Genomic DNA, 55,361 nt, shown 5'->3' with positions numbered 1-55,361 from the left:
GGATCGGTCGGGCCTGTCGGGGCGGGCGTCTGGACCGGGGCGGGCGTCTGCACCGGAGCGGGCGCGGGCGCGGGCGCGGTTTGCGCCTGCCCGACCGTGGCGACGGCCGCCAGCGCCAGCGCGAAGATCGTCTTGTGGAGCATCGTCGTCATTCCTCAGCCCGGAAGTTTGTAGCGTAGCTTAAAGGTCTTCCACCCGCGCGGCACGTCATAAAGCTCGGGCGGAAGCCCCCGCAGCGGCGCGCAGCCCGAAAATGTGGCGATCGCGTTGCGATCGACCGCATCGACATAGCGCCGATTTTCGTCATCGACGCCGCCATGATCCCCCGACACGCTGGGCCGTGCCGCAAGCGAGCCGTCGCGATTGAGCGACAGCGCGATCGTCACCACGATTCGCGACGCGCCGGGTCCTGGATTGACTTGGCGGTCGGCGCACGGCTGGACCTGCCGCCGGATCGCCGAACCGATATCGGCGGCGGCCTTGGCATCCATCGTCGCGCCGGGGGCGGCATCGGGCGATTTGGCCTTGGACGGCGTTTGCGACAGGCCTTTGCGGAAATCGTCGTCGAGCAGCGATCCGGTCGCTTTGGCCTTGGTCGCGCTGGAATTGGCCCCCGCCGCCTTGGTGGCCGCGACCGCTTTGGCCGGGGGCGCTGCCGCCTTGACCGGCGCGGCCTTCGCCTTGGCCGGCTTCTCGACCTTTTCGGCGACAGGCTTGTTCACCGACGGCACGGGCTTGGCCGCTGGCTTGGGCGGGGGGACAGCTGCGGGCTGCGGTTTGGGCGGGGCCGGGTCGGGCGCAGGCTCGGGTGCCTTGGCCGGCGGCGGGGCGTCTTCGGGCGGGCCCTGATCGGGCGCAGTGGATTGCGCGGGTGGTTCGGGAGCGGGTGGTGCCTGCTGATCGAGCGCGACCGCGTCGACCAGCGACACCTCGATCGGCTTGGGGGTCGGCAGCGGCACCGGCTTGGCCAACCACACGACCGAAAGGATCGCGAACAAAGCGACATGGCCGATCGCGGCCACGGCCAGTCCGACACCCTCGTTCCGTGTCATTTGCTGCCCTGTTCGACCGTCACGAGCGCGACGCGGTTGAGCCCGGCGCGGTTGAGTTCGCCCATCACGCGCATCACGCGGCCATAATCGAGGCCCTTGTCGGCGCGCAGCAACACTTGCGGCGGTTTGGCCGGATCACCCTTGGCGACGAGCTGCGACAGGATGTCGGGCAGCAGCGCCTCGCTCACTTCATCCTTGTCGACATACAGCTTGCCCGCGCGATCGAGCGAGATTTCGACGGGCTTCTGATCCTGCTCCACGGCTTTCGCGCGGGCATCGGGGAGTTGCACCGGCACCCCCGCCGTCAGCAGCGGCGCGGTGACCATGAAGATGATCAGCAGCACCAGCATCACGTCGACCAACGGCGTAACGTTGATATCCGCCATCGGCGCGCGCCGCCCACGGCCGCGTTGCGAGGGAAGGTTGATCGCCATCGCTTAAAACTCCCCTCCCACTTGTGGGAGGGGTTGGGGGAGGGCGATTCGGCCAAGGACAGTGCTCGCGGCACTCCCCTCCCCTAGCCCCTCCCGCAAGCGGGAGGGGAATGAAGTACGCAAGCCCCTCACCGCTTCACCTCGCTCTCGAGCTGGCGGCTCAAGGTCGCGTGAAACCCGTCGGCGAAGCGGTTCAGCCGCGCTTCGATGCGGTTGATGCCGTGGCTGAAGCGATTGTAGGCGATCACCGCCGGAATGGCCGCGAACAGGCCGATCGCGGTCGCGAACAGCGCCTCGGCAATGCCGGGGGCGACAATGGCAAGCGACGTATTCTGCGCCGCCGCGATGCTGGTGAAGCTGCGCATGATGCCCCACACCGTGCCGAACAGCCCGACAAACGGTGCCACCGCCCCGACCGTCGCGAGGATGTTCAACCGGTCCGACAGTGCGTCGATCTCGCCCGCGACCGCCGCGCCCATTGCGGTTGCCAGCCGCTCGCGCGTGCCGCCGCGATCGACCTGGCCGCCCGCGGTCGAGCGGCGCCATTCGGCCACGCCGGCGGCGAAGACCTTGGCGATCGGCAAATCGCTTTCGCCTTCAATGCGGTGGAAGGCGTCGATATCCTCGGCCTTCCAGAAATCGCGCTCGAAGCGTTCGGTCTTGCGGCGCGTGGCACCGAGCCGGAAGAAAAAGCCGAGAATGATCGCCCAGGTCCAGATGCTGGCGAGCAACAGCCCGACCATCACGATTTGCACCACCGGATCGGCGTGGAGGAAGATGCCGATCGGCGACAGGGACGTCGCATCGGTGTTGAGGGCAAGGCTGGTCACGAAAGATTGTCCCCTGATTCCATCACGCGGGCAAACGCCGCGATCCATTCTTTGGGCTGGCGCTGCGGCCGCCCCGATGCGCCGACCAACGCCGCCGTCACCTCTGCGTGGGTCAGCACCGCACCACCGCGCATGACTCGTTGCTGAATATCGACCGATGCCGCGCGGACTTGGGTAAGACGCGTCAGCACGAGCAGCGCATCATCGAGCTTGGCGGGCGCGCGATAGCGGATGTTCAGCGCGGTCACGGCATAGGCCCCGCCGCCTGCCTCCTGATGGCGCCGCTGATCGACCCCGGCCAGCCGCAGCATGTCGGAGCGTGCCCGTTCCATGTAGCGCAGGTAATTGGCGTGATAGACGATCCCCGACAGATCGGTGTCCTCGAAATAGACGCGAATCGGGAAACGGTGCTCGCCCGCGACGATGCGGCCCGTGGCGGGCATATCGAGGTCGAGTGACGGCATGGCTTCGCCTGTAACGGCACGGCGGCCACACGAAAACCCCCGCGCGACGAAACGGGGCTTGCGCACGAGTAACGCCTAGGTTACATGTAACCCATAGGTTACTAATCGAAGGGATAGCATCATGAGCCTGATCGACCTCGCCGAACGCAAGGCGCGCGCGCGTGCACTGGGTTTATACGTCTTTGCCGCCTTCACCGTCGTGATGCTCGGCCTGACCTTCGCGCCGTGGCGACCGTCGTTCTTTCAGGGGATGTGGCTCGGCTTCACGTTCGTCTCGGTGCTGTATCTGTCGCCGCTGGCGACGCGGCTGAAAAGCGGACCGTTGGCTCAATTGCTCGAGGATGAGGTCACGCGCGAGCATCGCCGCGCCAGCAGCGCGATCGGCTTTTGGGCAGGATTGCTCGCCGCCGCCGTGATGCTTGCGGTTGGCAGCGTGCCCGGGATCCTCTCGGCCGACGACAGCGCGCGGATCATCTTCACCGCCGCAATCGCGGTGGCGCAAGTCCATCTTGCGACGCTTGAACTCCGGGCCGCGCGCTGAATGGCCGAAACCCTCCGCAACACGCTGAAAGACGAACGCGAACGCCTCGGCCTGACCCAGGCGGCGCTGGCCGAGCGCGTGGGCGTCAGCCGCAAGACGATCAACACGGTCGAGAACGGTGTGTTCGTGCCCTCGACGATCCTCGCCCTCAAGCTCGCGGCAGCGCTCGACCGTCCGGTCGAGGCACTGTTCCGGCTGGACGGCCCCGGTGTATCGCTTAAACAGGACACATGACCGATTCACCGCCCCTGCCCGCCTTGCGCATCCGCGGCCTCGCCAAGACCTTCGACAAGCCCGTCATCGCCGGGCTCGATCTCGAGATCGCCGCCGGGCAGCTTTATGCGTTGCTCGGGCCAAATGGCGCGGGCAAGACGACGACGTTGCGGATGGTCGCGGGGTTGGCCAAGCCCGATGCCGGCACGATCCACATCTTCGGCGTGGACGCGTTGCGCGATCCGCTCGCCGCCAAGGCGATCACCGCGTGGTTGCCCGACGAGGCGATGCTGTACGACAAGCTCTCGCCGCTGGAATATCTCGCCTTCGTCGCCGGATTGTGGCGGATGGACCCGCAATATGCCGCCGGCGAAGCCGACCGGCTGCTCCACTGGCTCGATCTGTGGGAGCAGCGCGATACGCGGTGCGAGGGATTTTCGCGCGGGATGAAGCAGAAGGTCGCGCTGGCCGGCGCATTGATCCACGATCCGCAATTGCTGATCCTCGACGAGCCGCTGACCGGGCTCGACGCGAGCATGGCGCGGTCGGTCAAGGACGCTTTGCGCGCGCAAGTCGATGCCGGCAAGACGGTGATCGTCACGACGCATATTCTCGAGGTCGCCGAGCGCATGGCCGACAGGATCGGCATCATTGGTGGGGGAAAGTTGCTCGCCGAAGGCACGCTCGACGAATTGCGCGAGAGTGCGGGGACGGCGGGCATGACGCTGGAGGACACCTTCATTCGCTTGACCGATCCGGCCGCGCACGCAGTAACCGCTATATGAACTGGGCGATGCGACGGACGCGCCCCGGCGGCTTTGCCTGGCTCGCCTTGCATGAATTGCGGCTGGCGACGCGATCAAGCCGGCGTGGGGGGCGCCGCGGGCTGATCGGGCGGCTGTGCGGGGGGCGGGGGCGGGGGCAACGCAAATCATTGGCGCATTGCTTGCGCTGGCGTGGCTGGCGCTCGGCTGCACGATCGCTTGGGCGTTGCGCGACACGCCGCTCCCGATCCTGCCCGAAGTGCGGGTCGCCGTCCTCGGCATCAGCATTGCCGCTCTCACCTTCATGACCGCGCAAGCGATGATCGGCAGCCAGCGGACGCTGTACGAAAATGGCGATCTCGCCTTGCTCTTCTCCGCGCCGATTCCGGAGCGGACCGTGTTGCTGGCCAAGCTGCTTGGCATCGCGGGGACGATCGCGCTCACCTATACGATGCTGCTGTTGCCGATCATCGTGCCGGTCGCGATCCTGGGGCATCCGCGGTTGTTCGGGCTGGTCGCGTTGCTGGCGGCAATCGCGCTCGCTGCCGCAGCGATCGGGCTTGCCTTGACGCTCACGATCGCAACGCTGATCGGCCCGCGCGCGGCCCGCACCGTCGGGCAAATCCTGGCAGCGCTCGTCGGCGGCGCAGTGTTCCTTGGTTCGCAATTGCTGTCGCACGCCGACCGCAGGGGCGGCGCGACGATCGCGCTGTTCGAGCGGCTGCGCGCCGACGGGCTCGGCACCGAAGGGCTGAGCGGGCTGCCCGGCCAGGCCGGGTTTGGCGATCCGCTGGCGATCGTGCTTCTGCTCGGCGGCGCATTGTTCCTGTTCGTGGGCGCGGGCGCGACGCTGCAGCGGCTGTTCCTGTCGGGCTATCAGGATGGCAGCACGCGTCTGTCGCGCAGCAAGCCGACGGGCCGCGCGAGCGGGCGGCTGTTCCATGCCCGGCTCACCCGCGCGGTCTTTGCCAAGGAATGGCGCTTGCTGGTGCGCGATCCCGCGCTGGCGTTCCAGATCGTGCTGCGGCTGGTGTACATGGCCCCGCTGCTGTTCGTGGCGTTCGGGCGCGGCAACGCGCTGCCGGTCCCGGCGGTCCTCGCCTTTGGCAGCGTGCTGATCGCGAGCCAGCTCGTCGGCAGTTTTGCGTGGCTCGCGGTGTCGGCCGAGGATTCGCCCGATCTGCTCGCGGTCGCGCCGGTTGCGAAGGACGAGATCGATGTGGCCAAGCTACTTGCCGCCTTCGCGATGGCAGCCCCCTTCGCAATGCTGTTGCCGATCGCGATCGCGCTGCAAACGCCGGTTGGTGCCGTCATCACGCTGATCATGACCGCCTTGGGCGGTGCAGCGGCCGGCTTTGTCGAGTTGAAGCTCGGCAAGCCAGGGCAACGCCGCACCTTCGCGCGGCGTCGGTCGGGCGGGTTCGTCGCAGGGATCCTGTCGTTGCTGATCGCGGTGGTGTTTGGCGGCGGGGCGGCGCTCGGGGTGTGGCTGGTGAGCGGATTTACCGGGATGCTGCGGTTCAGCTAAAGTCGGAGAGAAGTTTGACGCGGGGGTGGGCGGATGACGCCTTGGCCTGGAATTTCGCGTCGCAGGTCGCGAGCTCGCACTCGAGCTCGATTGCCAGCGCCAGGTAAAGGCAATCGGCGAGCGGGTGGCCGAGTTCGATCGCCAAGCGCCCCGCTTGTTCGATCAGCGCAGGAGTCGCACGGATCGTCGTCACCCGATTCTGCTCAAGTGCTGTTCGCCAAGTCGTTAGAATCGCGGCACCTGTCGGTAGCGACAAGGACCTGTCGTTGACACGTCGAACAATGGCACCAGCGACCTCAATGGCCAGGATATCGGGTCCACAAACACGACCGGAAAATGCTTCCAGAAAGGCAATCGCCGGTTCGGTTTGATCCTCAACTACCAGCCATTTGACGACGAGGCTGGCGTCGACGACGATCATTCTTCGTCGCGAATGGCACGAATGAGCGCAACGCTATCGGCTTGAAGGCCATCCCGCGCGAGCGTTTGTGCGTGTAAAGCCCGTAATTCGGCAACCCAGCTTTCGATATCAAACGTGGATTGACCCAGAATCTGGCGCACCTCGGCCTCTACCGAACGATCATTGGCGACCGCGCGTCGCTTCAGACGATCGTAGACGTCATCGTCGAGTTGTCGGATTGTAAGTGTCGCCATCCGTAAATGTTACCAAAATGCTAGCAAAATGCAAGCATCAGGCCGCGCGTTGACCCAGCGCCGTCGCCGCTTCTGCCATTAGCAACGCGATGATCTCGGCAACCGGTTCTTCCTTCGTCACCATCCCGACCGATTGCCCCGCCATCAGCGAGCCATGCTCGACATCGCCGTCGATCACCGCGCGGCGCAGCGCCCCCGCCCAATAATGCTCGATCTGCAACTGTGCCTCGGCCATCGCGACCTTCCCCTCATCGAGCAATTGCGCGACTTCGCGCTGCTTGGCGGTGAACAGCTCGCCCCCCGCATTCTTCAGCGCGCGCACCGGGATGACGGGGAGGCGCGGGTCGATCTGGACGCTCGCCACCGCATCGCGCGCCGAAGCGCGCAGGAACGCCTTCTTGAAATTGGCGTGCGCGATGCTTTCGGTCGCGCAGACGAAGCGCGTGCCGAGCTGCACGCCCGCCGCGCCCATGTCGAGATAGGCCGCGATCGCCTCGCCGCGCCCGATCCCGCCCGCGACGAACACGGGGACCTTGTCGGCGACTTCGGGCAGGATTTCCTGCGCGAGCACCGAGGTCGACACCGGGCCGATATGCCCGCCCGCCTCCATGCCCTCGACGACGAGCGCATCGACGCCCGAGCGGATGAGCTTCTTGGCGAGGCTCAAAGCGGGGGCGAAGCACACGACCTTCGCGCCGCTCGCCTTGATTGCATCGAGCGCACCCGCCGGGGGAAGCCCGCCTGCGAGCACGACGTGCGTCACCTGGTGCTTCGCGCAGACCGCGATCAGATCGAACAGGCCGGGGTGCATGGTGATGAGGTTCACGCCGAACGGCTTGTCCGTCATCGTCTTGGTCGCGGCGATCTCGGCATCGAGCAGCTCGGGCGTCATCGCGCCGCACGCGATCAACCCGAAGCCGCCCGCGTTCGAGATGGCGGAGACGAGGTGCCGCTCGCTCACCCACGACATCGCGCCGCAGATGATCGCGGTCTCGCTGCCGAGGAAAGCGGTGCCGCGCGCCATGCGGGCGGAGAGGCGCGCGGCGCCGATCGAAGATGTTTGTGTCATCGTCGGGGCCTAGCGCCGCGCGGGGCATTGGGGCAAGCCCATGTCATGCGACAGGACATTGGCGAACTCGACATCCGCACACCCGGCCAGGGGCTGCACGACTGTACGCGCGACGTTTACGACTGGGTTGCCGGGACCGGCATTGCTACCGGGCTGCTCACGCTGTTCGTGCGCCACACGTCCTGTTCGTTGCTGATCCAGGAAAATGCCGCCCCCGCCGCGCGCCGCGATCTCGAGCGGTGGTTCGCGGGGCTCGCACCCGAATCGCGCGCCTATGAGCATGATGACGAAGGTCCCGACGACATGCCCGCCCACCTCCGCGCCGCGATCACCGCGACGAGCCTGTCGATCCCGGTCGCGGACGGACGCCCGCTTTTGGGGATTTGGCAGGGCATCTATCTGTTCGAGCACCGCCGCGCAGCGCACCGGCGGGCGGTGGCGGTGCATGTTATTGGGGAGTAGGGAACGGCTGAAAGCGCCCGAGTTGCCGCCATCGCGCTACGTTCGACGCGATGATGCTAGCGGACGTTCGCTGATCGTGATTTAAGGTTGGCTATGCCCCGCGCTACCACCCTTCGAGAGCGATTGGCTGAAGGCACGGCCGAGATGGTCGTGAACCTACATCTTTACTCAACAGATGAAGGCGGGAAGTCGCTACCGATAGTGCTCGGCTACGGTTGCCCCTGTAGCATTGACAAGAATTGCCGAGAAGCTTGGGACGGGTATCCACTTGTCGATAGTCCCATGATGCCGGGAGAGACGCGCCGCGTTGGCTTCGTCTTTCTTTCGGGCCGCGAGGCGGTGAAAGCGTTGTCTCCTTCGGGATGCTTCTTCCTTTGGGAGGGAAAGCTGATCGGCGAAGCGCAGATAGTCCGCTAAGCGTTCAACGCCCCCGAAAGCTGCCGGACCGCTCTCCACCCACATTCGGACATGCAGGTCTGTCCTACGCGACGTCCTCCGCATCCAGCCCATACGCCGTGTGCAGCACGCGCACCGCGAGTTCGGTGTAATCCTCCTCGATCAACACGCTGACCTTGATCTCGCTGGTCGAGATTGCCTGGATGTTGATGCCGCGTTCGCCAAGCGTCGTGAACATCGTGCTCGCGACACCGGCATGGCTGCGCATGCCGACGCCGACCACCGAGATCTTCGCGACCCGCGTGTCATGGACCAGCGTTTCATAGCCGATCTTCTCACGCGACTGCGTCAGCACCTCGATCGAGCGCGCCAGATCGGCAGCGGGAACGGTGAAGGTCACGTCGGTCGACCCCGCCGCGTGCGCGATGTTCTGGATGATCATGTCGACGTTGATATTGGCCGCCGCGAGCGGCGCGAAGATCGCCGCCACTGCGCCGGGCTTGTCGGGCACCGCGATCAGCGTGATTTTCGCCTCATTCTTGTCGTGCGCGATGCCGGTGATGAGCTGTCGTTCCATATCGCCTAATTCCTCTTCGCTCACGATCATCGTTCCCGGCAGCGTATCCGCCATCGGTGCATCCTCGCCAGTGAAGGAGGACAGCACTTGCACGCGCACGCCTTCCTTCATCGCGAGCCCGACCGAGCGCGTCTGCAACACCTTCGCCCCGACCGAGGCCAGTTCGAGCATTTCCTCGTACGTGACTTTCTTCAATTTCCGCGCGCGCGGCACGATGCGCGGGTCGGTGGTATAGACACCGTCGACATCGGTGTAGATGTCGCAGCGATCGGCCTTCATCGCCGCCGCGATCGCCACCGCCGAGGTGTCCGAGCCGCCGCGCCCGAGCGTGGCGACCCGCGCGTCGTCATCGACGCCCTGGAAACCGGGGATGACCGCGACTTCGCCCGCCGCCAGACTCGCGTCGAGCGCGCTCGTGTCGATGTTCTCGATCCGCGCCGAGGCGTGCGCATCGCTCGTCGCGATCGGCAATTGCCAGCCGAGCCAGCTCCGCGCCGGAACGCCCGCCGCCTGCAAGGCAATGGCGAGCAGGCCACTGGTGATCTGTTCCCCCGCCGAGACGACGACGTCATATTCCTTGGGGTCGTAGAGCGACGAGGCCTCGCGGCAGAAGCCGATCAGCCGGTCGGTTTCCCCCGCCATCGCCGACACCACCACCGCGACTTGGTTGCCCGCCGCCACCTCGCGCTTCACCCGTGCCGCGACCGCGCGGATGCGCTCGATCCCCGCCATCGAAGTGCCGCCGAACTTCATCACGATACGCGCCATCGGGTGCCAGAAATCCTTAGGGAGGCCTTGGGGTCTTGGGGCGGCCCTGATAGAAAGCGCGCATGACAAGCGCAACCGTAACAACCGCAACCACCATAGACGCGGGTGAGGCCGCGCATTTCGGCGCTATGGCGGCGGAGTGGTGGGACCCGAAGGGATCTTCCGCGATGCTCCACCGGCTCAACCCGGTGCGGCTGCGCTATCTGCGCGAGCGGATCGACGCGCACTGGCATGGCGACGAGGCGGGCTTCACGCCGCTGGCGGGCAAGCGCGCGCTCGATGTCGGGTGTGGCGCCGGATTGCTGTGCGAGCCGCTCGCGCGGTTGGGGGCGGCGGTGACCGGTTTGGATGCGGCGGCGGAGAATGTCGCGGTGGCGCAGGCGCATGCGGTGCAATCGGGGTTGGCGATCGACTATCGTACCGGCAGCGTCGAAGGGTTGGGGGGCGAGACCTTCGATCTCGTCACCAGCATGGAAGTGATCGAGCATGTCACCGATCCTGCCGCGTTTATTGCAGGCCTTGCTGGAGCGCTCGCACCCGGCGGATTGCTATTGCTCTCTACCCCGAACCGCACCGCACTTTCGCGCCTCGCGCTGATCACGGTCGGCGAAGGGCTCGGCCAAATCCCGCGCGGGACGCATGATTGGGACAAGTTCCTGACGCCCGATGCGCTGACGGCGTTGGTTGAGGGCGCAGGCTTGCGCGTGGTCGATGTGCGCGGTCTGGGGTTTTCGGTCGCAAAGGGCTTCGTGCTGAGCGACGATACCAAGCTCGATTATTTCGTGACGGCGGTGCGGGGCTAAAACGCCGACTTCCACCCCGGCGAAGGCCGGGGCCCAGTTGCGATGGCCGACGTAATCTGATGCTACGCGCGCCAATCAGGGCAGCGCGACTGGGCCCCGGCCTTCGCCGGGGTGGTGCAAGAGATATCGCTCGATTTACAATCCCACCTTCTTCTCCAGCCAGCGCGCCGCCGCCTCGGGCGAATCCTTCTCATCGTCGCGGTCGACGCGGTAATTCGCTGCGCGCATCGCATCGACCGGGATCCGCCCGACCAGCGGCTGCAGCGCCGCGATCAGCTTGGCGTCCTTGGCCCGCCCCGGCGCGACCATCAGGATCGCGTCATAGCCGGGGATTGCGCCGCGCGGGTCGGTGAGCACCGTCAGATGCTGCGCGGCGATCCGCCCGTCGGACGAGAAAGCCGAAATCACATCGGCCTGCCCGCTTTCGAGTGCGCGATACATAAAGGTCGGATTATAGGCATTGGCGGCGGCGAAGTTGAGCGGATAAGCGCGCTTGATCGCCGCCCATTCGGGCCGTTCGAGAAATTCGAGGTCGGAGCCCAATTTCAGCCGCGGTGCCGCCGAGACGAGATCGTCGAGCGAGCCGATACCCTTCGCCTTGGCATCCGCCCCGCGCATCGCAAAGGCATAGGCATTTTCGAACCCCAGCGCGCCGAGCAGCCGGACGCCCGACGTTTTCTGGGTCCACGCGCCGATCGCCGCGACCATCGCGGGCCGCGCCGGGATGTCGCTGCGCTGCATCTCGTTGGTCCAGATTGTGCCTGAATAATCGACATAAACGTCGATCGCGCCCGATTTGAGCGCACCGAACACCACTACCGACCCGAGCCCCTCGCGATATTGCACATGATAGCCGGCACGTTCGAGCCGATGCCCAATCAGCCGCGCGAGGATATATTGCTCGCCAAAGCCTTTCGCGCCGACGGTGATCGTCTCGTCCGAGCGCGGCAGCGCGGGGGCCAGCGCGACCAGCACGCCGACGAGCAGGACACCGGCCGCGACAAACGCGCGCATCCGCTTGCGTGCGGCGATGCCATGCTCGATCACGCCGAGCAACGCATCGACTGCGAGCGCCAGCGCCGCTGCACTGAGGCACCCGGCGAGGACCAGCGCCCAATTCTGCGTCTGGAGTCCGGCGAAGATCATGTCGCCAAGGCTCGGCTGGCCGACGGTGGTGGAGAGCGTCGCCGCGCCGATCGTCCACACCGCCGCGGTGCGGATGCCCGCCATCAGCACCGGCGCGACGAGCGGGGCCTCGACCAGCCGCAATTTCTGCCACGCGGTCATGCCGACACCATCCGCCGCCTCGATCACCGCCGGATCGAGCCCGGTGAGGCCGGTCACGCCGTTGCGCAGGATCGGCAGCAGCGCATAGAGCGTCAGCGCGAGCAGCGACGGCAGGAAACCGAGCGCCGGAATGCCGCCGCCAACCAGACCCGACAGGAACAGCAGCAGCGGATAGAAGAGCGCGAGCAGCGCGAGGCTCGGGATCGTCTGGACAAGACTTGCGAAACCGAGCGCGACGCGCGCCACCCCAGGCCGCCGCGCCGACCAGATCGCCAGCGGCAGGCTGATGATCAGCCCCAAGATCAACGCCGACGCCGCCAGCAACAGATGCGCCGCGAGCAGATCGGGCACACGCGTCATCGCTTCGAGGAACGGGCTGCCGCTCATCCCGCCAGCTCGCGCATCCGCCGCGCTTGCTCGCGTGGCACTGCGACCAGTGCATCGGCGACCGCGCCGCCCTCGCCCGCGAGCAAGGCCTTCGGGGTCGCATCGGCGACGATTTGGCCGCAATCCATCACCAGCACGCGATCGGCGAGGATCAGCGCCTCGGCCATGTCGTGCGTCACCATGATCGTGGTGAGGCCGAGCTGGTCGTGGAGCGCGCGAATCGCGGTGCCGAGTTGGTCGCGCGTGACCGGATCGAGCGCGCCGAACGGTTCATCGAGCAGCAGCAGTCCCGGCGCGGTGGCAAGCGCGCGGGCAACGCCGACCCGCTGGCGCTGCCCGCCGGACAGCGCATCGGGCATCCGCGCAGCGAACGCCTGCGGCAGATCGACCAGATCGAGCAATTCGGTAACGCGGGGCTGTCGTGCCTTCTCGCCCGCCAATCGCAGACCGATTGCGATGTTCTCGGCGACGGTCATGTGCGGGAACAGGCCGATGTTCTGAAAGACATAGCCGATCCGGCGGCGCAGCGCGTAGGGGGTAGCCGCCGACACCGCCTCCGCGCCGATCCGCACCACGCCTTCGCTCGGTTCGATCAGGCGGTTGATCATCTTCAGCAGCGTCGATTTGCCCGAACCCGACGAGCCGACCAGCGCCACGAAACTGCCACCGGCAATCGCTACCGTAACTCCGTCAACGGCTATTACGCCGCCGCCATAGCGTTTCGTAACGCCGTCGAAGGTGACCGCCGGGCCAATGTCGTGCGATGGTAGCATCGACGGCGACAGTGGGGCACGGTACCGCACGCGTCAAAGGGGTTAGCGACATGAATGAGCAAAAAGCGATCTTCATCACCGGCGGCGGATCGGGCATCGGTCAGGCGACTGCGAAGCTGTTCGCCGCCAAGGGCTGGCGCGTCGGCTTGGCCGACGTCAATGCCAAGGGATTGACCGAAACCGCGGCGATGCTCCCCGCCGGCATGGCGACGACCTATACGATGGACGTGCGCGACCGCGACGCGTGGGTCGCCAACCTCGACGCCTTTACCGCCACCACCGGCGGGCGGCTCGACGTTTTGTTCAACAATGCCGGGATCGGTACCGGCGGACCGCTGATCGAGATGAGCTTCGACGATCTCGACCGCGTCGTCGCGATCAATCTGGTCGGCGTGCTTAACGGCGCGAAGATTGGGTATGCCTATCTGTCGACGACGCCAGGATCGTGCCTGCTCAATACCGCATCCGCCTCGGCGATTTACGGGTCGTCGGGCCTGTCGGTCTATTCGGCGACCAAATTCGGCGTGCGCTCGTTGAGCGAGGCGCTCGACGGCGAATGGTATGGTGCAGGCGTCAAGGTGCGCGATCTTGTGCCGAGCTTCATCGACACGCCGCTCCTTGCGACCCCGGCGGGCAATTCCAACTATTCGATCAAGCAAGTCGTCACCAACGCCGGGCTCGAACTGACCGGAGTCGATGCCGTCGCGCAAGCTGCGTGGGACGCGGTGCACGGCGACAAGGTCCACACCTATGTCGGCAAGACCGCCGACCGCATGGCCTTTGCCGCACGCTGGATGCCCGGCCGTCTGCGCAAGATGATGCGGCGCGGGATTGCCGAGGCCAACTGAACGATCGTGCTCCTGCGCAAGCAGGAACACGATTTTAGCCGACCAGAGCGTCGATCGCCTCAGCCAGCGCCACGTCCTTGTGCGACAGGCCGCCGGCATCGTGCGTGGTCAGCGCGATGTCGACGCGGTTCCACACGTTCGACCATTCGGGGTGATGATCGGCCTTTTCGGCGAGCAAAGCGACGCGCGCCATGAAACCGAACGCTTCACTGAAATCGGCGAAGGTGAAGGTCCGCGTGATCGCATCGCGCGCTTCGTCAAAATCCCATTCGTCGAGCGTATCGAGTGCCTCGGCGCGGTCTTCGTCGTTCAGCGGTTCCACGGTCACACAAGCTCTCCTGCTGGCGCACCGCGCGCCTTGGCCGTAAGGCTTAGCGGATGGTGCCGCCCGATCAACTCCCGCCGACTGCCGACGAGATCGAAGCGATCGCGCGGGCGACGATCGCGGGGCTGCCGGACGCATTCCGCGCGCATCTGGATGATGTCGTGCTGATCGTCGAGGATTTCGCCGATGACGAGACGCTCGATGCGCTGGGCATCGCGGATCCGTTCGAGCTGAGCGGGGTCTATCATGGCCGACCGGTGGGCGAGAAATCGTCGATGGATTCAGGCGCGCCGCCCGACCGCATCCATCTGTATCGCCGCGCGATCCTCGACGAATGGGTCGATAGCGCGGTGGGCCTGACCGCACTGGTCGCGCATGTCACGATCCACGAGATCGGCCACCATTTCGGGCTGTCGGACGCCGATATGCACGCGCTCGAAGCGAGCGCCGAGCGGTGAGCGACGCGCTGGCGTTTCGCGACGTGACTTGCGTCCGTGGGGGACGGACCTTGTTCGAGGGGCTGTCGTTCGCGATTGCCGGCGGCGGCGCGGCGCTGGTGTCGGGGCCGAACGGGGTGGGCAAGTCGAGTTTGATCCGGGTCGCCGCAGGATTGCTTCGGCCAGCCGCCGGGGAGGTGGTCGGGTTGCCGATCCGGGCGCTGCTGGCCGAGGCAGCGGCGCTCGATCCGGGGTTGCGGCTGTTCAATGCGCTCGGCTTTTGGGCCACGCTCGATGCCGAACCCGATCCGCGCGAGCGGGTGCCGCGGGCGTTGGATGCAGTCGGCCTGGCGCACATCGCCGAAGTGCCGGTGCGCTTGCTCTCGACCGGGCAGCGCCGCCGCGCCGCGCTCGCGCGCGTGGTCGCGAGCGGAGCGCCGGTGTGGTTGCTCGACGAACCCGCCAACGGGCTCGACGTGGCGAGCGTCGCGATGCTCGAGCGGCTGATCGCCGAACACCGCGCGGGCGGCGGCACGGTGCTGGTCGCGACGCACACACCGATCGCGCTGCCGGACGCGGTGGAGGTTATACTCGGGGATCCATCATGCTGACCCTGATCGCGCGCGACGTGCGGATCGCCTGGGCGAGCGGCGGGGTTGCCAACGCACTCGCTTTCTTCCTGCTGGTGACGATCCTGTTCCCCTTCGCGGTCGGCCCGGATACCGCCCTGCTCGCGCGGATCGGCGGCGGGGTGATCTGGGCGGCGGCGTTGCTCGCGGCGCTGATGCCGGTCGAGCGCCTGATTGGTCCGGACATGGACAGTGGCGTGCTCGATCAGCTCGCGGTGCGCGGCCTGTCGATGCCGAGCGTCGCGGCAGCGAAGATCGTCGCGCACTGGCTGGGGTTCGGGCCGCCTTTGATGCTGGCGGCGGTGGTCGCGGCCGGGTTGCTCGGACTCGACGCGCGGACGCTGGGCGCGGTCGAACTGGGGTTGCTGATCGGCACGCCGGGGCTGGCGGCGCTCGCGGTGGCGACATCCGCGCTGGTAACGGGCTTGCGCGGGGCGGGATCGGTCGCGGGGCTGGTGATGCTGCCGCTCGCCGTCCCGCTGCTGATTTTCGGCGCGGGGTCGCTCGACGGCGGCATGGGTGCGGTCAAATTGCTCGGCGCGGTCAGCCTGTTGCTGCTGGCGGGGGCGCCATTCGTGGCGGGCGCGGCGATGCGGGCCGGCATGGAGTAAACGGGTTCTTCTACCCCCGCGACCAGCGCGCAAAGATCGCGGTCGGTAGCAACAACCCGCGTGCTTCCTCGCGCACCGCCATTTCCCCGACTTCGACCGTACCGCCGAGATCAGCCAGCGCCTGCCGCACCACTTCTCCGATCGCAAGCGCCGACATGCGCACCGCATAGACCGTCAGCACGAGAAACTTGCTGTCCTTATCCAGCAAGCGGCGGCAATCCGCGATCAGGCCCGGTAGGCCCTCCTCGAGCCGCCACACTTCGCCCTCGGGTCCCCGCCCGAACTTCGGGGGATCGAGGAAAATCCCGTCATAGCGCTTCTCGCGCCGCACTTCGCGCGCGGCGAATTTGGCGGCGTCGTCGACCATCCAGCGGATCGGACGATCGGCCATGTCAGACAGGAAGGCATTGGCCTTGCCCGCCTCGATCGATTTCTTCGACGCGTCGACATGCGTCATCGCCGCGCCCTTGGCCGCGAGCGCGAGCGTCCCGACGCCGGTATAGCCGAACAGGTTGAGCACCTGATCCCCCTCCGCGACCTGCGCGCGCATCCATTCCCATTGCGGGGCCATGTCGGGGAAGAATGCGAGGTGCCGGAACGGCGTGTTCTGCGCGAGCAGAAGTACCTCTTCCCATCGCACGTGCCAGCCGCCGCGCGGGACATCGCGCGAAAGGTGCCAGCGTCCGCCGCCCTCCTCGTCCGAGGCACCGATGAAATCGCCATCGGCTTCCCAGCTATCCGATGCGGGCGCCCACATCGCTTGCGGTTCGGGGCGGATGAACCGGAAGCGGCCGTAGCGCTCGAGCTTCCGGCCATGGCCGGAGTCGACCAGGCCGTAATCGGGCCACGGTTCGGCGATGAGCGTCAGCAGGCTCACCGCGCCACGGCCCGCGCGGCGATATAGGCCGTCACTGCGTCGAACGTCCCCGGCAGCGACGCATAGCGTTCCTCACGCGCAAACAGATCACCGATTCGCGCCGGGAGCGCGGGACGCTGGCCCGTCGCGCGCTCGACCGCGTCGCCGAATTTGGCGGGATGCGCGGTGGCGAGCGTCACCACCGGCACATCCGCCCCCAATCCGGCGCGGCGCGCCGCAGAAAGGCCGATCGCGGTGTGCGGATCGATCGTTTGACCGCACGAATCAAAGGCCCACCGCATCGCCAGCGCCATATCGTCGAGATCGATACGATCGCTGCCGAACAGTGCGTTCGCCGCTGCGCGTTGGGCGTTGGTCAATTGCATCGCCTTGGTCCCCTCGAACCCGTGCATCTGCGCGGCGAGTGCGTGCCCGTCGCGGCCGCCGAGATCGAACAGGAGACGTTCGAAATTGCTCGAAACCTGAATGTCCATCGAAGGGCTGGGCGTCGGAACAACCGTCCCTTGCGAATAGTCGCCAACGCTGAGCGCGCGGTGGAGGATGTCGTTGACGTTGGTCGCGACAATCAGCTTGGCGATGGGCAGCCCCATCTTCGCCGCGACATAGCCCGCGAACACATCGCCGAAATTCCCGGTCGGAACCGCAAAAGCGACCGCGCGATCGGGCGCACCGAGGCGGACAGCGGCGTAGAAATAATAGACGATCTGCGCCATCAGCCGCGCCCAGTTGATCGAATTCACCGCCGACAGCGCAAAACTGCCGGAGAAAGCCGCGTCGTTGAACATCGCCTTCACTAACGCCTGGCAATCGTCGAAGCTCGCATCCTCAAGCGCGATATTGTGGATGTTGGGCGCGATGACGGTGGTCATCTGGCGGCGCTGCACGTCGGACACGCGGCCCTTGGGGTGGAGCATGAACACATCGACCCCGGCGCGCCCGGCCAGCGCATCGATCGCGGCCGAGCCGGTATCGCCCGAGGTTGCGCCGATCACGGTGACCTGCTGGCTGCTCCCATTCAAGAAGCGCTCGAACAGCAGACCAAGCAATTGCAGCGCGACATCCTTGAACGCAAGCGTCGGGCCGTGGAACAGCTCCAGCAGCCAATGCTGCTGGTCGAGCTGAACCAGCGGGACGACCGCGGCATGCGCGAAGCGGCCATAGGCCTGCGTGCACAAGCCCCGCAGCTCCGCTTCGGTCAGCGTCCCCGTGACGAACGGCAGCATCACCGCCACGGCGGTGTCGACATAGGACAGGCCCTGCATCGCCGCGATCTGCTCGCGCGAGAAGCTCGGCCAGCTTTCGGGAAGGTACAGCCCGCCATCCGAGGCAAGCCCCGCGAGCGTGACGTCGCGGAAATCGAGGGTCGGCGCGGAGCCGCGCGTGCTGATGTAGCGCATGGCGCTTGCGGTTAGCGCGGCGCGGGCGACTCGGCAACCGTGCGACGACGCAGCGCCAGCGCATAGATCAAGGCGGCAAGGCTCGCGAACACGAACCACTGCACCGCATAGGCCAAATGGTTGTTGGGTACGGCCGACAGATCGGGCCCCGGATTGGGGTCGAGTCCCGCCATTGGCGGATCGGCGACGAGCATCAGCGTCTTGGGTGCGCCGCCAAACGCCGCCGCGACGATCGGCGCATGATCGGGCGCGTGGCTGATATAGCCGCGCACTGGACCGCCCTTCCAATCAGGCTTGGCATGCGGATCGGTGCCGAAGCCCAGTTGAACGGCGAAGCCTGGACCTTCTGCGCCGGTGCGGCACTGCGCGATCTGCCGCCAGCCAGTGCCGCCGCGGGCATTACGCCCGCCTTCGATCGCGAAGCTGACGGGTTCGAGGCAGAAGGCGCTCGCACGGCGAAACAGCAGCGTGTCATCAACCGGGATCGCCGGGAAGGTGATGCGCGGCAGCGTGATATTCTGCGCGTATCGCACCAGCAGCGCTTCCTTTTCGGCGCGGCGCTGGAGCTGCCAGACGCCGAGCGCGATCATCGCGGCGACCGCAAGGCCAACCACGATCGTAGGGATGACAGGGATTGCCTTCACCGATCCGACTCGCTGTCCGGTGGCACGATATGCCCCTCATGCGCGGCGGTGCGGAATTCCGACCCGAGCAATGCCGCCTTGGCGATACGCAAAGCCCCGACGACGCTCCCCACCGTGACCGGCAGCCAGATAATCAATTGCAGCCAAATCGGCGGGCCCCACGTCAGCTGGATCGTGATCGCGGTGCCGACCACCAGCGCGCCCAGCACCAGCGTCAGGATCGCGGCCGGCCCGTCCCCGACGTTGAACGCGCCATAGTCCAGCCCGCACACCTTGCAGCGATCGGCAAAATCAAGCCAGCTACGAAACAGTCCGGGCGCGCCACAGCGCGGACACAGGCCCTTCAGCGCGGCCGCGACGGGGGTGGGTGCGGTGGTGACCGCTGGCCCGTCGCTCACCGGATCACCCGGCGTGGACCGGTGCGCCCCAGCCACCATAAACGTAGATGGTGACGAACAGGAACAACCACACCACATCGACGAAATGCCAGTACCAGGCCGCTGCCTCAAACCCGAAATGCTGCCGCGGCGTGAAGTCCCCGCGATAGACGCGGATCTGGCAGACGATCAGGAAGATCGTTCCGATCATCACGTGGAAGCCGTGAAAGCCGGTCGACATGAAGAAGGCCGCGCCATAGTTCAGTCCCTTGAAGGGGAACGGCGCCTCGGAATATTCGTACGCCTGGATCGAGCTGAAGATCAGGCCAAGTACGATCGTTGCCCACAGGCCCTTTTTCAAGCCGTCGCGGTCGCCATGGATCAGCGCGTGGTGTGCCCAGGTGATGGTCGTGCCGCTGGTCAGCAGGATCAGCGTGTTAAGCAGCGGGAATTTGAAGGCGTCGATGACTTCGAGACCCTTGGGCGGCCATTGCGCGGCCCCGGCGGCAACGTCGGTAATGACACTGGTCGTCTTGGTCACCGAATCATAGGCGATGTGCGCGGGGAAGAGCGAGAAATCGAAATAGGCCCAGAACCAGCCAACGAAGAACATCACCTCGGAGGCGATGAACAGGATCATGCCGTAGCGCAAATGGAGCTGGACGACCGGGGTATGGTCGCCGGCATGCGCCTCGAGGATGATCTGGCGCCACCAGCCGTACATCACCGCGAGCACACCCGCGAGACCGGCATAGAAGAGCGCGCCACCACCGGCCGCCGAATGCATCCACATAATGCCGCCGGCCGCCATCGCCAGCGCCGCCATCGATCCGGCGAGCGGCCAGATGCTGGGCGGGAGGATGTGATAATCGTGGTTCTTGGTGCCGGACATCGGTCTTCCCTTATGCGTATCGTCGTCGGTTGGTCCCGCTCTAGCCTTTGGCTTTCGCGGAATCCACGGGGTAAAACGTGTAACTGAGTGTGATCGTCTCGACGTCATTGGCGTCGGGGTCAGCCAGGATCTTGGGATCGACGAAAAAGATCACCGGCATGCGCGCGGTCTCGCCGGGTTTCAGCGTCTGCTGCGTGAAGCAGAAACACTGGATTTTGGTGAAATATTTGCCGGCCTGTGCCGGGGTGACGTTATAGGTCGCAGTGCCGGTGATCGGATGATCCGACGTATTCGTCGCGGTAAAGAACGCCATGTCGCGCGCACCGATCGCCACCGTCTCGGACGGATTTTCCGGCGCGAACTTCCACGGCATGTGCGGCGCGACATTGGTGTCGAAATCGATCCGGATCTGGCGGTCGACCGCGCCCGGGGCAACCGTCCCGCGCTGCGTCGTGCCGTTCAGGCCAGTCGCCTGACAGAACATGCGGTAGAGCGGAATGCTCGCCCAACCGACACCGGTCATGAAACAAATGCCGAGCACCGCGAAAAAAGCGGTCCGAAGCTTGCGATCGGCAGGCAGAAACCGCGCCATCAGTGCGGCATCCCCGCCTTGATCTTGGCGATGCTGATCGCAAACACCAGGATCACGAACGCACCAAGGATCAGCGCGAGCACTAGGGCGCGGCTGCGCTGGCGCTTGCGGACCAAATCGGAATGCGGAAGCGGGTCCGGAGTCATGCGGTAAGCCGATCGAAAGCGAGGGTGGCGAAGATCGCGAGGATGTACCCGATCGAATAGACGAACAGCACGCGCTCGGCCTTCATCGCGGGCGTGGTTTCGGCGCGTTGCACGACCACCCAGGCGGTAAGCCCGACGAACACGAGCGAGGTGAGCGTCGCGATCAGGCCATAGGTCGCACCCGCCAGCCCGAGCGGCCAAGGTGCCACCGCCGCCGCCGCCATCAGCACCGCATAGAACAGCATTTGCCAGCGCGTCGTCGCGGCACTCGCCACGACCGGCAGCATCGGTACGCCGCCCTTGGCATAATCGTCACGGATGAGCAGCGCGAGCGCCCAGCTGTGCGGGGGCGTCCACAGAAAGATGATCGCGAACATTAACAGCGGCAGCGTCGAGAGGCTGCCCGTGGCGGCGACCCAGCCGATCAGCGGCGGGAAGGCACCGGCGGCACCGCCGATGACGATGTTCTGCGGGGTCCGGCGCTTGAGCCCGACGGTATAGACGAGCACGTAGAACAGGATCGAGACCGCCAGCAGCCCGGCGGCGATCAGACCGATCGCCAAGCCCATCAGCAACACCGAGAACACGCCGAGCGCCACGCCGAACTGCAACGCGGTTTCGCGCTCCATCTTGCCCGCAGGCAAGGGGCGCTTGGCGGTGCGCTTCATCAGCGCATCGATATCGCTTTCATACCATTGGTTGAGCGCGCCTGCCGACCCCGCCGCGAGCGCGATCGCCAGGATCGCGGTGAAAGCGAGCGTGAAGGGCAATTGCACCGGGGCGGCAAGCATGCCGCATAACGCCGTAAACACCACCGACCGCATCACGCGTGGTTTGGTCAGCGCGAAAAAATCGCCTGCTCCGGCGGGGAGGGTGGTGGTCGGGAAGGCGGTGGTGGTCATTGGTGCAATCCTCCCCTCCCGCTCGCGGGAGGGGCTGGGGGAGGGGCGTTCGTCGGAGAGCGCCGCGTTCTGCGGCACTCCCCTCCCCTAACCCCTCCCGCAAGCGGGAGGGGAAAAGGGCTTAGTCGATCCGCGGCAGCGTCTCGAACTGATGGTAGGGCGGCGGGCTCGTCAGCGTCCATTCGAGCGTCGTCGCGCCGTCGCCCCACGGATTGTCGCCAGCCGGCTTACCCTTGAACAACGACCAGATGACGTTGACGAAGAACACCAGCATCGAGGCTGCCATGATCTTGTAGCCGAGCGTCGCGACCCAGTTCCACTGCGCGAGCGCATCGGTATAATCCGGCACGCGGCGCTGCATGTTCTGGAGGCCCAGAAAATGCATCGGGAAGAACAAGACGTTCACGCCGACGAAGAACACATAATAGTGAATCTGGCCGAGCGTCTCGTTATACATCTTCCCCGACATTTTCGGGAACCAGTAATAGAAGCCACAGAACAGCGAGAACACCGCACCCAGCGACAGCACATAGTGGAAATGCGCCACGACGTAATAGCTGTCCTGCATGTAATCATCGATGCCGCCATTGGCGAGCACGACCCCGGTCACGCCACCAACGGTGAACATGAAGATGAAGCCGATCGCCCACAGCATCGGCGTCTTGAAGGACAGCGAGCCGCCCCACATCGTTGCGATCCATGAGAAAATCTTGATGCCGGTCGGCACCGCGATCACCATCGTCGCCGCGGTGAAATACATCTTGGTGTTCACGCTGAGACCGGTGGTGAACATGTGATGCGCCCACACGACGAAGCCGACGACACCGATCGCGACCATAGCATAGGCCATGCCGAGATAGCCGAACACGGGCTTTTTCGAGAAGGTCGAGATCACCTGGCTGACGATGCCGAAGCCCGGCAGGATCATGATGTAGACTTCGGGGTGACCGAAGAACCAGAACAGATGCTGGTACAGGATCGGATCACCGCCGCCGGCCGGATCAAAGAAGGTCGTGCCGAAGTTACGATCGGTCAGCAGCATCGTGATGGCGGCTGCCAGCACCGGCAACGCCAGCAACAGCAGGAAGGCGGTGACGAGCACCGACCACACGAACAGCGGCATCTTGTGCAGCGTCATGCCGGGCGCGCGCATGTTGAAGATGGTGGTGATGAAGTTGATCGCGCCAAGGATCGACGAGGCACCGGCAAGATGGAGCGACAGGATCGCCATGTCGGTCGACGGCCCGGGCTCACCATAGGTCGAGAGCGGCGCATAGAGCGTCCAGCCGTTACCCGCGCCACCGAAGAAGGGCGAGGCGAGCAGCAGCGTGAAGCTCGGGATCAGCAGCCAGAACGAGACGTTGTTCATCCGCGGGAAGGCCATGTCGGGCGCGCCGATCATGATCGGCACAAACCAATTGCCAAAGCCGCCGATCATCGCCGGCATGACCATGAAGAACACCATGATCAGGCCGTGCGCGGTGATCAGGACGTTCCACAGATGGAGCGAATGATCGAGCCCCTGCTCGCCACCGGGCAGATAGCTTGCCCAAATGCCGAGATATTGGATACCCGGCTCGGCCAGTTCGGCGCGCATCAGGCCCGAAATCGCCCCACCGATGATCCCCGCGACAATCGCGAAGATCAGGTACAGCGTCCCGATATCCTTGTGGTTGGTCGACATGAACCAGCGCGCAAAGAACGACATCTGATGATCGTCATGCGCGTGGACATCGTCATGGTGCGCTTCGAACGCGGCGGGGCTGAGGGCGGTGTCGGTCATGGGTTATTGTCCAGCGGAAGCGTTGGCGGCGGGAGCGGCGGGGAGCGCGTTGGCGGCAGCCGCATCGGCGGCGGTCGGTGCGGCGGGGGCGGACCCGGCCGCGCCGACGACGGCGGGCGATGGCGCCGCAGCAGCACCGGGCATTGTGCCGCCCTTCGCCTTCACCCACTGCGCGAACACCGCCGGCGTGACCGCCTGAACCGTGATCGGCATGTAGCCGTGGCGCGCGCCGCACAGTTCCGAGCAGACACCGAAATAGACGCCGGGCTTGTCGATCGTGAAGCTGGTTTCGTTCAAACGGCCGGGGACCGCGTCAAGCTTGATCCAGAAGGCGGGGATTTCCCAGCTGTGGATCACGTCGTTGGAGGTGGTGATCAGGCGGATCGGCACGCCGACCGGCAACACGACGCGCTGGTCGGTCGCGAGCAGCCGGGGACCGTCGATCGCAGTCCGCGCGCGCTCACCCTTGCCGACTTCACTGGCTTCCTTGAGCATGTTCGACGTGACTTCGAATCCGCCATTGTCGGGATATTGATACGACCAATACCATTGGTTGCCGATTGCCTTAAGCGTCACCGCATTCTTGGGCGCGGGCTTATATTGCGCTTGCAACAAGCCGATCGAGGGAAGCGCAAGGCCGAGCAAGATCAGCACCGGGACGCCAGTCCACAGCACTTCGAGCACCGTATTGTGCGAGGTCTTGGACGCGACCGGGTTGGCCGCGCGACGATAGCGCACCACGACCCAGAAGAGCAGGAACAGCACCAGTACCGAGATGAAGGTGATGACGGGCATCAACAGCCAGTTGTGGAACCATGCTGCCTGCGCGCCGGTGCGCGTCACCTGCGGTTGCAGCCCGAGCACGCCGACCACCGGCTGACCGACCTTGGGGTCAATCGCCATTGCCGGCGCGCCATCGACGGCGAGCATCGGATCAATCGTCGTCACAGCGGGGGTTGCAGCCGGGGTCGCGGCGGCAGGATCGCCGACCGTCACCGTCGGCGCGGCCTCAACCGGCTTGGATACAGGAGCAATCGGGGTAGCCTGCGGTGCGGCATTCGCCGATCCGATACTCAGCATCGCGAGGCCTGCGGCCAGCGCGATCGATTTGATCCCGATCATTCGCATCTTTCTGTTTCTACTCTCGAACACTCGTGCCCACCGATGGTGTCGGCAAAGCGGGGCTACATATCGTTATAGCGGCCCTATACGCAGGGTGACCCCTTGTCTCAAGTCGAACATGGCGCATTTTTTGCGCAGTCGTTGCGTCGCAGCATCCCCGCTCCTAGTTAAGCGGGCCGTACGCAGGACCCTGAGCGATGACTGACGATGATATTCTAGCCGAATTCCGCAGCGCCGAAGCGTTGCTGGAGGGGCATTTCATCCTGTCGTCGGGCTTGCGGTCGTCGCGGTATTTGCAATGCGCGCGCGTGCTGATGGACCCGGCGCGTGGCGCGCGTCTGGCAACGGCGCTGGTCGCGCGACTCCCCACAGACGTAAGGGAAATCATCGCCGTTGTGGTGTCGCCCGCCATGGGCGGGGTGATCGCGGGGCAGGAGATGGCCCGTGCGCTGGGCGTATCGGCGATGTTTCTGGAACGGCCCGATGGCGTGTTCGAACTCCGCCGCGGCTTCCGGCTCGAACCGGGCACCAAGGTCCTGATGATGGAAGACGTCGTGACGACCGGTCTTTCCTCCAAAGAGGCGATCGCCGCGATCGCGCGTGCGGGCGGCGAGACGGTCGCGGCGGCGGCGCTGGTCGACCGCTCCAACGGATCGGCCGATCTCGGCGTGCCCTTCTATCCGCTGATTCGACTCGCCGTGCCGACCTATCCGGCGGATGCGTTGCCCCCCGAATTGGCGGCGATCCCGGCGATCAAGCCTGGGAGCCGTGCGGCATGACACTTCGACACGTTCAAGGCGACCGGCTTCGCTTGGGGGTCAATATCGACCATGTCGCGACGGTGCGGAATGCGCGTGAGTCGGGTTACCCCGATCCGGTGCGCGCGGCTTTGCTGGCGGCTGAAGCGGGCGCAGACGGCATCACCGCGCACCTTCGCGAAGATCGGCGGCACATCACCGACGACGACATCGCCCGACTTTGCGCCGAGCTGACGATCCCGCTCAATTTCGAAATGGCGGCGACCGCCGAGATGCTGGCGATCGCGCTGCGCCACCGCCCGCACGCCGCGTGCATCGTCCCCGAAAAGCGCGAGGAGCGCACGACCGAAGGCGGGCTCGACGCAGCAGGACACTATGATCAGCTGGCCCCTTTGGTGTCCGAATTGCGCGCCGCGAACATCCGCGTGTCGCTGTTCATCGAACCCGATGCGCGCCAGATCGACGCGGCAATCCGGCTCGGCGCGCCCGTGATCGAACTGCACACCGGGCGCTATGCCGATCTGGCAAGCGACGCGCAGGTCACCGAAGTCCGCCGGCTTGCCGATGCGGCCGCGCTGGCCGTCAAGAACGGGATCGAAGTGCATGCCGGACACGGCCTGACGCTGACCAATGTCGCGCCGATTGCCGCGATCCCGCAGATTCGCGAGCTGAACATCGGCCACAGCCTGATTGCCGACGCGATCTTCATGGGGCTGGGCGACGCGGTCCGCGCGATGCGCGCGGCGATGGATGCGGCGCGGTGATTAAGAGAAGAAGTTTGGTTCGCGCGGAGGCGCGGAGACGCGGAGAAGAAGTAGGGAAACGATTGCGCTGCGCGCGGCTCGTATCAGGTTCAGCGCGCCCTTTCGAATGCCGCGCGAAGCGCAACACATTCCCTTTTCTTTTTTCTTCCTCTTCTTCTCCGCGTCTCCGCGCCGCCGCGCGAACCGACCTTCTTCTTCAAAGCATCCAGCCATGATCATCGGGCTCGGCTCCGACCTGTGCAACATTGAGCGGATCCAGGCCTCGCTTGATCGATTCGGTGCGCGGTTCGAAAATCGCGTGTTCACCGACGTCGAGCGTGCCAAAGCGGAACGCCGCCCCTTCACCAAGGCGGGGACGCTCGCCAAGCGCTTCGCCGCGAAGGAAGCCTATTCCAAGGCGGTCGGCACCGGATTCAAGCGTGGCGTGTTCATGAAGGACATCGGTGTCGTCAACGCCCCCTCGGGCGCGCCAACGCTCGCGCTTTCCGGTGGAGCCAAGGCGAGACTTGACGCGTTGACGCCCGACGGCCACGTCGCCCGAGTACATTTGACGATGACCGACGACCATCCCTGGGCACAAGCTTTTGTGGTGATCGAGACGGTGCCAAAGGACGAGACATGAGCGAGGATCTGGCCCTGAACGACGAGATCGGCGAACCCGCCGAAAAGAGCATTCCGGCCGTCGACGCTCCCGCTGCCAAGCGGCCCGGCACCGACTGGGCGTCCGAACTGCGCGGCATCTTTTGGCTGATCCTGGCGGTGCTCGGCTTCCATACCTTCGTCGCCAAGCCGTTCTATATCCCGTCGGAATCGATGCTGCCGGGGTTGCTGGTTGGTGATCAGCTGGTGGTGAGCAAATATCCTTATGGCTGGTCGTTCGTGTCGCCGACCTTTCACTTGCTGCCGTTCATCCACGGCCGCTTGCTCGGCCGCTTGCCCGAGCGCGGCGATGTCGTGATCGTCACCCCGCCGGGCACCAAGACCGACTATATCAAGCGCCTGATCGGCTTGCCCGGTGATCGGCTGGAAGTGCGCGGCGGCACCGTGATCCTCAACGGCGTCGCGGTGAAGCGCGGGCCGCTGCATTATGTCGATGTGCCCTCTTATGGCGGGATGCCGCAACCCGCCCCCGAAACCGGCCTGACCTGCGATCTCGGCGAAGGTGCGTTGCGCACCGCACCCGATGGGAGCGCGATCTGCCATATGCCGCTGGTCACCGAGACGCTGCCCAACGGGCGGCATTACGAAACGGTCGAACTCGGCGAAAGCGCGGGCGACAATTATGGCCCGATCGTCATCCCGCCCGACCATGTCTTCATGATGGGCGACAATCGCGACCGCAGCGCCGACAGCCGCGTGCCGCTCGAGCAAGGCGGCCTCGGCGGGCCGGTGCCATGGGAATATCTCGGCGGGCGTGCGGAATTCATTACCTTCTCGAAGACCGGGCTCGGCAGCTGGAATCCGCTGAGCTGGGGCCAATCCTTCCGCGGCGGCCGCGCTGGCACGTCGCTCCATGCGACGCGTGAAAAATGAGCGATTCGCGGTCGGCTGAACTGGTCAGCGAACCCGCGCCCAACGAACTGCGCGATCCGTTCGTGCGGCAGGAGCTGAAGCGCGCGACGGTCTGGCTTGGCCTGGCCAGCGCGATCGCCCTGGTCGTCCTGCTGATCCAGCCCTTGCTGATCATCTTCGGCGGGCTGGTCTTCGCCTCGATGCTCGACGGCGGGGTGCGCTTGCTCGGGCGGGTGTTGCCGATCCCGCGGCCGTGGCGGCTCGCAATCGTCGTTATCCTGACCGTCCTGTTCATCGCCGGCGTCTTCTATCTGACCGGCGCAGGGATCGCCGATCAGGTCGAGCAGTTGCGCGCGACGCTGACGACACAGGCGACCAAGCTGATGGCCTTGGCGTCGAATAGCGGATTGATGCCGGGGAAGGCCGATCTCAACGGCATGGTGCAGCAAGCGCTGGGGTCGTTCGGCAAGATCACGTCCTATCTCGGCACGGCGTTTGGCGCATTGGCCAGCCTGATCATGGTGCTGGTGATCGGCCTGTTCATCGCGATGGAGCCGCGTTTGTACGAAGGCGGGCTGCAATGGATGGTGCCGCGCGACATGCGTCCGCGCTTTTCGGGAACGATCGAGGCGATGGCGGTGACGATGCGCCGTCTGCTGGCGGGAAGGTTGTTCGGCATGGCGCTGGAAGGCGTGATGACCGGCGTGGCGCTGGCGATCTTCGGCGTGCCGATGGCGCTGGTCCTCGGCATCATCACCGGGATTCTGGCCTTCATCCCCAATATCGGCGCGATCACCAGCGGCGTGTTGATGGTGGCGGTCGGCTTCAGCGCGGGGACGCATACCGGATTCGCCGCGATCGGCATCTATTTCTTCATTCAGACGCTCGACGGCTATGTCATCATTCCGATGGTGGCCAAGCGCACCGTCGATTTGCCGCCCGCGCTGACGCTCTCGTCGCAGATTTTGGCGGGGACGCTGTTCGGATTGCTCGGCCTGACGCTTGCCGATCCGCTGACCGCGATGATCAAGGTCGCGCTCGAACGCAGCTCCGAAGCCGAGGCAGACGCCGAGGCATGACCCCGATCCTCTATGATTTCTGGCGCTCCTCGGCTGCCTATCGCGTGCGGATCGTGCTCAATTTGAAGCAGGTCGCGTACCACAGCGTCGCGGTCGATCTGGCCAAGGGCGCGCAACACGCGGCCGATTTTCTGGCGCGGAACCCGCAAGGCCTCGTTCCCGCGCTCGACATCGGCACGACGGTGTTGACGCAGAGTCTGGCGATCATCGATTATCTCGATGCGACACACAAAGCGGTGCCGATGGTGTCGTCCGATCCGGTCGCACGGTCGCACGTGCTGGCACAGGCGCTGGTGATCGCGGCGGATATCCACCCGATCGACAATCTGCGCGTGCTCAACCGGCTGACCGATCAGTTTGGCGCCGACCAGGACGCGCGCGACGCCTGGTATGCGCACTGGATTACCACGGGGCTGACCGCGCTTGAGGCGATGACCGCCGATGTGCCCGGGCCGTTTCTGGGCGGCGACGCGCCCAATCTTGCCGACGTGTGTCTGGTCCCGCAGCTATATAATGCGCGGCGCTTTGCGGTTCCGCTCAAGGCATATCCCCGGCTGCTGCGCGCCGACGCCGCCGCCGTCGACCGCCCCGAAATCGCCGCCGCGCACCCCGACCGCGTTAAGCCGGCGGCCTGACAAGGCCTCGCGCGCCGCTCATCTCAAGCGAATTGCCGCGCCACACTTCTGCCGTTAAGGGGCGGCAGGGCGACACGGTCGGACATCGCCGATTAGCCCAACGAGCGGACAGACGCACCACGTGGACATTTTGAAGACCGGGCCGGGTACCATCGGAACGCCGAACGCATCGTCCGCACCCGCTGGCGTATCACCGCCGCTTGGTACGGGCGCACGCGCCGATCTCGGCGGGCTCGAGCCGATGGCTCCGCTCAAGCGACGCTGGCCGACCTATCTCGGGGCGGCGGTCACGGTGGTGATGATTGTCTGGCTTTGGCTGAAACTGCGCGCACTCGGCGTCGACAGCTGGGTTTCGGCAATGCCGACCAGCCCGTTATTCTATGTCTTTTTCATTCTGCTCTATTTTTCACCAGTCGCGGGCGATTTCATCATTTTTCGAAGATTGTGGGGAATCCCAGCCAGCGGATTCGCCGCGCTCGTCAAGAAACGTATCGCCAACGACGTGCTCAATTATTCGGGCGAGGCGTATTTCTACGCGTGGGCGCGGCAACGCTCGTCGATGGTCGCGGCCCCATTCGGCGCGGTGAAGGATGTCAGCATCCTCTCGGCGGTTGCCGGCAACATGGTCACGCTGGCGATGATCGCGGTTGCCATGCCGCTCGGCATCGGGCTGTTGACCGAACAGCAATTGCACAATGCGATCTGGTCGATTGTCGGCGTGTTCGGCATGTCGTTGCCGTTCCTGATCTTCTCGAAGCGCATCTTCTCGCTGCCGCGCAAGATGCTGTGGTGGATCTTCAACGTGCATTGCCTGCGCTTGATCGCGGGGTCGGTGCTGACCGCGCTCGCGTGGCATTTCGGGCTGCCGACGGTCTCGGTCGGCATGTGGCTGTTGCTATCGGCGGCGCGGCTGATCGTCGGGCGGTTGCCGCTTCTGCCGAATAAGGAACTTCTTTTTGCCACCTTCGCCACGTTATTGATTGGACAAGATGAAAAGCTGACCGTGCTGATCGCGGTGACAGCGGCGCTGCCGCTGCTGGTGCATGTGGTGCTGATGGCGATCTTCGGCTTGTCGAGCTTGGTGAGAAAGACGTGAGCATGCTGGTGCGCAAAGGTTCGATGACGGCAGCCCTGTTGGGTGCGGCGGTGTTCGGTGTGGGGCTGGCCAGTCCGGCGACGGCAGCGCAGGTACTCGGCAGCGATGCCGCGGCCTGCAGCCCGGGCGGCGGCCCGGCGATCCGCGTGGTGGTCGAGGGATTGAAGGACCGGACCGGCGAATTGAAGCTCGAACTCTATCCCGCCACGGAAACGGATTTCCTGCGCGACGATTATTTGCTGATCCGCGAGGGCAAATTCTTCCGCCGCGTGAAGGTCCCCACGCCGGCGAGCGGGCCGGTCGTCTTGTGCATTCGCGTACCGAGCCCGGGTGCCTATGCCTTGCTCCTCACGCACGACCGCGACGGCAAGAACAAGTTCAACTTCTGGACCGACGGCGCGGGCTTTGCGAGCAATCGTAAATTGGGGCGGTCGCGCCCGAAACTCGACCAGGCGCGGATCGTCGTTCCAGCAGGGATGGTATCGGTCGACATTCGCGCGCAATATCTGCGCGGGCTCGGCGGTTTCAGCCCAATCGGGAGCTGACCTGCGATGCGCATCGTCGACGTCAACGAATTCTATTCACCGACCGGCGGCGGCGTGCGCACCTATATCGACCGCAAGATGGGAATCATGGCCGATCTTGGCCATGAGCTGATCGTAATCGCGCCGGGCAAGGAAAACCGCGTCGAGGATCGTCCCGGTGGCGGCAAGGTGATCTGGGTGCAGACCGGACATTTGCCGCTCGACCAGAATTACGGGATTTTCTGGGAAGCACCGCCGATCCTACACTTGCTCGATGCGTTGAAGGCGGATGTGGTCGAAACATCCTCGCCGTGGCGGCTGCCGTGGATCATCGGCAAGTGGCAGCCGAAATATGAAGGCGGCGCGGTGAAGGCGTTCTTCATGCACAATGACAATATGGCCGCTTACGCGTTGCGCTGGCTTGAAAATATGGGCCCGCAGGACCGGCTGGAGCGCGCGTTCGGCTGGTACAGCCGCTATATGTCAAGCTTTCTCCAATATTTCGACACGGTCGTCACCAACGGCCCAGCGCTCGAAAAGCGGCTGCGCAACCGGGGTGTCCACATCGATGCGGCGATGCCGCTCGGGATCGAGCGCGGCCATTTCTCGCCCGATCTGCGCGACGAACGCCTGCGCGCGGCCTTGCTCGCGCAGTGCGATTTGCCGCCGAGCGGGCATTTGCTGCTCGGGCTTGGCCGCCATCACCCCGAGAAACGCTGGCGGTTGGTAATCGATGCGGCCGAACGCGCCGGATCGGAACTGCCGGTCGGCCTGATCCTGCTCGGCAGCGGCGTCGAAAGCCGTCAGATCGAAATGCGGATCGCCGGTAGCCCACACATCCGCATGTTCCGCCCGGTCTATGATCGCGAGCGGCTCGCGCGGATCGTGGCGAGTTGCGACGCGCTGATCCATGGCTCTGAAGCCGAACCGTTCGGGCTGGTCGCGTCCGAAGCGATGGCCGGTGGCCTGCCGCTGATCGTGCCCGATACCGGCGGCTGTGCCGAAGTGGCGGATAAACATGCGTCCGAATTCTACACCGCGCGCGATGCGCAAAGTGCAGCGATGGCGATCCACCGGCTGTTCGCGCGCGACCAGCGCGTGCTGCGCCGCGCGGCGCTGGTCGCGGCGGACAAGGTCCGCAGCGACCGCGACCATGCGATCGAGCTGATGGACTATTATCAGGCGCAGGTGGACTTCAAACGCGCCGGAAAGCCGCTGCGCGCGGCGGCCTGAGAGGGGCCTTATTCGAGCTTTGCGCGGATCGCAGCGGGGCACGCGCCACGCGGGCCCGTGTCTCCCCGCAAACGATAGACCAGCCTGACCCGTCCGCGCGTGGCGACGCACCCCGCCAGGTCATAACGCTGGCGGATCGCCTGCAGCACAAGGGCGTGCACCGCGGGGTTGCCGAAGGCGTACACCGGATATGTATCGATGATCGCTTGCGGGTTGGCGGCAAGGATCGCGCGGGTGATCGCTTGCGGATCACCGCCCAGTGCGCGCGGATTATTCTCGTCGGCGGTGTTGAGGTGGCCCGGAAAGACCCAGCGCGACGGCAGGCAGGAGTGCGTCAGCATGTAGAGCGCGGGATAGCCGTTATAGACGAAGATGCACCCGCGCATCGGCATGGCGAGCGCCGCGACGGCGCGCGCTTCGCGGTCCCCGCCCTTGGCCGAAGCGCTGATCGCGAGCACGATTTGCCCGGCGACCAACGCTACGAGGGCAAGGCCGAGCGCCACCCGCCGCCGCGCCGCCAGCGCGGTGGCGAGCAACACGCACGCCGGGACGAGGATCGGCAAAGCATAATGCGGCGCGTCGAAACGCCAGTAGAGCAAGACGCTCAACACCGCGGTGAGGAGCCAGCCGAGCAAATAGCGTCGCTCAAGCGCGCCCGGTGCGGTGGTCGGCGCGCGTGGGCCGATCAGCCCGACGATCAGCAGCGGCAGGAGCAACCCGACAAAGCTCGCCAGCCCCACGATTTCGCGGGCGAACGTCCCTTTGGTCTGCCCGAATACCGACACGAAATTGGCAAAGGCGAAGGCCTGCCACTGCCCGATCGCCGCATAATAAAGCGCGGCAAGCGCCGTTGGCAGCAGCGCCAGCGCGATCATGGCGGCGGCGAACAGCGCGGTACAACCCCAGGAAACCCCATGCCGTCGCGCCAGCAGCAGGAACGCGCAGCCGAAATACACGCCCTCCAGCAGCACGCTATATTTGACCTGCAACGCAAGCCCGACCAGCAGCAACGCCGCCGTCCCCTTCGCGATCAGACCGTCGGCGCGCGGCACCGCGGACACCAGCAGCGCCCCCGCCCCGATCATCAGCGCGTTGTAGAAGACTGGCGCCTGCCCGCCTTCGCCCTCCATGAAGTTGAGCCACAGAATGTAGAGGATCGCCGCGAACGCCGATCCGAACCACCCGACATGGCGGCGCGCGATCCAATGGATGCCGAACGCAGTCGCCACCACGAACAGTCCCGCCACCAGCTTGTACTGAACGAAGCCCTCGCCCCCAAGCAGCCGCGCACCGGCGTAAATCAGGAACAGGCCGATCGGCTTGCGATCGAACATATCGACATAGGGCAGCGCGCCATGCAGCATCCGATCGCCGACCAGCAGATAGAATTGCTCGTCGAAACCCAGCACCGGATTGCCCAGCGTCGGCAGCCGCGCGGCGAGTGTAACGAGCAGCAGCAGCGCTGCGGTCGCGGCCGGACCCAAGGAAAATGGGGGTGCAAAGGAGCGCGCGCTGTCGCTATCGGTCCCCACGCGCGCACTCCCACATCACGGCTTGCCGGGCGTTGCCACTTCGGCCGCCTGCGCTATTCCTATCCGTCACGGTTCTGCAATCGACAAGTGGCAAGCATAGCCACCCCATAGGAGATGCCCGAAATGTTAGCCCTCGACCGCCGTTCCTTCCTGTTGACCGGATCGCTCGGGCTAGGTGCCTTTGCCGTGCCCGGCTTCGCGCAAAACGCCAATGTCACCACGGTGCGCGGCTTCACCCATTCGGTCGCAAGCGGCGAGCCGGGCAGCGATACGATGCTGCTATGGACGCGCTACGTCCCCGCTAGCGGCGACAGCGCGGAACTGCGCGTCGAACTGTCCGAAACCCCCGATTTCGCGCGCGTGGTGAGTAGCGGATCGCAAATCACGGGTGCGTGGCGCGATTTCACCACCAAGATCACGGTCGATGGGCTCACGCCCAACACGCGCTACCATTTCCGCTTCGTCGCGCCCGATGGCAGTTTCTCGCCGGTCGGTACGACCAAGACGCTGCCGCAAGGTCCGGTCGACCGCTTCCGCACCGCGACCTTCTCCTGCTCGAACATGCCCTATGGCTTCTTCAACGCCTATGCGCACGCCGCCGCGCGCGACGATGTCGACCTCGCGATCCATCTCGGCGACTATTTCTACGAATATAAGACCGGCGATTATCCCGCCGCCCGGGATCAGGTCGCTGGCCGTGTCCCCCTGCCCGCCAACGAATTGCTGCATCTGGCCGATTACCGCATCCGCTATGCCAGCTATCGCAGCGATCCCGACCTGCAGCGGCTTCACCAGAAGGTGCCGATGATCGTGCAATGGGACGATCACGAATCCGCGAACGACAGTTGGGAAGGCGGCGCCGAGAACCACCAGGCCGACGAAGGCGATTGGAACGCCCGCCGCGCCGCATCGATTCAGGCGTATCGCGAATGGATGCCGGTCAGCGACGAGCCGTGGAAGGCCTATGAGATCGGCACGCTCGCGACGCTGTTCCGCACCGAAACGCGGCTGCTGGCGCGCACCAAGCAGCCCGATGTCGCGCCCTTGTTCAAGGCGGCCGATCCCGCCGCCGCGTTGAAGGCGTTCCGTGATGGCGCGTGGATGGACCCGGGCGTCACGATGATGGGGTCGCAGCAGGAAAGCTGGCTTGCCCATGCGATGGCGCAATCGACGCGTGCAGGGCAGCGCTGGCAAGTGGTCGGCTTCGGCACGATCATGGGGCAAACCGTGATGCCGCAGGATGCGACGGCCTGGCTCGCGCCCGACGCATCGGCCCGCGCGAAGAATTACATTCTGGCCGGGGTCGGCGCGGCAAAGCTCGGTTTGCCGTTCAATTACGACAGTTGGGGCGGCTATCCGGCGGCGCGGGCGCGCTTCCTGCGCGGCGCACAGCGGCTCGGCGCGAACCTGATCGTGCTGTCGGGCGACAGTCACAATGCCTGGGCCTATGATCTGGCGCAGGATGGAAAGCCCGCCGGTGTCGAGCTCGCCGGCCATTCGGTCAGCTCGCCCGGCTATGAAGCGGCCACCGCGACCGATCCGAAGGTCATCGCCGCGACGCTGGTGCGCGGCAATCCTGAACTCAAATGGTGCGACACGTCACGGCGCGGCTATATGGCGATGACGCTGACGCCCGACCGCGCGACGAATGACTGGATCATGGTCGATACGATCAAGACCAGCACCCCCGCCGCCAACATCGGACACAGCACGACAATCCAGCGCGGGCGCAATGTGATGGTCTGACGGTTGCCCGGACGGCCTCGCTGCGGCACAGGTGGCGGCGGGGTCATCGGGGAGCTTTGGTTTGCGCGTAACGATTAAGGACGTGTCGCGCGCCTCAGGCGTCTCGATCAAGACTGTGTCGCGCGTGCTCAACAAGGAACGCTATGTCGGCACCGAAACGCGCGCCCGGGTCGAGGCGGCGGTGGCAGCGCTCAATTTCCGCCCGAGCATGGCGGCACGCTCGCTGGCCGGAAAGCGCAGTTTCCAGATCGCGCTGATTTGCGACAATCCCAGCCCCTATTACGTGTACGAAATGCAATCGGGCATTCGCGACCGCTGCGCGCTCGACGGGGTGCGGATGATCGCACAGCCCTATGACCGCAACTCCCCGACCTTGCTCGACGATATCGAAAATTTGGTTGAGGCTACGCATGTCGACGGGTTGATCCTGACCCCGCCCGTGTCGGATTATCCGGCGGTGCTCGATTTGCTGGCCAAACGGGGCGTGCGCTTCGTGCGTGTGTCGCCGGGCAGCGCCGCCGAACTCGCGCCATCGACCTTCATCGATAATGAAGCCGCGGCGGCGGCGATGACCGCGCATCTGCTCGGGCTCGGGCATCGCCGGATCGGCTTCATCGCCGGGCATCCGAGCTATGCGACGAGCGGTCAGCGGATGCAGGGGTATGCGAAAGCGCTCGGCAAGGCGGGGATTCCGCTCGATCCGGTGTTGGTGCGCGAGGGCAGCTACGATTTCGCCTCGGGCGCGGCGGCGGCGGAAGACTTGCTCGCGCTCGACCCGCCGCCGACCGCGATCTTCGCGTCGAGCGACGATATGGCGGCGGGCGCGTTGACCGTAGCGCATCGCCGCGGTCTCAGCGTGCCGGGGCAGTTGTCGGTCGCCGGGTTCGACGATACCGCGCTCGCCGGGTTTGTCTGGCCGCCACTCACCACGATCCGCCAGCCGACGCGCGTGATGGCGTATCAGGCGGCCGATCTGCTCCTCGGCCCGGCCGATGCGCCGGTCGAACGGCGTGAGGTGGCGTTCGAATTGGTGGTGCGCGAATCTACGGGACGGGTTTGAAGAAGGTTGGTTCGCGCAGAGGCGCGGAGGACGCGGAGATTTCCTTGCGGATGTGTCGGGAGACATGCCGGACCGAGCCTCTATGGCGAACGTGCATCGCTGAGGGCTAACGCCCTCTTTCTTCTTCTCCGCGTCCTCCGCGCCTCCGCGCGAACCAACCTTCTTCTTTTCAACCGATCAGAAACAACGCCGCCGCCAGCGCCAGCCCGAACGCCACCAAAGTCGCCACCCCGATGATGATCAGCGGCTTCGGCCCGGCCTCGAGCAATTGCGACAGCGGCGAGCGGATCGCGGTCGCGGTGACCGCCGCTGCCAGCATCGCCGCCGCGGCTTTTTCGGCCCCCGTCGCGACGATCGGAGGGATCACGCCGAACGAGTTGATCCCAGCCAGCACGAAGAAGCCGATCACGAACCACGGCACCCCAGGCCCCTTTGCCGCGCCCTCTCCCTTGGGCAAGCACATCGCCACCACCGCCAGCACCGGTGCCAGCAACGCCACACGCGTCAGCTTGACGATTGCGGCGATGCCGCCCGCGCCGTCCGAATAGGAATAGCCCGCGCCCAGCGCCTGCGCGACATCATGAATCGCCGCGCCGAGTAAGAACCCCGCCTTGAGATCGCTCATGTGGAACGCGTGCGCGACCAGCGGGTAGAGCATCATCGCGCTCGCGCTCATCGCCGAAATGCCGACCAGTACCAGCGTGAGCTGCGCTTGGCTGGTGCGTTTTTCACCGAGCGTCGTGGCAAGCGCCATCGCCGCCGACGCGCCGCAGATCGCGACCGCGCCGCCCGCCAGCACGCCGAAAGCGCTATCTTGCCCGAGCCGACGCGCGGCGAGCACCCCGGCTCCCATCGTTGCCGCAACGATCGCCACGACGCACAGCAAAGCGACCGGGCCGAGCGCGATGATTTGCCCGGCGGTGATGCGCACCCCGACCAGCACGATCCCCCAGCGCAACAGCGAGCGCGACGCAAAAGCGAGGCCGGGGGTCAGCCGCGCATCGGCGCTCAGGAAATTGAGCGCGAGGCCGATCAGCAGCGCCATCAGCGTCAGCGGCACGCCATAATGATCCGACAGGAACCCCGCCGCGAGCGTCCCCATCGCGACCACCACGAGACCGGGGACATAGCCACGCCAGTCGCGCTTCGGCGCGGTTTCGATGTCGCTGTAGAGATCGCCGTAGAGATCGGCGGCCATCGGCAGCGGGCGTTTCGGGTATTTGGTTGCCATTCGATCCCACTCGTCATGTCGGACTTGTTCCGGCATCCACCGTGCCGCACACCGGGCCTGCAAGGATTTGCGGCGCGGTGGACCCCGGCACAAGGCCGGGGTGACGGAGCGTGGGGTCTAGCGCAAGCGCCCTCGATCTGACAACGTTGTCTCAAGAAAAAGACGGGAGCGGATTCGGATGGCATTTGGGATCAGGGGTGGGGCGGCGCGCTGGATCATCGTGGCGATGGTGTTCGTCGCGATCATGCTCAATTATGTCGACCGGCAAATCCTCGCTTTGCTCAAACCGACGCTGGAGGCGCAGTTCCAATGGTCCGATCAGGATTATGCGAACATGGGCACCGCGTTTCAGATCGCGACGGCGTTCGCCTTTCTCGGCACCGGCTGGTTCCTTGATCGGGTCGGCTTGCGGCTGGGGTTCGCGCTCGGCGTGCTGATCTGGAGTCTTGCCGGGATGGCGCACGCCTTCGCGACATCGGTCCCGGCCTTTTTCGCCGCGCGGATCGTGCTCGGCATGGCCGAATCGGTCGGCACCCCCGCCGCGGTCAAATCGGCCGCGACCTATTTCAACCATAAGGACCGGCAGATCGCGCTCGGCATCGGCAATACCGCGCCCAATATCGGCGCGATCGTGACGCCCTTGTTCATCCCGGCGCTCGCGGTGGCGTTCGGGTGGCAAGCGGCGTTTCTGGTCGCGGGCGGCCTGGGGCTCATCTGGGTGGTGGTGTGGTTCGCGCTCAGGATCAAGCCGGTCGCGCTCGACGCCGTCGCCCCGGCACCCGTGCCGTGGCTGAGCGTGCTGCGCAGCCGCGAGACCGCGGCCATCGCGATCGCGAAGGTGCTGTCGGATCAAGTGTGGTTCTTCATGCTGCTATGGCTGCCCGATCTGTTCCACCGGCTGTTCGGGATGCCGCAGGGCACGCTCGGGCTGCCGGTCGCTTTGGTCTATGTCATGGCGGCGTGCGGCGCGCTGACTGGCGGCTTCGTGCCCTCACGGCTGATGGCGGCGGGCTGGAGCGTGGATCGCGCGCGGAAAACCACGATGCTCGGCTATGCCTTGCTCGTGCTGCCGGTGGTGTTCGTCCAGAGCGTGTCGAGCCCGTGGTCGGCGGCGTTGCTGCTTGGTCTCGTCTTGTTCGCGCATCAGGGGTTTTCGACCAACGTCTTCGGCGTAACCACCGACATTACGCCGGCGCGATCGGTCGGGAGCCGGATCGGGATTGCAGCGTTTTGCGGCAATCTCGGCTCGGTCGGGATGATCCAGTTTCAGGCCTATGCGCTGGCGCACGGCTGGGGTTATGCGCCGGCGCTGGCGATTTGCGCGGGGTCGTATCTGACCGCGCTGCTCGCGATCCATCTGCTGATCCCGCGCATCGTGCCGATCGACGAAAGCGAGCGCGGCGACGGTTTCGTCGCGGCGCACTGACGGAATTGAAGCCCTCTCCCGCTTTCGCGGAAGAGGCTACGGAGACTTGGTCGCGCAGCGGCCTAGTCGCAGTCGGTGAGGGCCTTCTTCTCTCGGGCACCGATGAAGAAGAAGACCCTTACCAGGTTTTTTGCAGCCCCATCCCCCGGATGGGGCAAAGGGCAAAAAACTCGTCTCCCGCTGAGGCGGGAGAGAGCTTTGGTCCGAGATCAGAAATTCACGCGACCGGTGACCCCGAAGTAGCGATCGGCATCACGCGGGATCTGGTAGCGATACGCGCCACCCGGTCCGCCATTGGCGATCGTCGCGGCGAAGCTCTGGTCGAACAGATTACGCACCGTGAAGGTCAGCTTGTAATGATCGGCCTTGTCGAGGATCGACGCCGACAGATTGACGAGGCCGTATCCTGCGATCGTCCCTGCCGCGCGCACCACCGGATCGGGCGAGAAGATCGACAGCTGGCTCGACTGATACGACCCTTGTGCACCCAGCGCAAAATCGACCGGTGCATTGGTGCGGAGGCGGTAATCGACTGCAAGATCGCCCTTCCACTTCGGCGCGAAGGCGAGCGGCGTGCCCGAGGCGACGATGTCGTTCGCTGTGCGCACTGGCGGCGGGTTGAACGCATCGACATGCGCGTCGGAGTAAGCGGCACCGCCCGAAATGTTGAGGTCGCGCACCGGACGGAAGGTAAAGTCGAGCTCGCCGCCGCGGGTTGAAACCGTGCCGGCATTGGTGAAGCGTGCAATCACGGTGGTCACCCCGCTGATGACCAGGGTATCGGGGTTGTTCGCCTGAAAATTATTGTACTTCGCATAATAAGCCGCGAGGTTGAGCGTCAGCTTCCCGCCGAGCAGCGTGTTCTTCAGCCCGATTTCGTAGGAATTGGAGGTTTCGGGTTCGAGCGCCTTGGCCCCAGTCGGCTGCAGGTTGAAGAACAGGTTGAAGGCCGGCCCCTTATAGCCGCGCGTGTAGCTCGCATAAGCGGTCGATCCGCGCGTGATGTCATATTGCACACCCGCCTTGCCCGAGAAATTGTCGCTGGTCGTCTTTTCGGTGAAGGGAATGCCGTTGGCCGCCGTGGGCGTGCCGTTGGGCAACGCCGCCGTCACGGAATTGAACACGCCCTGGTCGAAGGCGGGCTGCGACGCGAGAGTGCCTGCGCTGGTGGTGCTGGTCGTGCGCGACTCAAAGCCGTCGAGTTGATCATGCGTGAAGCGCGCGCCGCCGATGAAACGGAAATTGCTCGCTAAGTTTAGCGTCCCTTGCGCGAACAGAGCAAGGTTCTTGAACACCGATCCGTAATCAGCCCGGCCGGAGGCGGTGACCGAAGGTGCGGCAAGCGCGCTGGTGCACGGCGTCAGCACGCCCGCTGGCGCTGGGGGAGTCGCCGCCGTGCAGCTAACATTGTCGCGCTGAAAGATGCGGCGCGAGGAGGCACGCGAATAATAGCCGCCGATCACATAGTCGATCAGCTCCTTGCCCGGCGAGGTCAGCCGCAATTCCTGGCTGAACGTATCGCCGGTTTGCGGGCCGGTATCGTGCGATTGCGCGACCCCGATATAGGCCTGCGGATAGAAATCGCCGTCGCGAATCTCATTATTGGCGAAGTTGCGATAGGCGGTGATCGAGGTCACGGTCTGCGTACCGACGGTGATATCGGCCTGGCCCGAGAAGCCGTAGCCGGTCTCGATCGTGCGGGTGACGAGGTTCTGGTTGATCCGGCGGCTTTCATTGCCCGCCAGCGTCGGCAGCACCGTCTGGATCAGCGCGAGGTTGGTCGCATTGACCGCGCCCGTCGACGTGAGCGGCGGCCCGCCAATCACTTCGGCGCAGCAATCGTCATTATTGTGATGATAATCACCGATCAGCGTCAGCTTGACGAAGGCGCTGGCATCCGCCTCGACGATCGAGCGCACGCCATAATGCTCATAGCCGTTGACGCGGCGATTCACGTTGGGCGCGACGTTGAAGATGTTGCCGTCATATTTGTCGTAGAATGCGGTGGTGCGCGTCCGGATCGCATCCGACAACGGCAGATCGATCGCGCCGCGACCGCGATATTCCATCCCGTTCGAGAAATAGACGCTACCCTCGACATAGCCGCCGATGCTGCGGCCGGGCCGCTTCGACACAATGTTGATGACACCGGCGCTGGCATTCTTGCCGAACAACGTACCTTGCGGCCCGCGCAGGACTTCGAGCCGGTCGATATCGACGAGGTCGGTGAACGCTTCCGCCGCGCGGCTCAGCACGACGCCGTCAAGCACGGTCGATACGGTCGGCTCGACCGCGATCGAGAAGGAGGTCGTACCGATCCCGCGCAGGAACAGCGCCTGGTTGAGCGCGGTGCCCGCCTTTACGAAGTTGAGCGAGGGGACGAGATATTGCGCGCCCTCCAGGCTGGTGCGGCCCTGCGACGAGATCGCATCGCCCGAAACCACAGTGACGGCAAGCGGGACATTTTGCAGCCGCTCCGAGCGCTTTTGCGCCGTAACGATAATGTCGCCGGGGTTCGCGCCATCGACCACGGCGGCCTCCGCGGCCGGCACCGCTACAGGTGTAGCGGTCTGCGCGAAAACGGGTGTCGCGGTCAGCAATGCGAGCGTCGCGGCGCCCGACAAAAATACGGTCTTGGTCATAGTCCCCTCCTCAAAATAAAAATCCCATCTAATTGATGGATATTATCGTAGTCCAGCCGCTGACAGCGCAATCAGGCTTGTCGGCGGTAAAGCCCTGCTTGGTGTCAAAAACCCAATTCCGTCATCTCAACCACGCGGTGTTCACGCGCGCTGATCTCGGCGGCGGTGCCGATTGCGACCGCCATCATCCCGTCATGCGCGGTGACCTCAACCGGCCCTACGCCGCGGACGGCAGCGTTGAAGCGCTGGTGTTGGTAGAAGGTCGAGCCGTGATGGCTACCGGCGTTGAGCGCGGTTTCGTCGGTATGGACGAGGCGGCGCGTCGCGTTCTTCGGGTTGCGGAAGCCGACACGCGGCGAATGCATGATCGCACCCTCGGGGATCAGCACGTCGAGCCGGGCGTCGCTGCCGACCGCAGTGATCTCTTCCTGATTTTCCGCGCCGTCGGCGAACATCGACAGATCGAGCATCGCGCGCACGCCATTGGCAAAATCGACCGTCGTATAGCTGTTGTCGATGATGTCGGGCGTCTCGCCGCCATAGGCTTCGTCGAGATGGTTCACGTCCATCGCGCCCGAGCAATAGACGCGCACCGCCTCGGCCCCGACGATAAGCCGCATCAGATCGAAGAAATGGCAGCATTTTTCGACCATCGTGCCGCCGGTGTTGCGGCTGAAGCGGTTCCAGTCGGCGACCTTGACGAGGAACGGGAAGCGATGCTCGCGGATCGAGAGCATCTGCAATTTGCCGATCTTGCCAGCGTGAATGTCGGCGATGAATTCGGCCGCCGGCGGCATGAAGCGATATTCCATCGCGGTCCAGAACACCTTTTCGCTCTGCGCGGCGCGATCGACGATCCAACGGCAATCTTCGATCGTGGTCGCCAGCGGCTTCTCACACAGGATGTGGAGCCCGGCATCGAACAAGGGCTCGAGCACCGCGCGGTGCGTGAAATTGGGGCTGGCGACGATGATGGCATCGCACAGGCCGCTCTTGGCCAGCGCCCCGACTGAGTCAAACGCGGTCGCCTGTTCGGCACGATCCCCCAGCGCGGTCTTCGCCCAACCGAGCGAGCCCTCCGCTGGATCAGCCAGCGCCGTCACGACCGCACCCAGCGTGATCGCCAGATTGTTCAAATGCTCGACACCCATCATTCCGGTGCCAACCAGGCCGTATCGCACTTGCTCTCCCACAATCTTCTTCTCTATATGACAGCGATGTCTGAAATCATGCTTACACCCGAAATGCGCGCCCTCGGCAAGAGCGGAATCATGGTCAGCCCGATTGCCTGGGGGATGTGGCGATTCGGCCACGCCTCGCACGCCGAGGGCCGCGCGCTGATCGAGGCGGCGTTTGCCGCCGGGGTCACGCTGTTCGACACCGCCGACATTTACGGGTTCGACGGTTCGGGCGGGTTCGGGGATGCCGAAGCCTCGCTCGGCCGGATCCTCGCCGAGACACCCGAGCTGCGGTCGCGGATGGTGCTGGCGACCAAGGGCGGGATTACCCCGCCCGTGCCGTATGATTCAGGACGCGATTATCTGATGGCGGCGCTCGATGCCTCGCTCACGCGGCTCCAGGTCGAGCAGGTCGATCTCTACCAGATCCACCGCCCCGACATCCTCGCCCACCCGCAGGACGTCGCGCGCACGCTCGAGGAGATGGTGACATCGGGCAAGGTCCGCGCGGTCGGCGTGTCGAACTATACGGTGGCGCAGACGCAAGCGATCGCCGCGCTGCTGACGATCCCGCTGGCCAGCGTACAGCCCGAATTCTCAGCACTCGCGCTCGATCCGATCACCGACGGTCTGCTCGATCTGACGATGGAGCGCGATGTCGCGGTGCTCGCCTGGTCACCACTTGGCGGCGGGCGCATCGGCGCGCCCGAGGACGAGCGCTCGAAGGCGGTTGCCGCCGCGCTCGATGTCGTGGCGCAGGCCGCGGGCGTTTCCCGCGCGACCGCAGCCTATGCCTGGATTATGGCGCATCCGGCGCGCGCGATCCCGATCGTTGGCACGCAAAATGTCGCGCGGATCGGAGAGATCGCCGAGGTCTATAAGGTCCGCTTCACCCGCCAGACCTGGTATGACGTGCTGGTCGCGTCGCGCGGGGAGCGCTTGCCGTGACCGCGCTTCCGCTCACCCTGCCGCCGTGCGAAATCAGCTGGTTCTCGGCACTGTGCGACGACGATTATGAGTTTCTGGGCGTGCCCGACGCCAAGCTCAAGTCGAGCTGGGAGCATTGTCGCGACATCGTGTTGCAGGCCGAAAGCGGCGGCTTCGACAATATCCTGCTGCCATCGGGCTATCAACTCGGCATCGACACGACCGCCTTTGCCGCGGCGATCGCGCCAATGCTCAAGCGCATGGCGCTGCTGATGGCGGTGCGGATCGGCGAGACGTGGCCGCCGCAGCTCGCGCGCCAGATCGCGACGATTGACCGGCTGCTTGGCGGGCGGCTGACCGTCAACATCATTTCGTCGGACATGCCGGGCGAAACGCTCGGGAGCGCCCCGCGCTACGCCCGCACGGTCGAGGCGATGCACATCCTCAAGACCTTGCTCAACGGCGAGAGCCTCGATCATGACGGCGAATTCTGGAAGCTGAAGATCGATCCGCCGCGGATCGGCACCGTGTCGGGCAAGGCCCCCTTGCTCTATTTCGGCGGCCTTTCCCCCGATGCGCGCGACGCCGCCGCCAAGGGCTGCGACGTGTTCCTGATGTGGCCCGACCGCCAAGAGGTCGTCGCCGCGATCATCGCCGACATGACCGCGCGCGCCGCCGCTTATGGCCGCACGTTGAAATTCGGCTATCGCGCGCACGTCATTGTCCGCGATACCGAGGCGGAAGCGCGCACCGCCGCCGACCGCTTGCTCTCGAAGCTCGATGCGGCGGAAGGTGCCGCGATCCGCGCGAAATCACTCGATTCGCACTCCGCCGGAGTCGCCGCGCAAGCAGCCCTGCGCGAGAATGCCGCCGACGATGGCTATGCCGAGGCTAATTTGTGGACCGGCGTCGGGCGTGCGCGATCAGGCTGCGGCGCGGCGATCGTCGGTGATCCCGACCAGGTGCTGGCCAAGCTCAATGCGTATCGCGCGATGGGGATTGAGGCGTTCATCCTGTCGGGCTATCCGCATGCCGCCGAGGCCGATCTGTTCGCGCGGCATGTGTTGCCGCAAATCGAGCATGCGTCGCTGCAGCGGGGATAGGCGGTTTACGGTTGCGGTAGCCGCCGCCGCTCGTCCGCGCTGCGGCGCGCCACGGCGATCAGTTCCATGACCTCCAGCGCGTCGCGCGCAGGCACCGGAGGCGAAGCGCCCTCGGCGATGGCAGCGACCACCCCGGAATAAAAGCGCCGCCAATCTCCCCGCGCGCTGACGATGCGGAGCGCGGTGCCAGCGGCATCGGTCAGCGTGCCATAGGCCTCGGGGGCATCCTCCCCGAAGCCCGGCGTCGTCGGCGGGTATCCGCCGCGCAACACCGCCTCCTGCGGATCAATCCCGTACTTCACAAAGCTGCCGCCCGTCCCGTGCAGCGCAAAGCGCGCGCGCGGCTGCGCAAGTAACGTGGCCGCCGAGACGATCACGCGCCGCTCCCCGAAAGACAGCGTGATCTCAAAATAATCTTCGGTCGTTGCCGCAGCGCGTTGCGTCGCGAGATCGGCCGCCACGGCATCAGGCCGACCGAATAACTGGAGCGCCTGATCGAGCAAATGCGGCCCGAGATCGTTAAGCAACCCCGCCCCTTGCTGTTCCCGCCAACCAGGCTTGATCGCGGGGCGAAAGCGATCCCAGCGCAGTTCCGCGAGCGCAATGTCGCCGAGCACGCCATCCGCCAAAATGCGCTGCACCGTCAGGAAATCGGCGTCCCAGCGCCGGTTGTGAAACACCGACAGCATCCGCCCGCGCGCCTCCGCCAGCGCGATCAACGCCGCACCGTCGGCCGGATCGGTCACGAACGGCTTGTCGATCACGACGTGCTTGTCCGCGGTGAGCGCTGCCTGCGCCAACGGCGCGTGGCTAGAGTCGGGAGTCGCGATCACCACCAGATCGATCGCGGGATCGGACAGCAGCATTGCCGCGTCCGCGACAACCGTCGCCTCCGGCCAGTCGCGCGCCACTGCCGCGCCGCGCGAGGTCGCGATGCTGGTCAGCCGCAACCCCGGCACCGCGCCGATCAGGGGGGCATGGAACGACGCACCCGCGACCCCGTACCCGATCAGTCCAACCCGAATCATGCGATGTGTATAGCGCAGGCGATACTGCCTTGCCCATGGCGCGATGCGGTGAATGGTTGTGAACGCGACTTGGCAGTGTCAATTGTTGTGGACAGTGAGGGCACGAAAATGCGAAATGTGCGTTCGGGAGTGAGTCAAAGACCCAAGAGGAGCAGGATGATGGATGTAGTATCGATGACGCGTTTCGGTCGGGTAAGCTTTGGCGTCGCATGCGCGGCCCTCGCCCTCGCGGCGTGCGCGAAGAAGGCGGACAATGAAGAGACGAGCAGCACCACCAGCACGACGACGGCAACCGCGCCAGCCGCGGCTCCCGCTGCGGCTCCAGCCGTCGCTGCAGTTGCTGCCGACAATACCGATACGCTCGCGGGCGTGAAGTTCGCATCGTACACCGGCGACGCCAAGAAAGGCGAAGCCGATTTCATCACCTGTAAGACGTGCCATGCCATCGAAGCGGGCGTGAACAAGATCGGGCCGTCGCTGCACGGCGTCGTCGGTCGCAAGGCCGGTATTATCCCGGGCTACACCTATTCCGCTGCCAACAAGAATAGCGGCATCACTTGGACCGAAGAAAAGCTGTTCCAGTATCTTGAAGGCCCGCAGCGGATCGTTCCGGGGACCAAGATGTCCTTTGCCGGCTGGCCGACCGATCCGCAGAAGCGGGCCGATGTAATCGCCTATCTAAAGTCGAATTCGTAAGCGCCACCGTCCGGCGTATAGCGAAGGGGCCCGGCAGCGATGCCGGGCCTTTTCTTATATCGATCGCCGCGGCCGTCGCGCGATATCGGCCAAATGTACCGGGAACGACGCAGCGAGCGCCAGCGCGATCCACCACCATCCGGCCCCTGTAAGAGCCGCACGGAGTGCCAGCACCATCAGTGCACCCGGCAGCAAGCGCAGCGCGGCATCTCCCTTCCGCCACCCGCGTCCGCGCGTCAGCAGCAGCCATTCGAGCAGCATGACGCCCAGGATCAGATCGACGGCATGCCCCTGTCCAAACAGCCAGACCATAACCCCGTTCAGCCGAACGGCCCGTTGAGCTTTACGATCGTCATGGTGTGATATCCGGCAAAGGTCACACAGGCGAGATAGGGCAGCAACATCAGCCCCGCCGCGGTCGAGCGTGGCCATACGATGTAGATCCACACCACGATCGCCACCCACAAGGGGACGATCTCGACCATTGCCCAATCGGGCCGATGCGCGTGGAACAGCAACAGGCTCCACACGATGTTGAGAAAGCCGGTGAGCGCGAACAGCCCGACGATCCAGTCGGCGCTTTGCCGATCGGGCATGGCACGCCACCCCGTGATCGCCGCCAGGCCGGTGAAAAGATAGATGAGCGTCCACGCGATGCTGTAGGCCGTTTCGGGCGGCGCCCAGCGCGGTTGCACCAGGCTATGATACCATGGCCCCATTTCGGTGATCGTCGTGCCCATTCCCGCGACCGCAATCGCGGCGAATCCGCCAATTAGGACCGGCAACCCCCAGGAACGATGCGGAACCGGTGCCTTCACCTTCACGCCTCGGCCAGCCCGAGCAGGTGCCGCATATCCTTGAGGAAGATCCGCAGATGCGCAACCGGCTTCGATCGGACGAGGCGCTTGTTCATATACGCATCCCAGGTCAGGCGCTGGACATCGGGATCTTCGCAGATCTTGACGAAGCGCTCGCGGCGCTTGTCGCTTGAATACCAGAAATATTGCATGATCCCGAGGATCCAGAACACGCGGCCATGGTCGCGCATGAAGCGTTTGCGCGCGCGCTTCAGCGCCGATGCCTTTCCGGTGGCGAGAAAGTGCGTGACCGCGTCCGCAGCCAGTCGCCCGCCAACCATCGCATAATAGATGCCCTCGCCCGATGCGGGCGCGACCACACCAGCCGCATCGCCCGCGACCACCACGTCACGGCCATTGTCCCAACGCTTAAGCGGCTTCAACGGGATCGGCGCGCCTTCACGGCGGATGGTGTCGCAGGCATCGAGCCCGGTCTGCGCACGCACCGCAGCGACCGCCTCGCGCAAGTCGAAGCCCTTGTTCGCGCTGCCGACGCCGATGCTCGCCTGGTCGCCGTGCGGGAAGACCCAGGCGTAAAAATCGGGCGAATGCTTGCCCTGGTAGAAGACGTCGCAGCGCGCCCGGTCGAAATCGGCGCTGCTGCCTTCGGGCGGCGAAGCGACGATCTCGTGATAGGCGAAGACGCACGGCACCTTGTCGGCACCTTTGAGCTCGGCCCGCGCCACGCCCGATCGCGCGCCATCGGCACCGATCACGCTGCGCGCGGAAATGCGCTGCTCGGGACCGCCCCGCCCTTCGCGGTATACGACCATCGCCGTGCCATCGGCATCACGGTCGATCCGTTCGAAAATCCCGGTGCGCCGTTCGGCCCCGGCGAGCGCGGCGCGGGCGCGGAGCCATTCGTCGAAATGCTCGCGATCGACCAGCCCGACATATCCACCCTTGCCATCGGCGCTGACCGGCATGTCAACGGTCTTGGCTGAGGGTGCGATCATCCGCGCGAGCGTCGCCTTGCCGACAAGCAAATGGTCGGGGATCGCGAAATCCTCGATCGCGCGCGGCGGGATCGCCCCGCCACACGGTTTGATGCGGCCGGCCCGGTCGAGCAGCAGGACGTGATGCCCGCCGCGCGCCAAATCGGTGGCGGCGGTTGCGCCCGACGGGCCTCCGCCGATGACGACACAATCGAACTGCGGCTGTTTCATATCGTTACCTCCCGACCGACCAGCGTTGCGCGCGATGGCGCGGCACGAAGACACAAAGCCGCGGCGACGAGGAACAGCAAAGCCTCCGCCCCGAACACCAGCATGAAAGTTTCGGGCAAATTGCCCGTCAGCGCGCGCCCGGCATCGACCGCGACCGCCCCGGTCAGCCCGCCCGTCCCGAACGCGATCGCTTGCGCCGCACCCCACACGCCCATGCGAATCCCTTCACGATTGGGTCCGCCAGCGCCCGCCAGCGCCATCATCGTCCCGATCGCGGCAACCGCGAACACGCCATTGGCAAAGCCGAGCATGAAAATATTGCCGATGATCGGCCAGCCCGGCCCGAACCGCGCCGCCATGGCGAGGCCGGTGAGCGCCAGCGCCGAACCGACACACCCACCGACGATCCAGCGTTGCAATCCGCTGGCCCGGCCCGCCGCCGTGCCGCGTTTTGAAAAGGCGCTGCCGCCGATCCCGACCAGGATCATGCCGAGCAACACGCCGCCATGCTGGACGCTCGAAATCTGGGTCGATTGCCCCGGCGTCATGCCGAAGCGCAATCCGGTGAAGGGTTCGAGGATCAAATCCTGCATCGAATACGCGAGCATCGACAGGAACACGAAGATCGTGAAGCGCCGCGCATCCATGTCCGCCCACAGCTCGGACAGCGCCCCACCGAAGCCCACGGCGGGCGTTTCGCGTGGTTCGGCGATCACGACCGCTTTCCCCTCGACGCCCCAGATGGCGAGCGTTGAGATGAGGAACGCGACGCCAGCGACACCGCCAACCACCGCGACCAGCCGTGCGAAGCTGAACGGATCGACCAATTTGCCCGCAACCCCCGCCGACACGACGATCCCGGCGATCATCATGATCCAGGTGATCGACGCCGCCGCAGCGCGCCGTTCGGGCGCAACGCGCGTCGCGAGCAAGGCGAGCAGCGACGTCCCCGCCGCACCGACGCCCGCGCCGATCATCGAAAAGGCGAAGATTGCGGTCGCATAGCCGAGCCAGGCACTGTCCGACAGCAAAGCCACGGCTTGTACTGCGAGCATCGCCCCACCGGCGAGCAACGCCATGCCACCGATGATCCACGGCGTCCGCCTGCGTCCGCGATCGGACCCATGCCCCCAGACCGGGCGCGAGAGTTGCACAGCATAATGCCATGCGACCAACCCAGCAGGCAGCGCTGCGGGCAGCGCATATTCCACCACCATCACGCGGTTGAGGAGCGACGTTGCGAGCATCACGATCGACCCGATCGCGCTTTGCACCAGCCCGAGCCGGACGATGCCGAACCAGCCGAGCGCACGCGCGGTCACAGGCCGAGGACTCCGCCCAGTCCGAAGGCCGACGCCAGCATCCCCAGTACGTACAGGCTCGTCCCCGTCGCATTGTACCACGGGGTTTGCTTGAGCGGATCGCGCAGGAGCCGCGGCATCAGCGCCAATTGCGCGAGCAACATTCCGGCGACGATTCCGCCGACCAGCATATGGCCCCAGCTCACAAGCAACGCGACCACGACGACTTGCGGCGCCGCCATCACGACGCACGCGATCCGCGCCGCACGATCGACGCCGAGTGTCGCGGGCAGCGAGCGGATGCCCATCGCGCGATCACCCGCGACCGCCTTAAAATCGTTGAGCGTCATGATGCCGAACGCACCCGCACTGTACAGTGTCAGGATGATGAGGACGGGCGTTGGCGGCAGCGCGCCGGCCATCACGCTCGCCCCGGTAAACCAGGTCAGTCCCTCATACGTCAGCGCGACTGAAATCGGCCCCCAGATGCCACTGGTCTTCAGCCGAAACGGTGGCGCGCTATAAGCCCAGGCGAAGAACAAGGCGACGAGCGTCGCGGCAAAGACCCAAATCCCGATCACCGCGGCGAGCGCCGCCGACACAACGGTCCCGATGATCGCGATCCACAGCCCCCATTGTCCGGCGATGCGGCCCGAGGGGATCGGGCGATCCGGCTCATTGATCGCGTCGACATGCCGGTCGAACCAATCGTTCACCGCCTGGCTCGTCCCGCACACCAGCGGCCCGACCAGCAAGATGCCCGCGATCAGGAACGGCCACCGCGTCTCGACCGGGATCCCAGAGGAAACAGTGCCGCAGAAGAAGGCCCAAATCGGCGGGAACCAAGTGATCGGCTTGAGCAGTTCGGCGACGTCGCGCAGCTTCGGAAGCGGAACCGATATCGGCGCCGGTTTCGTCGGGGGATTCGTCGCGCGTGCCATGCTCAAAGGCTAAGCTTGACACTCCAAGGCGTCAAATCGAATTGACACTTTTCGCGGTGAATTTCGCTCAATTGTCGCCCGAAACGAGATTGCCGAGGCCGTGGCGATGCAATTTCGAATAGAGACTCTGTCGGCTGACCCCGAGAATCTCGGCCGCCGACGCGCGGTTGTCCGATGTATAGACCAAGGCCGCTTCGATACAGAGCCGCTCGATCAGATCGGTCGATTCGCGCACAATGTCCTTCAGCGACATGCGACCGACCAATTCGGTCAATTGCTCGACCGAACGCGGCAAATCGCGCTCGACCGAGGGTGACCCGCGCAGGCGGCGTCCGACGTTGCGGATCGTGAAGCCATAACATTCGCTGTCGCCATGTGGCGCCAAAACGCCCGAAACTTCGATTTCCTCTTGCCCCCCGTTGGTCCCGCGCAGGATCGTGGCGACGTTGCGGACCGAGCCATGTTCCCGCAACTGGCCGAGGATCAGCTCAAGATCGATCCCCGGACGCCCGAGCCATGTCGCGAGCGGTTCACCGGTGACGCGATCGATCGACGGTGCGCCCGACAGTTCGACGAACGCGGCATTCGCGACGAGGATGTGGAGCGCCGAATCAACCAGGACGAACGCATCGGGCATATGCTCGATCACGTTTCCCACTGTGGCTTGGTACGCGTCGGCGGCAACCTCGGGTTCGGCCGCGAGCAGCCGCACGAGCAGCAAGGCGGCGCGACCCTGGCGGAACAGCCGCGCGGAAATCTCGACCGCGCCATGCCCGTCGGCTAGATGCACCGCGACTGGCGGAAGGTCGTCGCTCGCACTCGCCGCACCGAGGTGCGCGATGAACCCGTCGCGGTCGGCCGGATCGACGATCTCGCCGACGGGCCGATCGGCAAGCGCGCCCTCTTTGACTCCCATCAGGCGCAGTGCCGCTGGGTTGATTTCGCGGATCCGGCGCGTTGCGGCGTCGACGATCAGCACCGGCTCGGTCCCGAGATCGAACAGCATGCGGTACCGCGCTTCGACCTGACGGAGCTTGATATAGTCGCGTTCGAGCGATTGTTGCGTCTGGAGCAAGCGCTGCTGCATCGCCGCCGCCGCGCGCATATCACGTCCGATCGCGATCGCGCTGCCATCCTGGCCGACCTTCATCACCAGATAGCGGATCGGAACGTCCCCGCTCGCGGTTGGATGATTGACCTGACGCCAGCGCGCCGGAGCAGTCCCGCCGCACTCGGCAAGCAGATCGGTGATCTTAGGCTTGCTCTCGGCGTTGACGATCTCGTCCCAGCGCCGACCTACCCAAGTCGCAAAGCCTTGCGTCATGAGGTCGTTGTTCGAGATAGCGACGTCGCGGATCACCCCGCCGCGATCGATCACCAACGCGATATCGCCAACCGATGCCAGCAAAGCGACGGCCACCTGCGGTGACAAGGCACCTGACAACACTTCAGGATTCGAAAATGCATTGGGTGCAGCAAAGGTGGGACGATCGTTCATCAACGAAACGTTCATGCTCCTGAAATCCTACGTCTCGCGGTTCACCCTGCACCGCAAGACCCTGTTGGGGGGTCAACCGGTCATTGGCTGAACCAACTCCTGTGCCACGGCATCGACCAGTTCCCCGGCCACGCGTACCGCAACCCTTGCGTCGGGCGCTGTCCCGTCCGCACCGACCGATGCGGCAAGATCCGCATTCGCGGCGAACACCCTTCCCCCGACCATCACACAAATCCGAGGATTTCTGGACGACCCGCGGATCGAACGTACGATCGCAGGCAAAGGCGCGATATGGCAGTCACAAGTAATCGTCAATCCGGCCAGATCGAACCATTCGTCGCGCACGCGCTCGAGCAGTTCCACCGTCGTGGCTTCATTGAGCCGGTCGGTCAGCCAGCCATTGGCGCAAAAGAGCTCGTCGACGACAACGGTCCCAAAGCTATGTTGATCGCCTTCGAGCGACGCAAACAATGCGCGGCGCTCCAGTGCGAACGGCTTGCTGTGGTCATGCGGCATTCGCGCAGACACTTCATGGACAACCTCCTGCAGCCGCCACAGGCCCATCGTTACATCGACGAAATCGCAGCGATCGTCCTCCCAATATTCTCCGAGCTGGCGCGCGGCGGGGGCGAGCAGATCGACGAGCAGCGAATCGAGCGGCACGCCGCGCGCAACAAGGCCATCGACATAGTCGAGCAATTCGTCCGCTTCGACTTGCAGCGCCAGTGGCGCGAATGCCGCGACCTCTGCCGCCGAAATGACGGCTGTTCGTGCGGCGTCGGCATCGATGTCGGCGTGCGGACCGGTCGCATGCGCGACGAGCAGCCGCGGAATGATTTCACTTTCGATCAGGCGCGTCAGCGAGCGAGCATATTCGACATCGGCACGGCGTTGGAAATCGACCAGTTTCTCACCGCGGCCGCTGTCGCCGCGCGGTCCGCGCTTGCCGTCAGCGGACGTAAACTGCTCGATCCTCATCGCCGAAGCCATACCTGCCATCCCCGGTGGTTACGTACTCATTAAGCGGTCGGGCACACCATATTTGGCTAATCCGGCGACTCGCAGCGTATGCCTCTTGAAAGTGTCTTGCAACACCCCGACGATGCCGCACTGCAGCAAGTGTCCAGTTTTCTTTACGTCAATTATTGTTGACACTTTATCCGCCGTCGACCTAGTCTCTGTCGAAGAGAGGCGGATCGAAACGATGCGGCAAGACGACCCTTCGAGACCCAAAACGCCGCGGCAATCCGCCGCTCCGCTCTACACGCCCGAGCAGCGTCTTCGCCGCGACTCGACGCCCTGGACGCTCGTGCAGGGCATCCTCGCACCGCTGCAATTTCTGGTTTTCCTGATCAGCGCGGCGCTGGTGGTGCACTATTTGATGACGGGTGAGGGCGCTTATGCCGCGACCGTGTCGATCGTCATCAAGACGATCACGCTTTACACCATCATGATTACGGGCTCGATCTGGGAAAAGGTCGTGTTCGACAAGTGGCTGTTCGCCGAAGCCTTCTTCTGGGAGGACGTGTTCAGCTTCCTCGTGCTCGCTTTGCACACCGGCTATCTGGTGATGCTGATCGGCGATTTCGGCACCGAGCGCGAGCGGATGCTGCTCGCGCTGGCCGCCTATGCGACTTATGCGATCAACGCCGGACAGTTCATCCTGAAGCTGCGCGCAGCGCGGCTGCAGACCGCGGCCGAAGCATCGCCCGGCATGCAGACGGCAGCGGCATGACCGTAATGGCTCCCATCCTTGCCCCGACCGGCATCGATTGCGCGCCGGTGCTGCGCGAACGCGGGCAGCGCGAAGTGTTTTGCGGCCTCACCGGGATCATCTGGCTCCACCGCAAGATCCAGGACGCCTTCTTCCTCGTCGTCGGATCGCGCACCTGCGCGCATCTGCTGCAATCAGCGGCGGGCGTGATGGTGTTCGCCGAGCCGCGTTTCGGCACCGCGATCATCGAGGAACGCGATCTCGCCGGGATGGTCGATTGCAATGAGGAGCTCGACCGCGTCGTCGACCGACTGCTCGCGCGGCGCCCCGACATCAAGCTGCTGTTCCTGGTCGGATCGTGCCCGTCCGAAGTGATCAAGCTCGATCTTTCGCGCGCCGGGCAACGGTTGTCGCTCAAGCATGCCGGCCGCACCAAGATCCTCAATTACTCGGGATCGGGTATCGAGACGACCTTCACCGAGGGCGAAGACGCGTGCCTCGCCGCCCTCGTGCCTGACCTTGCTGCAAGCGCACCGGGGGCCGCACCCGAATTGATGATCGTCGGCGCGTTGCCGGATGTCGTCGAAGATCAGTTCCTGCGCATCTTTGCACAGCTCGGCACCACCACCGTCCGCTCGCTCCCGGCGCGCCGGGCGGGCGACATGCCGCCGGTCGGCTCCAACACGCGCTTCCTGCTGGCCCAGCCCTTCCTCGGCGAGACGGCGCGCGCGCTCGAGGATCGCGGCGCGGTACGGCTCGATGCGATGTTCCCGTTCGGCGCCGAAGGCACGACCAACTGGCTCCATGCCGCCGCGGTCGCGTTCGGGATCGACGAAATGCACTTCCGCTCGGTCATCGCGCCGGGTCGTGAACGCGCCAAGCGTGCGATCGAACATTGCCGCACCAAGCTCGCAGGCAAGAGCATCTTCTTCATGCCCGATTCGCAGCTCGAAGTGCCGCTTGCGCGCTTTCTCGCACAGGAACTCGGCATGGTCCCGCTGGAAGTCGGCACGCCCTATCTCCACCGTCGCCACCTCGCGCAGGACCTCGCGCTGCTGCCGCGCGAAACCGTGATCAGCGAAGGGCAGGATGTCGACAAGCAGCTCGACCGCGTCCGCGCCGCCAAGCCC

General features: G+C 65.2%; 61 protein-coding genes (2 of these 61 only partly in view). 27 read left to right on the top strand and 34 right to left on the bottom strand.

The window, feature by feature from the left end:
• From tolB to ybgC, 5 genes are all read right to left on the bottom strand, one after another.
• Positions 1 to 152: the 5' end (the start) of a Tol-Pal system beta propeller repeat protein TolB gene (gene tolB / locus IEV62_RS07945; RefSeq protein ID WP_188446322.1), read on the bottom strand. 1,270 nt of this gene lie to the left of the window's left edge; only the first 152 of its 1,422 coding nucleotides appear in the window; its start codon is at positions 150 to 152; its stop codon lies beyond the left edge, outside the window.
• A 3-nt stretch (positions 153 to 155) separates the two neighbouring features.
• Complete coding sequence (tolA, locus tag IEV62_RS07940; RefSeq protein WP_188446321.1) at positions 156 to 1,052, bottom strand: cell envelope integrity protein TolA; 897 nt, start codon at positions 1,050 to 1,052, stop codon at positions 156 to 158.
• The gene (tolR, locus tag IEV62_RS07935; protein WP_188446320.1) at positions 1,049 to 1,486 is read right to left on the bottom strand and encodes a protein TolR; all 438 of its coding nucleotides are present in this window, start codon (positions 1,484 to 1,486) and stop codon (positions 1,049 to 1,051) included. Before tolR ends, tolA begins: the two co-directional genes overlap by 4 nt.
• A gap of 128 nt (positions 1,487 to 1,614) precedes the next feature.
• Positions 1,615 to 2,316, bottom strand: a complete 702-nt coding sequence (gene tolQ / locus IEV62_RS07930; RefSeq protein WP_229732922.1) for a protein TolQ — start codon at positions 2,314 to 2,316, stop codon at positions 1,615 to 1,617.
• Positions 2,313 to 2,780 carry a tol-pal system-associated acyl-CoA thioesterase gene (ybgC, locus tag IEV62_RS07925; RefSeq protein WP_308510714.1) on the bottom strand — a complete coding sequence of 156 codons (468 nt, stop codon included), beginning with the start codon at positions 2,778 to 2,780 and terminating at the stop codon, positions 2,313 to 2,315. The genes tolQ and ybgC overlap by 4 nt, the downstream gene beginning before the upstream one ends.
• Before the next feature lie 121 nt (positions 2,781 to 2,901).
• Between ybgC and IEV62_RS07920 the strand changes: the two genes are divergently transcribed.
• From IEV62_RS07920 to IEV62_RS07905, 4 genes are all read left to right on the top strand, one after another.
• Positions 2,902 to 3,321: a hypothetical protein gene (locus IEV62_RS07920; RefSeq protein ID WP_188446318.1), complete on the top strand. Its 420-nt coding sequence runs from the start codon at positions 2,902 to 2,904 to the stop codon at positions 3,319 to 3,321.
• Positions 3,322 to 3,555: a helix-turn-helix transcriptional regulator gene (locus IEV62_RS07915; RefSeq protein ID WP_188446317.1), complete on the top strand. Its 234-nt coding sequence runs from the start codon at positions 3,322 to 3,324 to the stop codon at positions 3,553 to 3,555.
• Positions 3,552 to 4,319: an ABC transporter ATP-binding protein gene (locus IEV62_RS07910; RefSeq protein ID WP_188446316.1), complete on the top strand. Its 768-nt coding sequence runs from the start codon at positions 3,552 to 3,554 to the stop codon at positions 4,317 to 4,319. The genes IEV62_RS07915 and IEV62_RS07910 overlap by 4 nt, the downstream gene beginning before the upstream one ends.
• A gap of 157 nt (positions 4,320 to 4,476) precedes the next feature.
• Positions 4,477 to 5,826 carry a hypothetical protein gene (locus IEV62_RS07905; protein ID WP_229732921.1) on the top strand — a complete coding sequence of 450 codons (1,350 nt, stop codon included), beginning with the start codon at positions 4,477 to 4,479 and terminating at the stop codon, positions 5,824 to 5,826.
• On the opposite strand, the gene IEV62_RS07900 is transcribed toward IEV62_RS07905, so the two are convergent.
• Genes IEV62_RS07900 through IEV62_RS07890 form a run of 3 tightly spaced genes read right to left on the bottom strand, consistent with a single transcriptional unit; the run spans position 5,819 to position 7,549 of the window.
• The gene (locus IEV62_RS07900) at positions 5,819 to 6,247 is read right to left on the bottom strand and encodes a type II toxin-antitoxin system VapC family toxin (protein ID WP_188446315.1); all 429 of its coding nucleotides are present in this window, start codon (positions 6,245 to 6,247) and stop codon (positions 5,819 to 5,821) included. The genes IEV62_RS07905 and IEV62_RS07900 overlap by 8 nt on opposite strands.
• A complete protein-coding gene (locus tag IEV62_RS07895; RefSeq protein ID WP_188446314.1) occupies positions 6,244 to 6,480 on the bottom strand; it encodes a FitA-like ribbon-helix-helix domain-containing protein in 237 nt (78 codons plus the stop codon). Before IEV62_RS07895 ends, IEV62_RS07900 begins: the two co-directional genes overlap by 4 nt.
• A 37-nt stretch (positions 6,481 to 6,517) precedes the next feature.
• On the bottom strand, positions 6,518 to 7,549 hold the full coding sequence (locus IEV62_RS07890; RefSeq protein WP_188446313.1) for an NAD(P)H-dependent flavin oxidoreductase: 1,032 nt from the start codon (positions 7,547 to 7,549) through the stop codon (positions 6,518 to 6,520).
• 45 nt (positions 7,550 to 7,594) lie between these two features.
• On the opposite strand from IEV62_RS07890, the gene IEV62_RS07885 reads away from it, so the two are divergent.
• Positions 7,595 to 8,011, top strand: coding sequence for a secondary thiamine-phosphate synthase enzyme YjbQ (locus IEV62_RS07885; protein WP_188446312.1), 417 nt, complete (start codon positions 7,595 to 7,597; stop codon positions 8,009 to 8,011).
• Positions 8,012 to 8,492: 481 nt separating this feature from the next.
• Here IEV62_RS07885 and IEV62_RS07880 read toward each other — a convergent pair whose 3' ends face one another.
• Positions 8,493 to 9,752 (bottom strand): aspartate kinase, encoded by a 1,260-nt coding sequence (locus tag IEV62_RS07880; RefSeq protein WP_188446311.1) that lies wholly within the window; start codon positions 9,750 to 9,752, stop codon positions 8,493 to 8,495.
• A gap of 62 nt (positions 9,753 to 9,814) precedes the next feature.
• Between IEV62_RS07880 and ubiG the strand changes: the two genes are divergently transcribed.
• Positions 9,815 to 10,555 carry a bifunctional 2-polyprenyl-6-hydroxyphenol methylase/3-demethylubiquinol 3-O-methyltransferase UbiG gene (ubiG, locus tag IEV62_RS07875; RefSeq protein WP_188446310.1) on the top strand — a complete coding sequence of 247 codons (741 nt, stop codon included), beginning with the start codon at positions 9,815 to 9,817 and terminating at the stop codon, positions 10,553 to 10,555.
• Between the two features lie 135 nt (positions 10,556 to 10,690).
• On the opposite strand, the gene IEV62_RS07870 is transcribed toward ubiG, so the two are convergent.
• A complete protein-coding gene (locus tag IEV62_RS07870) occupies positions 10,691 to 12,229 on the bottom strand; it encodes an ABC transporter permease/substrate-binding protein (protein WP_188446309.1) in 1,539 nt (512 codons plus the stop codon).
• The gene (locus tag IEV62_RS07865; RefSeq protein WP_188446372.1) at positions 12,226 to 13,002 is read right to left on the bottom strand and encodes an ATP-binding cassette domain-containing protein; all 777 of its coding nucleotides are present in this window, start codon (positions 13,000 to 13,002) and stop codon (positions 12,226 to 12,228) included. Before IEV62_RS07865 ends, IEV62_RS07870 begins: the two co-directional genes overlap by 4 nt.
• A gap of 50 nt (positions 13,003 to 13,052) precedes the next feature.
• Here IEV62_RS07865 and IEV62_RS07860 point away from each other — a divergent pair, with 50 nt between their 5' ends.
• Positions 13,053 to 13,850: an SDR family oxidoreductase gene (locus tag IEV62_RS07860; protein WP_188446308.1), complete on the top strand. Its 798-nt coding sequence runs from the start codon at positions 13,053 to 13,055 to the stop codon at positions 13,848 to 13,850.
• 34 nt (positions 13,851 to 13,884) lie between these two features.
• Here the strand turns inward: IEV62_RS07860 and IEV62_RS07855 are convergent, their stop codons facing one another.
• Positions 13,885 to 14,178 (bottom strand): 4a-hydroxytetrahydrobiopterin dehydratase, encoded by a 294-nt coding sequence (locus IEV62_RS07855; RefSeq protein ID WP_188446307.1) that lies wholly within the window; start codon positions 14,176 to 14,178, stop codon positions 13,885 to 13,887.
• A gap of 50 nt (positions 14,179 to 14,228) precedes the next feature.
• Between IEV62_RS07855 and IEV62_RS07850 the strand changes: the two genes are divergently transcribed.
• Genes IEV62_RS07850 through IEV62_RS07840 form a run of 3 tightly spaced genes read left to right on the top strand, consistent with a single transcriptional unit; the run spans position 14,229 to position 15,852 of the window.
• Positions 14,229 to 14,633, top strand: a complete 405-nt coding sequence (locus IEV62_RS07850) for a metallopeptidase family protein (protein ID WP_188446306.1) — start codon at positions 14,229 to 14,231, stop codon at positions 14,631 to 14,633.
• Entirely contained in the window at positions 14,630 to 15,223 is a 594-nt protein-coding gene (gene ccmA / locus IEV62_RS07845; RefSeq protein ID WP_188446305.1) for a heme ABC exporter ATP-binding protein CcmA, read from the top strand. The genes IEV62_RS07850 and ccmA overlap by 4 nt, the downstream gene beginning before the upstream one ends.
• Complete coding sequence (locus IEV62_RS07840; protein WP_188446304.1) at positions 15,217 to 15,852, top strand: heme exporter protein CcmB; 636 nt, start codon at positions 15,217 to 15,219, stop codon at positions 15,850 to 15,852. Before ccmA ends, IEV62_RS07840 begins: the two co-directional genes overlap by 7 nt.
• 10 nt (positions 15,853 to 15,862) lie before the next feature.
• On the opposite strand, the gene IEV62_RS07835 is transcribed toward IEV62_RS07840, so the two are convergent.
• From IEV62_RS07835 to coxB, 10 genes are all read right to left on the bottom strand, one after another.
• Positions 15,863 to 16,729 (bottom strand): RsmD family RNA methyltransferase, encoded by an 867-nt coding sequence (locus IEV62_RS07835; RefSeq protein WP_188446303.1) that lies wholly within the window; start codon positions 16,727 to 16,729, stop codon positions 15,863 to 15,865.
• The gene (gene thrC / locus IEV62_RS07830; protein ID WP_188446302.1) at positions 16,726 to 18,126 is read right to left on the bottom strand and encodes a threonine synthase; all 1,401 of its coding nucleotides are present in this window, start codon (positions 18,124 to 18,126) and stop codon (positions 16,726 to 16,728) included. The genes IEV62_RS07835 and thrC overlap by 4 nt, the downstream gene beginning before the upstream one ends.
• Positions 18,127 to 18,137: 11 nt before the next feature.
• Positions 18,138 to 18,770: an SURF1 family protein gene (locus IEV62_RS07825; RefSeq protein ID WP_188446301.1), complete on the bottom strand. Its 633-nt coding sequence runs from the start codon at positions 18,768 to 18,770 to the stop codon at positions 18,138 to 18,140.
• Positions 18,767 to 19,168 (bottom strand): DUF983 domain-containing protein, encoded by a 402-nt coding sequence (locus IEV62_RS07820; protein WP_229732920.1) that lies wholly within the window; start codon positions 19,166 to 19,168, stop codon positions 18,767 to 18,769. The genes IEV62_RS07825 and IEV62_RS07820 overlap by 4 nt, the downstream gene beginning before the upstream one ends.
• A gap of 4 nt (positions 19,169 to 19,172) precedes the next feature.
• Positions 19,173 to 20,039, bottom strand: coding sequence for a cytochrome c oxidase subunit 3 (locus IEV62_RS07815; RefSeq protein ID WP_188446299.1), 867 nt, complete (start codon positions 20,037 to 20,039; stop codon positions 19,173 to 19,175).
• A 40-nt stretch (positions 20,040 to 20,079) separates the two neighbouring features.
• Complete coding sequence (locus IEV62_RS07810; RefSeq protein WP_188446298.1) at positions 20,080 to 20,631, bottom strand: cytochrome c oxidase assembly protein; 552 nt, start codon at positions 20,629 to 20,631, stop codon at positions 20,080 to 20,082.
• Positions 20,631 to 20,777 carry a cytochrome c oxidase system small membrane protein gene (locus tag IEV62_RS07805; protein ID WP_188446297.1) on the bottom strand — a complete coding sequence of 49 codons (147 nt, stop codon included), beginning with the start codon at positions 20,775 to 20,777 and terminating at the stop codon, positions 20,631 to 20,633. Before IEV62_RS07805 ends, IEV62_RS07810 begins: the two co-directional genes overlap by 1 nt.
• Complete coding sequence (locus tag IEV62_RS07800; protein ID WP_188446296.1) at positions 20,774 to 21,679, bottom strand: heme o synthase; 906 nt, start codon at positions 21,677 to 21,679, stop codon at positions 20,774 to 20,776. Before IEV62_RS07800 ends, IEV62_RS07805 begins: the two co-directional genes overlap by 4 nt.
• Positions 21,680 to 21,800: 121 nt before the next feature.
• Positions 21,801 to 23,462: a cytochrome c oxidase subunit I gene (gene ctaD, locus IEV62_RS07795; protein ID WP_188446295.1), complete on the bottom strand. Its 1,662-nt coding sequence runs from the start codon at positions 23,460 to 23,462 to the stop codon at positions 21,801 to 21,803.
• A gap of 3 nt (positions 23,463 to 23,465) precedes the next feature.
• Positions 23,466 to 24,584: a cytochrome c oxidase subunit II gene (gene coxB, locus IEV62_RS07790; protein ID WP_188446294.1), complete on the bottom strand. Its 1,119-nt coding sequence runs from the start codon at positions 24,582 to 24,584 to the stop codon at positions 23,466 to 23,468.
• A gap of 197 nt (positions 24,585 to 24,781) precedes the next feature.
• Between coxB and pyrE the strand changes: the two genes are divergently transcribed.
• The 9 genes from pyrE (at position 24,782) to IEV62_RS07745 (ending at position 32,185) form a co-directional block, all read left to right on the top strand.
• Entirely contained in the window at positions 24,782 to 25,363 is a 582-nt protein-coding gene (pyrE, locus tag IEV62_RS07785) for an orotate phosphoribosyltransferase (protein ID WP_188446293.1), read from the top strand.
• Positions 25,360 to 26,106, top strand: coding sequence for a pyridoxine 5'-phosphate synthase (locus IEV62_RS07780; protein WP_188446292.1), 747 nt, complete (start codon positions 25,360 to 25,362; stop codon positions 26,104 to 26,106). The genes pyrE and IEV62_RS07780 overlap by 4 nt, the downstream gene beginning before the upstream one ends.
• Positions 26,107 to 26,317: 211 nt before the next feature.
• Positions 26,318 to 26,728 (top strand): holo-ACP synthase, encoded by a 411-nt coding sequence (gene acpS, locus IEV62_RS07775; RefSeq protein ID WP_188446371.1) that lies wholly within the window; start codon positions 26,318 to 26,320, stop codon positions 26,726 to 26,728.
• A complete protein-coding gene (gene lepB, locus IEV62_RS07770; RefSeq protein ID WP_188446291.1) occupies positions 26,725 to 27,639 on the top strand; it encodes a signal peptidase I in 915 nt (304 codons plus the stop codon). The genes acpS and lepB overlap by 4 nt, the downstream gene beginning before the upstream one ends.
• Positions 27,636 to 28,697: an AI-2E family transporter gene (locus IEV62_RS07765; protein WP_188446290.1), complete on the top strand. Its 1,062-nt coding sequence runs from the start codon at positions 27,636 to 27,638 to the stop codon at positions 28,695 to 28,697. Before lepB ends, IEV62_RS07765 begins: the two co-directional genes overlap by 4 nt.
• Complete coding sequence (gene maiA, locus IEV62_RS07760) at positions 28,694 to 29,332, top strand: maleylacetoacetate isomerase (protein ID WP_188446289.1); 639 nt, start codon at positions 28,694 to 28,696, stop codon at positions 29,330 to 29,332. The genes IEV62_RS07765 and maiA overlap by 4 nt, the downstream gene beginning before the upstream one ends.
• A gap of 121 nt (positions 29,333 to 29,453) precedes the next feature.
• The gene (locus IEV62_RS07755) at positions 29,454 to 30,428 is read left to right on the top strand and encodes a hypothetical protein (protein ID WP_373868577.1); all 975 of its coding nucleotides are present in this window, start codon (positions 29,454 to 29,456) and stop codon (positions 30,426 to 30,428) included.
• 23 nt (positions 30,429 to 30,451) lie between these two features.
• Positions 30,452 to 30,973 carry a DUF2141 domain-containing protein gene (locus tag IEV62_RS07750; RefSeq protein ID WP_188446288.1) on the top strand — a complete coding sequence of 174 codons (522 nt, stop codon included), beginning with the start codon at positions 30,452 to 30,454 and terminating at the stop codon, positions 30,971 to 30,973.
• Between the two features lie 6 nt (positions 30,974 to 30,979).
• On the top strand, positions 30,980 to 32,185 hold the full coding sequence (locus IEV62_RS07745; protein ID WP_188446287.1) for a glycosyltransferase: 1,206 nt from the start codon (positions 30,980 to 30,982) through the stop codon (positions 32,183 to 32,185).
• An 8-nt stretch (positions 32,186 to 32,193) separates the two neighbouring features.
• On the opposite strand, the gene IEV62_RS07740 is transcribed toward IEV62_RS07745, so the two are convergent.
• On the bottom strand, positions 32,194 to 33,717 hold the full coding sequence (locus IEV62_RS07740) for a hypothetical protein (protein ID WP_188446286.1): 1,524 nt from the start codon (positions 33,715 to 33,717) through the stop codon (positions 32,194 to 32,196).
• A gap of 123 nt (positions 33,718 to 33,840) precedes the next feature.
• Here IEV62_RS07740 and IEV62_RS07735 point away from each other — a divergent pair, with 123 nt between their 5' ends.
• A complete protein-coding gene (locus IEV62_RS07735) occupies positions 33,841 to 35,463 on the top strand; it encodes an alkaline phosphatase D family protein (protein ID WP_188446285.1) in 1,623 nt (540 codons plus the stop codon).
• Between the two features lie 61 nt (positions 35,464 to 35,524).
• Positions 35,525 to 36,523, top strand: a complete 999-nt coding sequence (locus IEV62_RS07730) for a LacI family DNA-binding transcriptional regulator (protein WP_188446284.1) — start codon at positions 35,525 to 35,527, stop codon at positions 36,521 to 36,523.
• A 169-nt stretch (positions 36,524 to 36,692) separates the two neighbouring features.
• On the opposite strand, the gene IEV62_RS07725 is transcribed toward IEV62_RS07730, so the two are convergent.
• Positions 36,693 to 37,721 (bottom strand): YeiH family protein, encoded by a 1,029-nt coding sequence (locus IEV62_RS07725; RefSeq protein WP_188446369.1) that lies wholly within the window; start codon positions 37,719 to 37,721, stop codon positions 36,693 to 36,695.
• Positions 37,722 to 37,932: 211 nt separating this feature from the next.
• Between IEV62_RS07725 and IEV62_RS07720 the strand changes: the two genes are divergently transcribed.
• Entirely contained in the window at positions 37,933 to 39,180 is a 1,248-nt protein-coding gene (locus IEV62_RS07720; RefSeq protein WP_188446283.1) for an MFS transporter, read from the top strand.
• 209 nt (positions 39,181 to 39,389) lie between these two features.
• Here the strand turns inward: IEV62_RS07720 and IEV62_RS07715 are convergent, their stop codons facing one another.
• Together IEV62_RS07715 and IEV62_RS07710 are read right to left on the bottom strand one after the other, a co-directional pair.
• Positions 39,390 to 41,822, bottom strand: coding sequence for a TonB-dependent receptor (locus IEV62_RS07715; protein WP_188446282.1), 2,433 nt, complete (start codon positions 41,820 to 41,822; stop codon positions 39,390 to 39,392).
• A 104-nt stretch (positions 41,823 to 41,926) separates the two neighbouring features.
• On the bottom strand, positions 41,927 to 43,003 hold the full coding sequence (locus IEV62_RS07710; protein ID WP_188446281.1) for a Gfo/Idh/MocA family protein: 1,077 nt from the start codon (positions 43,001 to 43,003) through the stop codon (positions 41,927 to 41,929).
• A 36-nt stretch (positions 43,004 to 43,039) separates the two neighbouring features.
• Between IEV62_RS07710 and IEV62_RS07705 the strand changes: the two genes are divergently transcribed.
• Positions 43,040 to 43,948, top strand: a complete 909-nt coding sequence (locus tag IEV62_RS07705) for an aldo/keto reductase (protein WP_188446280.1) — start codon at positions 43,040 to 43,042, stop codon at positions 43,946 to 43,948.
• Complete coding sequence (locus IEV62_RS07700; protein WP_229732919.1) at positions 43,945 to 45,030, top strand: LLM class flavin-dependent oxidoreductase; 1,086 nt, start codon at positions 43,945 to 43,947, stop codon at positions 45,028 to 45,030. Before IEV62_RS07705 ends, IEV62_RS07700 begins: the two co-directional genes overlap by 4 nt.
• A gap of 5 nt (positions 45,031 to 45,035) precedes the next feature.
• Here the strand turns inward: IEV62_RS07700 and IEV62_RS07695 are convergent, their stop codons facing one another.
• Positions 45,036 to 46,058, bottom strand: coding sequence for an oxidoreductase (locus tag IEV62_RS07695; protein WP_188446279.1), 1,023 nt, complete (start codon positions 46,056 to 46,058; stop codon positions 45,036 to 45,038).
• Positions 46,059 to 46,217: 159 nt separating this feature from the next.
• Here IEV62_RS07695 and IEV62_RS07690 point away from each other — a divergent pair, with 159 nt between their 5' ends.
• Positions 46,218 to 46,754, top strand: coding sequence for a c-type cytochrome (locus IEV62_RS07690; protein ID WP_373868580.1), 537 nt, complete (start codon positions 46,218 to 46,220; stop codon positions 46,752 to 46,754).
• Positions 46,755 to 46,808: 54 nt separating this feature from the next.
• Here IEV62_RS07690 and IEV62_RS07685 read toward each other — a convergent pair whose 3' ends face one another.
• From IEV62_RS07685 to IEV62_RS07655, 7 genes are all read right to left on the bottom strand, one after another.
• Complete coding sequence (locus tag IEV62_RS07685) at positions 46,809 to 47,066, bottom strand: hypothetical protein (protein WP_188446278.1); 258 nt, start codon at positions 47,064 to 47,066, stop codon at positions 46,809 to 46,811.
• Between the two features lie 8 nt (positions 47,067 to 47,074).
• Positions 47,075 to 47,572 carry a TspO/MBR family protein gene (locus IEV62_RS07680; RefSeq protein WP_229732917.1) on the bottom strand — a complete coding sequence of 166 codons (498 nt, stop codon included), beginning with the start codon at positions 47,570 to 47,572 and terminating at the stop codon, positions 47,075 to 47,077.
• 2 nt (positions 47,573 to 47,574) lie between these two features.
• Entirely contained in the window at positions 47,575 to 48,777 is a 1,203-nt protein-coding gene (locus tag IEV62_RS07675) for a geranylgeranyl diphosphate reductase (protein WP_188446276.1), read from the bottom strand.
• Positions 48,774 to 50,099: a BCD family MFS transporter gene (locus IEV62_RS07670; RefSeq protein ID WP_229732915.1), complete on the bottom strand. Its 1,326-nt coding sequence runs from the start codon at positions 50,097 to 50,099 to the stop codon at positions 48,774 to 48,776. Before IEV62_RS07670 ends, IEV62_RS07675 begins: the two co-directional genes overlap by 4 nt.
• Positions 50,096 to 51,019: a chlorophyll synthase ChlG gene (gene chlG / locus IEV62_RS07665; protein ID WP_188446275.1), complete on the bottom strand. Its 924-nt coding sequence runs from the start codon at positions 51,017 to 51,019 to the stop codon at positions 50,096 to 50,098. The genes IEV62_RS07670 and chlG overlap by 4 nt, the downstream gene beginning before the upstream one ends.
• A gap of 67 nt (positions 51,020 to 51,086) precedes the next feature.
• Complete coding sequence (ppsR, locus tag IEV62_RS07660; RefSeq protein WP_229732913.1) at positions 51,087 to 52,532, bottom strand: transcriptional regulator PpsR; 1,446 nt, start codon at positions 52,530 to 52,532, stop codon at positions 51,087 to 51,089.
• Between the two features lie 57 nt (positions 52,533 to 52,589).
• The gene (locus IEV62_RS07655) at positions 52,590 to 53,495 is read right to left on the bottom strand and encodes a cobalamin B12-binding domain-containing protein (RefSeq protein ID WP_229732911.1); all 906 of its coding nucleotides are present in this window, start codon (positions 53,493 to 53,495) and stop codon (positions 52,590 to 52,592) included.
• A gap of 226 nt (positions 53,496 to 53,721) precedes the next feature.
• Here IEV62_RS07655 and bchF point away from each other — a divergent pair, with 226 nt between their 5' ends.
• Both bchF and IEV62_RS07645 read left to right on the top strand, forming a co-directional pair.
• Positions 53,722 to 54,252 carry a 2-vinyl bacteriochlorophyllide hydratase gene (gene bchF / locus IEV62_RS07650; protein WP_188446273.1) on the top strand — a complete coding sequence of 177 codons (531 nt, stop codon included), beginning with the start codon at positions 53,722 to 53,724 and terminating at the stop codon, positions 54,250 to 54,252.
• Positions 54,249 to 55,361: the 5' portion of a ferredoxin:protochlorophyllide reductase (ATP-dependent) subunit N gene (locus IEV62_RS07645; RefSeq protein ID WP_188446272.1), read on the top strand. Its footprint extends 171 nt past the window's final position; only the first 1,113 of its 1,284 coding nucleotides appear in the window; its start codon is at positions 54,249 to 54,251; the stop codon falls past the right edge of the window. The genes bchF and IEV62_RS07645 overlap by 4 nt, the downstream gene beginning before the upstream one ends.

It is taken from the genome of Sphingomonas psychrolutea (assembly GCF_014636175.1).
GTDB classification, from domain to species: domain Bacteria; phylum Pseudomonadota; class Alphaproteobacteria; order Sphingomonadales; family Sphingomonadaceae; genus Sphingomonas; species Sphingomonas psychrolutea.
This window is presented reverse-complemented; position numbering and strand designations above follow the sequence as displayed.

Coding starts and splice junctions, on each gene's coding strand:
- tolA (WP_188446321.1), bottom strand. CDS start 1,052: ATGACACGGAACGAGGGTGTCGGACTGGCCGTGGCCGCGATCGGCCAT.
- tolR (WP_188446320.1), bottom strand. CDS start 1,486: ATGGCGATCAACCTTCCCTCGCAACGCGGCCGTGGGCGGCGCGCGCCG.
- ybgC (WP_308510714.1), bottom strand. CDS start 2,780: ATGCCGTCACTCGACCTCGATATGCCCGCCACGGGCCGCATCGTCGCG.
- IEV62_RS07920 (WP_188446318.1), top strand. CDS start 2,902: ATGAGCCTGATCGACCTCGCCGAACGCAAGGCGCGCGCGCGTGCACTG.
- IEV62_RS07915 (WP_188446317.1), top strand. CDS start 3,322: ATGGCCGAAACCCTCCGCAACACGCTGAAAGACGAACGCGAACGCCTC.
- IEV62_RS07910 (WP_188446316.1), top strand. CDS start 3,552: ATGACCGATTCACCGCCCCTGCCCGCCTTGCGCATCCGCGGCCTCGCC.
- IEV62_RS07900 (WP_188446315.1), bottom strand. CDS start 6,247: ATGATCGTCGTCGACGCCAGCCTCGTCGTCAAATGGCTGGTAGTTGAG.
- IEV62_RS07895 (WP_188446314.1), bottom strand. CDS start 6,480: ATGGCGACACTTACAATCCGACAACTCGACGATGACGTCTACGATCGT.
- IEV62_RS07890 (WP_188446313.1), bottom strand. CDS start 7,549: ATGACACAAACATCTTCGATCGGCGCCGCGCGCCTCTCCGCCCGCATG.
- IEV62_RS07885 (WP_188446312.1), top strand. CDS start 7,595: ATGCGACAGGACATTGGCGAACTCGACATCCGCACACCCGGCCAGGGG.
- IEV62_RS07880 (WP_188446311.1), bottom strand. CDS start 9,752: ATGGCGCGTATCGTGATGAAGTTCGGCGGCACTTCGATGGCGGGGATC.
- ubiG (WP_188446310.1), top strand. CDS start 9,815: ATGACAAGCGCAACCGTAACAACCGCAACCACCATAGACGCGGGTGAG.
- IEV62_RS07870 (WP_188446309.1), bottom strand. CDS start 12,229: ATGAGCGGCAGCCCGTTCCTCGAAGCGATGACGCGTGTGCCCGATCTG.
- IEV62_RS07865 (WP_188446372.1), bottom strand. CDS start 13,002: ATGCTACCATCGCACGACATTGGCCCGGCGGTCACCTTCGACGGCGTT.
- IEV62_RS07860 (WP_188446308.1), top strand. CDS start 13,053: ATGAATGAGCAAAAAGCGATCTTCATCACCGGCGGCGGATCGGGCATC.
- IEV62_RS07850 (WP_188446306.1), top strand. CDS start 14,229: ATGGTGCCGCCCGATCAACTCCCGCCGACTGCCGACGAGATCGAAGCG.
- IEV62_RS07840 (WP_188446304.1), top strand. CDS start 15,217: ATGCTGACCCTGATCGCGCGCGACGTGCGGATCGCCTGGGCGAGCGGC.
- thrC (WP_188446302.1), bottom strand. CDS start 18,126: ATGCGCTACATCAGCACGCGCGGCTCCGCGCCGACCCTCGATTTCCGC.
- IEV62_RS07815 (WP_188446299.1), bottom strand. CDS start 20,039: ATGTCCGGCACCAAGAACCACGATTATCACATCCTCCCGCCCAGCATC.
- IEV62_RS07810 (WP_188446298.1), bottom strand. CDS start 20,631: ATGGCGCGGTTTCTGCCTGCCGATCGCAAGCTTCGGACCGCTTTTTTC.
- IEV62_RS07805 (WP_188446297.1), bottom strand. CDS start 20,777: ATGACTCCGGACCCGCTTCCGCATTCCGATTTGGTCCGCAAGCGCCAG.
- IEV62_RS07800 (WP_188446296.1), bottom strand. CDS start 21,679: ATGACCACCACCGCCTTCCCGACCACCACCCTCCCCGCCGGAGCAGGC.
- ctaD (WP_188446295.1), bottom strand. CDS start 23,462: ATGACCGACACCGCCCTCAGCCCCGCCGCGTTCGAAGCGCACCATGAC.
- coxB (WP_188446294.1), bottom strand. CDS start 24,584: ATGATCGGGATCAAATCGATCGCGCTGGCCGCAGGCCTCGCGATGCTG.
- pyrE (WP_188446293.1), top strand. CDS start 24,782: ATGACTGACGATGATATTCTAGCCGAATTCCGCAGCGCCGAAGCGTTG.
- IEV62_RS07780 (WP_188446292.1), top strand. CDS start 25,360: ATGACACTTCGACACGTTCAAGGCGACCGGCTTCGCTTGGGGGTCAAT.
- acpS (WP_188446371.1), top strand. CDS start 26,318: ATGATCATCGGGCTCGGCTCCGACCTGTGCAACATTGAGCGGATCCAG.
- lepB (WP_188446291.1), top strand. CDS start 26,725: ATGAGCGAGGATCTGGCCCTGAACGACGAGATCGGCGAACCCGCCGAA.
- IEV62_RS07765 (WP_188446290.1), top strand. CDS start 27,636: ATGAGCGATTCGCGGTCGGCTGAACTGGTCAGCGAACCCGCGCCCAAC.
- maiA (WP_188446289.1), top strand. CDS start 28,694: ATGACCCCGATCCTCTATGATTTCTGGCGCTCCTCGGCTGCCTATCGC.
- IEV62_RS07750 (WP_188446288.1), top strand. CDS start 30,452: ATGACGGCAGCCCTGTTGGGTGCGGCGGTGTTCGGTGTGGGGCTGGCC.
- IEV62_RS07745 (WP_188446287.1), top strand. CDS start 30,980: ATGCGCATCGTCGACGTCAACGAATTCTATTCACCGACCGGCGGCGGC.
- IEV62_RS07735 (WP_188446285.1), top strand. CDS start 33,841: ATGTTAGCCCTCGACCGCCGTTCCTTCCTGTTGACCGGATCGCTCGGG.
- IEV62_RS07725 (WP_188446369.1), bottom strand. CDS start 37,721: ATGGCCGCCGATCTCTACGGCGATCTCTACAGCGACATCGAAACCGCG.
- IEV62_RS07720 (WP_188446283.1), top strand. CDS start 37,933: ATGGCATTTGGGATCAGGGGTGGGGCGGCGCGCTGGATCATCGTGGCG.
- IEV62_RS07715 (WP_188446282.1), bottom strand. CDS start 41,822: ATGACCAAGACCGTATTTTTGTCGGGCGCCGCGACGCTCGCATTGCTG.
- IEV62_RS07705 (WP_188446280.1), top strand. CDS start 43,040: ATGTCTGAAATCATGCTTACACCCGAAATGCGCGCCCTCGGCAAGAGC.
- IEV62_RS07695 (WP_188446279.1), bottom strand. CDS start 46,058: ATGATTCGGGTTGGACTGATCGGGTACGGGGTCGCGGGTGCGTCGTTC.
- IEV62_RS07690 (WP_373868580.1), top strand. CDS start 46,218: ATGGATGTAGTATCGATGACGCGTTTCGGTCGGGTAAGCTTTGGCGTC.
- IEV62_RS07685 (WP_188446278.1), bottom strand. CDS start 47,066: ATGGTCTGGCTGTTTGGACAGGGGCATGCCGTCGATCTGATCCTGGGC.
- IEV62_RS07675 (WP_188446276.1), bottom strand. CDS start 48,777: ATGAAACAGCCGCAGTTCGATTGTGTCGTCATCGGCGGAGGCCCGTCG.
- chlG (WP_188446275.1), bottom strand. CDS start 51,019: ATGGCACGCGCGACGAATCCCCCGACGAAACCGGCGCCGATATCGGTT.
- ppsR (WP_229732913.1), bottom strand. CDS start 52,532: ATGAACGTTTCGTTGATGAACGATCGTCCCACCTTTGCTGCACCCAAT.
- IEV62_RS07655 (WP_229732911.1), bottom strand. CDS start 53,495: ATGAGGATCGAGCAGTTTACGTCCGCTGACGGCAAGCGCGGACCGCGC.
- bchF (WP_188446273.1), top strand. CDS start 53,722: ATGCGGCAAGACGACCCTTCGAGACCCAAAACGCCGCGGCAATCCGCC.